A 56,877-nucleotide genomic window follows, 5' to 3' on the forward strand; every position below is an offset into this window, starting at 1 on the left:
GGTCTTCCAGGACAACCGGCGTGAGGTCGAGGAAGCCAAATTCTGGTTCTGCGACAGCCAGCACTGGCCGACGGTGACGAAGCCGTTCGAGACCATCGGTTTCGAATTCGCCGTCTCCTGCCTGGGCCAGTACAACTCGCGCCACCTGCTGATCCCGCCGGCCAACGGCATCGAGTTCCGCATCCACAACGGCTACGTGTTCATGTCGCCGGTCGGCGTGCCGGAGGCAGAGATCGCCGCCCGGGTGCCGCAGTTCATGGAACGGGCCGGCCACTACTTCCAAAACTGGGACACCCTGCTCGAACAGTGGCAGGGCAAGATCCGCGGCACCATCGACGAGCTCAACGAACTCTCCTTCGAAGCGCTGCCCGACGCGGTCCCGGTCGAGGACGTGCTCAGCGGCAAGGGCACCGGCCCCAACAACGAGCTGCTCGGCAACTTCGACAAGCTGATCGCGCTCACCTACCGGGCCTGGCAGTACCACTTCGAGTTCCTCAACCTCGGCTATGTCGCCTACCTCGACTTTTTCACCTTCTGCAAGGAGGTCTTCCCCGGCATCCCCGACCAGGCCGTCGCCAAAATGGTGCAGGGCGTGGACATGGAACTCTTCCGTCCGGACGACGAACTCAAGAAGCTCGCCAAGCTCGCCGTCGAACTCGGCCTCGCCGACCACTTCGGCGACACCGAGAACCCCGACGCGACGCTCGCCCGCATCGCGGCCGCGGCCGGCGGCGACACCTGGCTGGCAGCATGGGACGAGGCCAGGGACCCGTGGTTCAACTTCACGGTCGGCAACGGCTTCTACGCGCACGACAAGTACTGGATGGACCACCTCGAGCTGCCGCTCGGGTACATCAAGGATTACATAGTGCGGGTGCAGACCGGCCACAATATCGACCGCCCGGTCGAGGAGCTCGTCGCCGAGCGCGACCGGATCACCGAGGAGTACTCGGAGCTGCTCAGCCCCGAGCAGCTCGCCGCTTTCCAGGGCAAGCTCGGCCTGGCCCGCCAGGTCTACCCCTACGTCGAGAACCACAACTTCTACATCGAGCACTGGACCATGGGCGTGTTCTGGCGCAAGGCCAGGCAGCTCTCGAAAATGCTGCAGGGCCAGGGCTTCTGGCCGGAGGAGAACGGCATGTTCTACCTGCGCCGCGACGAGGTGCGCGAGGCGCTGTTCGACTACGTCACCGGCTGGGGCGTCGGCGCCCCCGCCATCGGCCCCGACTACTGGCCGGCCGAGGTCGCCCGCCGCACGGTCATCGTCGACGCGCTGTCGAAGGAGCGCCCGCAGCCGGCCCTCAACACGCCGCCCGCCGTGATCACCGAGCCCTTCACCCTCATGCTCTGGGGCATCACGAGCGACCAGATCAGGAACTGGCTGGGCGACTCGGATGCTCCGGAAGGCGAATTCCGCGGAATGGCCGCCTCCAGCGGCGTGGCCGAGGGCCCGGCCCGGGTGATCAGCAGCTCCGACCAGCTCTCCGAGGTGCAGGACGGCGACATCCTCGTCGCACCCGTCACCGCGCCGTCGTGGGGGCCGATCTTCGGCAAGATCCGCGCCACCGTCACCGACATCGGCGGCATGATGAGCCACGCGGCCATCGTCTGCCGGGAATACGGGATGCCCGCCGTCACCGGGACCGGCACCGCCTCCTCCCAGATCAGGACCGGGCAGTGGCTGCGGGTCGACGGCAACAACGGCACGGTCACGATCGTGGAAGACCACGATCACGACCTCAGCCTGGCGCCGGCCGCCGCGGTCCAGCTCGACGCCGCTCTGGAAAGCAGCCATGCCTGAGGCCGGCACGGCCCCGACCTCCCCCAGAACGGTGCTGATCACCGGCGCCGCCGGCGGTCTGGGCCGTGCCTTCGCCCTGGGCTTCGCGGCCCAGGGTGACCGGGTGGTCGTCGCCGACGTCAACCTCGACGGCTGCCGGGAGACCGTGTCGCTGATCGCGGCCTCCGGCGGCACGGCCCTGGCCGTCGGCGTCAACGTCACCGCCCTCGACTCGGCAACCGCAATGTCGATGACCGCCGCGTCCTTCAGCCGCGACCACGGCGGCGAAGGCAAGATCGACGTGGTCATCAACAACGCCGCGATCTACGCCACCGTCACGCGGGCCCCGTTCACCGAACTCGACCCCGACGAATGGGACCGGGTGATGGCCGTCAACCTCAAGGGTCCGTGGCTGGTCACTCGCGCCTGCTCGCCGTACCTGCCCGACGGCGGAAAGGTGATCAACCTCTCCTCAGCCACCGTGATGAGCGGCTCGGCCCAGTGGGCGCACTACGTGGCGTCGAAGGGCGGGGTGATCGCACTCACCCGGGTGCTCGCCAAGGAGCTCGGCGACCGGAACATCACGGTGAACGCGATCGCACCGGGCTTCACCCTCACCGAGGCCAGCTACGGGCTGATCGACGGGGCCGAGCAGTACGGAGTGGACCGCGGCGCCCTCAAACGGGCCAGCGAGCCGGGCGACATCGTCGGAGCGGCGCTCTTCCTGGCCGGCCCCGGCAGCAACTACATCACCGGCCAGACCCTCGTGGTCGACGGCGGCCGGCAGTTCATCTAACGAGTTCGAACAAGGAGACCCGAGAAATGCCAACCGTAACCTACGTCGCCTACGACGGCAGCGAGACCATCGTCAACGGATTCGCGGGCGACTCCGTCATGGAGACCGCGGTGCGCAACGGCGTCCCCGGCATCGTCGCCGAGTGCGGCGGCAGCCTGTCCTGCGCCACCTGCCACGTCTTCGTCTGCGCCGACAGCGCGGGACTTTTCCCGCCCCGGGCCGACCTCGAGGACGACATGCTCGACGGCACGGCCGTCGACCGGGAAGAGAGTTCCCGGCTGTCCTGCCAGCTCAAGCTGACGGATGACGTGGCCGTGCACGTGCAGACCCCCGAGACCCAGGTCTGAGCGACATGCCCACTCCAGCGCAGCCCCGCACGGGCACCCTCATCGTCGGCAACTGCCAGGCGGGTGTGCAGATCGCCTCCACCCTGCGCGAGCTGGGCGACACCGAACCCATCACGCTGGTCGGCGAGGAACCGCACGCTCCCTACCAGCGGCCCCCGCTGTCGAAGGCCTTCCTCAAGGGCGAGGCCACCGCCGACTCCCTGGCCTTCCGCACGCACGACTTCTACCGGGAGCACGACATCGAACTCGTCACCCGGGAGCGGATCGTCACGATCACCCGGGACGAGACGGGCGGCGTGGCCGTGGCCGAGTCGGGGCGCACCTTCCCGTTCGCCCGCCTCGCCCTGGCCACGGGCGCCGTGCCGCGCACGATCCCCTTCGAGGGTTCTGAGCTGGAGGGCGTCAGCTACCTCCGCACCGCCACCGAGGCGACGGTGCTCGAGCAGCAGCTGCACCAGGCGACGAACGTCGTCGTGGTCGGTGGCGGGTTCATCGGGCTGGAGGTCGCCGCCGGGGCCCGCGCGGCCGGCAAGTACGTGACCGTGCTCGAAGCCGCCCCACGGCTGATCGGCCGGGCCGTCTGCGAGCAGACCAGCGAGTTCTACCTCCAGGCGCACCGGCGGCGGGGCACCCGGGTGGTCCTCAACGCGAAGGTCGTGCGCTTCACCGGAGAGCACGACCGGGTCACCGGGGTCGAACTCGGCGACGGAACCGTCGTGCCGGCCGAGGTCGTGCTGATCGGCGTCGGCGTCATCCCGCGCACCGAACTCGCCGGGCAGCTCGGACTGCAGGTCGACAACGGAATCGTCGTCGACACTCACGCGCTCGCCTCGGACGGGCTCACCGTGGCCGCCGGCGACTGTGCGAACATGCCGAACCCGTCGATCGCGGACTTCGGCCAGGGCCGACTGCGGCTGGAGAGCGTGCAGAACGCCGTCGAACAGGCCAAAGTCGCGGCGGCCACCCTGCTCGGCCAGGCTGCCGAGCACAAGACGGTGCCCTGGTTCTGGTCGGACCAGGCCGACCTCAAACTACAGATCGCCGGCCTCTCCGGAGAGCACGACCAGGTCGTGCTCCGCGGTGACCCAGACTCGGAGAAGTTCTCCCTGCTCTACTACCGGGACGGCATCCTGATCGCCGCCGACTGCGTCAACAGCCCACTCGACTTCATGGCCGTGCGCAACGCCCTGCACAAGGGCCAGTCGGTCCCCGCCGCGCTGGCGGCCGACAGCTCGGTCCCGCTCAAGAAGTCCGTCACCGACGTGCTCCTTCCCGTTCCTTCCCCGGCCGCGTAGGCCCCTTCCCGTGTGCGCCCCGGCGCCGGCCACCCCAGAAAGCGAGATCGCCATGACTCTGCAGACCGAACACCCCGTCGACACCTCACCCATCGACGTCGCCGGCGACGCCCCGACCGACCTCGACCCGCTCTGGCGGGCCGTCGAACCGGAGATGCGCACGCGCGGCAACGACATCCATATCCCGATCTCGTTCGCCTTCGCGGAGCGGCTCTGCGAGGCCTACCCGGAGGCGGACTCCCTCGTCGTGCGGGTGGCGATCCTGCTGCACGACACCGGCTGGGCGCGCGTCGACGAGACCAAGATCATCTCCGAAGGGTTCGGCGCGAACTGGCGGCAGGCGCAGATCCGGTTCGAACACGAGATCAAGGGCTGTGAGATCGCCAGGGAGGTGCTGCCGGGCCTCGGCTACGACGACGCGTTCATCACCCGGGTGACCGACATCATCGACGGCCACGACACCCGCGCGGAGTCGCACTCGATCGAGGATTCCCTCGTGCGCGACGCCGACCGGCTGTGGCGCTTCAACCCGGCCGGAATCGCCCTGGCCTCCAGCTGGTTCGGCCAGACCCCGTCCTTCTACTGCCGGCGCCTCCGCACCGAGATCCTGCCCGAGCTGATCACGGCCGCCGGGCTCGAGATGGCGACGGTCGAACTGGACCGGGCCGAGGCGCTGCTCAAGGTGGCGGTGCTCTGATGGAGACGGCCGTGGCGACCCTGCCCTACACGCACACCGCCGACCTCTTCATCGACGGCGCCTGGACGCCGGCCGAGGGCACGGGGAGCACCCCGGTGACCAACCCGGCCACCGAGGAGATCTGGGGGAGCGTGCCCATCGCATCCGCCGGAGACCTGGACCGGGCCGTCGGCGCGGCCCGGCACGCGTTCACCGGCCACGGCTGGCGCGACCTGACACCCACCGAGCGGGCCGGCCACCTGCTGCGACTGGCCGATGAGGTCGAGAAGCGGGCCGAGGCGATCTCGCACACCAACACCTGGGAGAACGGGTCCCCGGTCGCCGAGACCGCCAGGGCGGCGTCGAACGCGGCCGCGATCTTCCGCTACTTCGCGTCGCTCGCTCCGCACCTGGAAACCCCCGACATCCGCCCATTCCCCGACGGCTCCGCCGAGACCGTCGTGCGGAAGGACCCGGTGGGCGTCTGTGCGCTGATCGCCCCGTGGAACTTCCCGATCAACCTCGTCGTGGCCAAGCTGGCGCCGGCCCTGATGGCCGGCTGCACCGTCGTGATCAAGCCGGCCTCACCGACGCCGCTTTCCATCCGCCAGATCGCGGATGCCGCCACGGCCGCCGGGATCCCGGCCGGCGTGATCAACGTGGTCACCGGCAACAGCTCGGTGGGCGACGCCCTCGTGCGGCACCCCGGCATCGACAAGGTGGCGTTCACCGGCTCCACCCCGGTGGGGCGCTCGATCGGCGCGGCCTGCGGCGAACTGCTCCGGCCGGTGACCCTGGAGCTCGGCGGCAAGTCCTCCGCCCTCGTGCTGCCCGACGTCGACCTGGCGGAGATGGCGAAGGTGCTCATCCGCAGCTGCATGCGCAACACCGGGCAGACCTGCTACATCTCCACCCGCGTGCTCGCCCCGCGGGAGCGCTATGACGAACTCGTCGACATGGTCACCGCCACGATCAGTGCGGCGCCGCAGGGTGACCCGATGGACCCGGCGACCGTGTTCGGGCCCAGCGCCACCGCCGCGCAGCGCGACACCGTGCGCGGCTATATCAGGTCGGGGATCGCCGAGGGCGCCCGCGCGACGACCGGCGGTGACGTCGCCTCCGGGTTCGACCGGGGCTTCTACGTGAAGCCGACGGTCTTCGTCGACGTCACCCCCGGGATGCGGATCGCCAGGGAGGAGATCTTCGGGCCCGTGCTGTCGATCCTGCGCTACGACACCCTCGACGAGGCGGTGGGGATCGCCAACAACACCGGCTTCGGCCTCGGCGGCACCGTGTTCTCGGCGGATGTCGACCTGGCGTTCGAGGTGGCCGCCCGCGTGGACACCGGCTCTATCGGGCTCAACTTCTTCGCGTCGAACCATGCCGCGCCGTTCGCGGGCCGCCACGACTCCGGCCTCGGCGTCGAGTTCGGGCTGGAGGGACTGCACGTGTACCTCAAGCCGCAGTCGGTGCACCGCCGCATCCGTTCGTAGCGGGCGCAGGCTTGTGCAGCTCGGGCTCCTCCGCCTCAGCCGCCCGCCTCAGCCGCCGCCGACGTGGATGCCGGGCCGGCGGGCCGGGTCGGCCTCGCTGGTGCGGAGGATCTCGCGCACCACGGGGGCGGTGTCGCCCTGCCCGAGCAGGAGGTAGCGGACGAGATGGGCTACCGGGTTGCCCTCCGACCACTCGAAGTAGGCGTGCGGCCGCACGCCGGCAGCGTCCCGGAGCGCCAGCAGGATGGCGGCGATGGCGTTCGGGGCCGCGGGGCTCTTCGCCCGCAGCACCCGGTAGCCGTCGGCCTCGACCCCGCGCACCTGCAGCCGCTCGCTGAAGCCGGACGGGTCGACGACCTCGATCTCCAGGAACAGGAGGTCGGCCGCACCCGGCACCGGGTTCATCCCGCGCTGCTCGCGCTCCTTCTGTGCATAGTCGCCGCGGGTGCCGGGCGCCCGCTTGTGGGCGACCAGGTTGAGGGCCCCGTCGTAGTCGAGGGAGTCCCGGATGTACCGCCTTGCCGTCTCGTCGAACTCGACCTGCTCCACCCGGAGCTCGGTCGTGCGGGACACCCGCGAGATCAGGGACACGGTGACGATCCCGAGGATGAAGAAGGCGGAGATGGTGATGCCGTCCGGCTTCTCGATGATGTTCGCGCCGAGCGCGTAGAGGAGCACGAAGGTGAGCACGCCGAACGCGACGCTCGCGCCCCGTTGCCGCCGCCGCACGGCGGAGATGGTCACCGCGACCGCGCCGGACACCATCATCACCAGGATCCCGGTGGCGTAGGCCCCGGCCTGCGCGTTGACGTCCGCGTTGAAACCGATCGTGATCAGGATGCTGACGCCGGTGTAGACGAGCACGACCGGCCGCACCGCGCGGCTCCACTCGGGGGCCATGCCGTAGGAGGGCAGGTAGCGCGGGACGATGTTGATCAACCCCGCCATCGCCGACGCCCCGGCGAACCAGAGGATCAGGATGCTGCTCACGTCGTAGACCGTGCCGAACACGTTGCCGACCCGCTCGTGCGCGAGGTAGGCGAGGGCGCGCCCGCTGGCCGCCCCGCCGTCCTGGAACGCCGCGGCCGGGATCAGCACCGTGGTGACCAGGCTGCTGGCCAGTAGGTAGACGCTCATGATGACGGCCGCGGCGGTGAGCAGCTTGCGGGTGTTGCGGATGCGGGACGCCAGCCGTTCCTCCGGCGTGCTTCCCGCGGCCGCGACGAGCGGCATCATGCTGACCCCGGTCTCGAAGCCCGACAGGCCGAGCACGAGCAGGGGGAACGCGATGATCGCCGGTCCGGCGATGTCCCCGAACCCCGTGCCCCGGGCGGACAGGGCGCCGATCCAGTCGGACAGGGCCCGGGGTTCGGTGAAGACGTCGTAGAGGCCGACGCCGATCACGATGCCGTTCAGCAGCAGGAACAGGGCGACCAGGGGGATCGCGACCGAGACCGCCTCGCTGAAGCCGAGCAGGAAGACCCCGCCGAGGATGAGCAGCAGCACGACCGTGATGGTCACGGCATGCCCCTGGAGGAAGGCCGGTACGAACGGGTTCTCGAGAAGGTGCACCGTGGCATCCGCCGACGACAGGGTGATCGTGATGATCCAGCTCGTCGCGACGAAGCCGAGCAGCACGAGCACGAAGACCTTGCCGCGCCAGAACGGCAGGAGTCGCTCCAGCATCGCCACCGAGCCCTGGCCGCGCGGGCTCTCCTGGGCCACCCGCCGGTACATCGGCAGCATGCCGAGCAGGGTCAGCGCCACGATCAACAGCGTCGCCAGCGGAGAGAGGGCGCCGGCCGCCAGGGCCGCGATGCCGGGAAGGTAGGACAGGGTCGAGAAATAGTCGACGCCGGTCAGACACATCACCTTCCACCAGGAGTGGGTGGCCGTGGTCTCCTCGCTGCTCTCCGGTCCCACCGGCTGAACTCGGTTCTGCAGCAGCCAGCGCGTGAAAGCGTTGGTCGGGGCCGTGGCGCGCGGCGGGCGTGGCACGCTCGCGGGAATCAGCGGTCGGGCAGGTGACGTCATGGTTCTCTCTCCCGGTGGCACTCGGCCTGCCTCGGGCCCGGCGGAACCACGTCGACAGATCACCATTGTCGACCCTTCGCGCCGTTTCGTGGCCATTCGCGGCGCGGTGATCCGCAACGTCGCCGGGGCGCGCCCGCCGGGCCGCCGGAGCCGACCATAATCGACGTGTACCCCCTGGGCAGCCGGCCCACCGGGAGTAGAGGTCCCGAGCCGAGCATCCGCCCGCGCTCGCCGCCGGAAAGTGAATCCATGCCAGGCATCCCCACCACCCGGGTCGCCGTTCGAGGCGTCTGGGAGGGTGACACCCCGGACTACGGCAACGTCGTCGACGCCGAGAACGCGGGCAGGCTGCTCACCGACCTCGTGCGTTCCGCCCTCGAACTGCTCGAATACCGCCGGCTCGCCTGGGAGCCCGACGCGATCCAGCTCGTGTCGAGCGACCGGGCGGCCTACCTGAGGTTTCCGGCGGCCGACGAGCGCACGGCGGATGTCGCGGTGCAGCTGTCGCAGGCCCTCTCCGCGCATGCCGCCGACGGGCTCAACCTCGGCCGCATCATGGGGGCCAACCCGCCCTGGCGGTCGGTGCGCATCCTCGTGCTCGCCGACGAGGACGGCGCCGCGACCACGCGCCTCGACCTCGATCCGGAGGGGGAGTGCCGGGTGTCCTGGTACGGCCCCTTCGACAACGCCCGGTTCTCCGAGATCGCCACCGGGTTCGCGGTCTTCCTCACCCATATCGTCGCGAACGTGTTCGACGACGACGACGGCAGCGAGACGTTCGAGGAATCGTTCGACTGGGTCGTCTGAGACCGATCTTCGCCGGGCCGGTTCAGCGCGCCCCGACGACCATCCAGCTCGAGGCGCGGGCGCGCAGACCCAGGGTGACCGCGCGGGCGCCGAGGTAGCCGAGGGCGAAGGCGGCCATCAGCCACGCCAGCCCGGCAGCCCCGGATGGCGCCCAGACCAGCACGCCGACGGCCAGCGGAACGAAGGCGGCCAGGTTCACGACGCCCGTGACGGCCAGGTAGCGCGCGTCGCCCGCGCCGATCAGCACCCCGTCGAGCACGAAGACCACGCCGCCGAGCGGAACGGAGAGCCCGAGCACGACCAGTGTGGCCGGCAGCAGTGACGCCACCTCCGCGGCGTTCGTGAAGAGGCTGCCGAGCCCGCCGCTGCCGAGGATCACGAGCAGTCCGAGGAGCGCGCCGCTGAGCACGCCCCACTCCAGGCAGCGCCGGAGCACGGCCTGCACGCCGGCCAGGTCGCCGGCGCCGAGGCCGCGACCGACCAGTGCCTGGGCGGCGATGGCCAGCGCGTCGAGCGCGAAGGCGAGGGTGGCGAACAGGGTCATCGCGATCTGGAAGGCCGCCAGCTCGGGTGAGCCGAGCCGGGTCGCCACGAACACCGCGAGCAGCATCGCCGCGCGCAGGCTGACCGTGCGCAGGAAGAGCCAGCCGCCGCTCGACGCCCCGCGCAGCACGCCCGCGCGGTGCGGGCGCAGCCGTGCCCCCTCACGGCGGGCGTGGCGCCCCACGACGACGAGGTAGACGGCGACCATGGCCCACTGGGCGACGACCGTGCCGAGCGCCGAGCCCACGATGCCGAGTCCGAGCCCGTAGATGAACCACAGGTTGAGCAGGATGTTGGCGGAGAAGCCGAGCCCGGCCACCCAGAGCGGGGTGCGGGTGTCCTGCAGCCCGCGGAGCAGCCCCGTGGCCGCGAAGACCAGCAGCATGGCCGGGAGTCCGAGCATCGAGAGGCCCAGGTAGCCCGCGGCGGCCTCCGTCACGGCCGGCTCGGCCCCGAAGGCGCCGACCAGCGCCGGGGCGGCGAACCACCCGGCCGTCGCCAGCAGCACGCCCAGGCCGAGGGCGAGCCAGAGGCCGTCGATGCCGACCGAGACCGCCCGCCCGCGGTCGCCGGCGCCGAGCCAGCGGGCCACCGCCGGGGTCGTGCTGTAGGCGAGGAACACCATCAGGCCGATGATCGTCTGCAGCACCGCGCCGGCCAGTCCGAGCCCGGCCAGGGGCACCGCGCCGAGGTGCCCGACCATCGCCGAATCGGCGAGCAGGAACAGGGGTTCGGCGATGAGAGCGCCGACGGCGGGAATGGCGAGGCGCAGGATCTCGCGGTCGATGGGCTGCGGGCGGAGGATGGTGATGCTCCAGAGTAGCCGCCGGCCCCTCGCCGAACTGAGAGTTCGGCGCGTTTTCGGCGGGGAGGGTGCCCAACTCTCAGTTCGGCGAGGTGGATCGGGCCGACGCAGCGAATAGGCTGGGAGCATGACTGATCAGGGGACCGCATCCGGAATCGACCGCGACGAACTCGACCCGGGCGTGCGTCCACAGGATGACCTGTTCCGCCACGTGAACGGCAAGTGGATCGATCGCACCGAAATTCCCTCCGACAAGGCCCGCTGGGGGTCGTTCTACCTCCTGGCCGAGGAGTCCGAGAAGGCCGTGCGCGAGATCATCCTCGAGGCCCAGACGGCCCAGCCCGGCACCGAGGAGCGCAAGTTCGGTGACCTCTACGCCAGCTTCCTCGACGAGCAGAAGGTCGAGGCGCTCGGAGCCACCCCGCTCGCCGACGACCTCGCCACCGTCGACGGCATCTCCTCCATCCCCGTGCTGCTCGGCACCCTCGGCCGCCTGGAACGGGCCGGAGTGGCCGGCGCATTCCAGCTCTACGTCGACAACGACCCGGGAAACCCCGAACGCTACCTCGTCTTCGTCGAGCAGGCCGGACTCGGCCTTCCCGACGAGTCCTACTACCGGGACGAGACCTCCGGCGCGATCCGGGAGGCCTACCAGGCCTTCGTCGAGCGGATGTTCGGCCTCGCCGGCCTCACGGACGCCGCCGCCCGGGCCGCCCGCGTCTTCGACCTCGAGACCGAACTGGCCACCCACCACTGGGACAAGGTGCGCTCCCGCGACAGCGAGAAGACCTACAACCTCAAGACCTGGGGCCAGGTGACCGCGCTCGCCGCCGGGGCCGACCTGCAGCTCTGGCTCGAGGGGCTCGACGCCCCGGCCGCGGCGTTCGACGAGGTCGTCGTGCGCCAGCCCAGCTTCGTCACCGGCCTGGCCGAGATGCTCACTGAGGACCGGCTCGCCGCCTGGCAGGACTGGCTGCGCTGGCAGGTCATCCGTTCGAGTGCCGCGTACCTGTCGGCCGACTTCGTCGACGCCAGCTTCGACTTCTACGGCCGCACCCTCACCGGCACCCCGCAGCTGCGCGACCGCTGGAAGCGCGGGGTGTCGCTGGTCGAGGGCGCCCTGGGCGAGGCCGTCGGCCGCATCTACGTGGAGCGCCATTTCCAGCCGAGCGCCAAGGCCAGCATGGATGTGCTCGTCGCCCACCTCGTCGAGGCCTACCGCCGGAGCATCGCCGACCTGGGCTGGATGACCGAGGAGACCCGTTCCCGGGCGCTCGAGAAGCTCGAGAAGTTCACCCCGAAGATCGGCTACCCGGTGAAGTGGCGCGACTATTCGACGCTGGCCATCGACGCGGGCGACCTCATCGCCAACGTGCGCAGGGCCAACGAGTTCGAGTTCCAGCGGGAGCTCGGCAAGATCGGCAACCCGCTCGACCGCGACGAGTGGTTCATGACCCCGCAGACCATCAACGCGTACTACAACCCGGGCTTCAATGAGATCGTCTTCCCCGCGGCCATCCTGCAGGTGCCGTTCTTCGACGCCGACCGGGATGCGGCGGCCAACTACGGTGCGATCGGCGCGGTGATCGGCCACGAGATCGGGCACGGCTTCGACGACCAGGGCTCCAAGTACGACGGCGACGGGTTGCTCACCGACTGGTGGACCGAGGATGACCGCGCCGCGTTCGAGGAACGCACCAGCTCCCTGATCGAGCAGTTCAACGCCCTGGCCCCCCGGCAGGTTCCGGAGCACCACGTCAACGGCGCCCTGACCATCGGCGAGAACATCGGCGACCTCGGTGGCCTCTCGATCGCGTGGAAGGCCTACCTGATCTCCCTGGCCGGCGCCGAGCCGCCCGTGATCGACGGCTTCACCGGCGCGCAACGCTTCTTCCTCTCCTGGGCGCAGGCCTGGCAGCTCAAGATGCGCGACGAGGAGGCCATCCGGCTGCTCGCGATCGACCCGCACTCGCCCAACGAATTCCGCTGCAACCAGATCGTGAGCAACATCGACGAATTCTACGACGCCTTCGGCGTGGCCGAGGGTGACGCCCTCTGGCTCGCCCCGGACAAGCGCGTCACCATCTGGTAGCGGGCTTCTTCGCAAGAATCCTCCAACCTCGTTGGGTTATGGTGGTGCCGGGCCAGCAGGCCCGGCGCACGGAAGGACCCGCATCCGGTGGTCAAGCCATCCCAGGACTCAGAGCGACGGTCCCGCCACGCCTCTGCGACACCCGGGAAGCACGGCGGGGCGGGGGCGAACGCCAACTTCGGCCGCGGCTTCCAGGCCCTGGGCGACCTCGCCGTGCACGGGGTGCAGGTGTCGGCGCGCGCCACCGACCTGACCACCGGCCGGGTGCTGTTCTCCGTCGACGACCATGTCGTGATGCCCACCGCCGGGATCGGCACCGTGCTCCTCCTGATCGAGGTCGCGGCCCGGCTGCGCGAGGCGGACTTCGGCGCCTACACGATCCTCGACCGCACCCCGCTCGACTCGGTCGGCGGCTCGGGCATCTGGCAGCACCTGCAGGCCCCGTCGCTGCCGGTGGCCGACCTCGCCGCCCTGATCGGCGCCACCGGCGACAACCTGGCCGCCAATGTGCTCATCCGGGCGGTCGGCCTGGACGCCGTGCGCGCCCGCACCGAACAGCTCGGCCTCTCCCGCACGGCCCTGCTCGACCTCGTGCGCGACGAGCGCGGGCCCGACCACGCGCCGCAGCTCTCGGTCGGCAGCGCCAAGGACCTCACCTGGCTGTTCACGGCGCTCGCCCGCGGCGAGATCGTCGACGCCGCCGCCAGTGAACGGGTGATCGGCTGGCTCTCCCTGGGCAACGACCTGTCCATGGTGGCCAGCGCCTTCGGCCTCGACCCGCTCGCCCACCGCCAGGGCGACCACGGCATGCTGCTGGTCAACAAGACGGGCACCGGTGCCGGCGTGCGCAGTGAGGTCGGCATTCTCCGCGGGCCGCGCGCCGGCGTCACCTACGCGGTGTCGATGTCGTTCGCCGACACGGCGCTCTCGGCCCGGCTCGCCGTGCTCGACGGGATGCGCGCGGTCGGCATGGACCTGCTCGAATACGTGCACTGACCGGCTGAAGTCCACAGGCGCCCCCGCCGGGTCGTTGCGCGTCCGGCCCGGCCTTGACAGGCATCCGCGCCCCGCCCTAGTCTCCGCAGTACAGGCTTTGGCAGGTTCGACGAGAGGACCTTCACATGTCCACCCCACCGCTGATCGACGCAGAAGGCCGGGCCGCGGGCTCGGCCCTGGAGATCGAGCTGAACGGCATCAACGCGATCCATTCGAGCGAGCACAAGGGGCACCCCCGGGACCTCTTCTGGCCGTGGTTCGCCGCCAACGTCTCGGTGCTCGGCATCAGCTACGGCTCCTTCCTGCTGGGCTTCGGCATCTCCCTGTGGCAGGCGACGATCGTGGGGCTCGTCGGCATCATCGTCTCGTTCCTGTTCTGCGGTTTCATCGCACTCTCCGGCAAGCGCGGCCACGCCCCGACGATGACGCTCAGCCGGGCCGCCTTCGGCATCAACGGCAACCGGGTGCCGTCGGCGCTGTCCTGGCTGCTCACCGTGGGCTGGGAGACCGTGCTCGCCTCCCTCGCCGTGCTCGCCACGGCGACCGTGTTCACCGAGCTCGGCTGGGAGGGCGGCATCCTGACCAAGGTCGTCGCACTCGTGGTGGTGGCCGCGCTGATCGTCGTCGGCGGGGTGCTCGGCTTCGACTTCATCATGAAGCTGCAGAAGTGGATCACGATCATCACCGGAATCCTCACGGTGGTCTACGTCATCCTCGTCGCCGACCAGATCAACTTCGACACACTCGCCGCGATCCCCGGCGGCGGCACCCCGCAGGTGATCGGCGCCCTCGTGTTCATGATGACGGGCTTCGGACTCGGCTGGGTCAACGCGGCAGCCGACTACTCCCGCTACCTGCCCCGATCGGCCTCGAGCACCGGCGTCGTCGCCTGGACCACCTTCGGCGCGTCGCTGGCGCCGATCATCCTGCTCCTGTTCGGGCTGCTCCTGGCCGGTTCCTCCGCCGAGCTCAGCAGCGCGATCGCGGTCGACCCGATCGGGGCCCTCACCACGATCCTCCCGATCTGGTTCCTCATCCCCTTCGCCCTGGTGGCCGTGCTCGGCCTCGTCGGCGGCGCCGTGCTCGACATCTACTCCTCCGGCCTGGCCCTGCTCACCACCGGTGTCAGGGTGCCCCGGTTCGTCGCCGCCGGCATCGACGGCGTGCTGATGGTGCTCGGTGCGGTCTACGTGGTCTTCTTCGCGGGCAGCTTCCTCGGCCCGTTCCAGGGCTTCCTGATCACCCTCGGCGTTCCCGTCGCGGCGTGGTGCGGCATCTTCATGGCCGACATCCTCCTTCGCAAGAAGAGCTACGCGGTGAAGGAACTGTTCGACCCGGCCGGGCGCTACGGCAGCGTGCGGGTGCTCTCGATCGTACTGATCGCGGTCGGGTCCATCGTCGGCTGGGGCATGGTCACCAACGGCTTCGCCGACTGGCTCGCCTGGCAGGGCTACCTGCTCGACCCCTTCGGGCTCGGCGGCCGAGGCGGGGAGTGGGCCTATGCCAACCTCGGCGTGCTCGCCGCGCTCGTGATCGGCTTCGGCGGCACCCTGCTCTTCGGCCGCGGAACCGTTCGGGCGCAGGAAGCCCTGCCGGTCCCCGGCGAGGACCAGGCGGCCGAGGAGCTCCTGCCGGCATGAGCGCCGCACCGGAGGGTTCCCCGGGCAGGTCCGCCGCCGCTGCCGGCGTGGACAATGGTTCGTGGCTCGTCCTGATCGACCTGCAGCGCATCTTCGGCGAACCGGGCAGCGACTGGTTCACACCACGCTTCGCCGAGGCCGCGGCGGGCGCCGCCCGGCTCCGGCCCGCGTTCGGCCAGCGGGTCGCCCTGACCCGGTTCCTCGCACCGGAGAAACCCGCGGGAGCCTGGATCCCGTACTACCAGGACTGGCCGTTCGCGCTCGACCCGGCGAACCGTGCGCTCTACGACCTCGTGCCCGAGATCCCGCCCCTGGACGCCCGGCTGATCGACCGGCCCACCTTCGGCAAGTGGAGCGCCGAGACCCGTGCGGCCCTCGACGACCCCCGCGAGATCGTGCTCGCGGGCGTCTCCACCGATTGCTGCGTGATCTCAACGGCGCTGGCCGCGGCCGACGACGGCGTGCGGGTGCGGGTGGTGGCGGATGCCTGTGCCGGCCTCAGCGACGCCGACCACCGGCGCGCGCTCGACGTGATGGCCCTCTACGCCCCGCTGATCAGCATCACGTCGGTCGACGAGATCCTGGCCGAACGCGCCGCGGCCGGCTGAGCTGAACCGGGGCCGGGCGACCTGAACCGGGGCCGGGCGACCTGAACCGGGGCCGGGCGAACGGATGCCTCCCCGCGTTGGCGGGGAGGCATCCGTTCATGGGCCGGGTCAGGCGCCCAGTGCGCTGAAGCGGGGCGTGCCGGTTCAGCAGCACCGTCCCTGCGGGTTGGTGTCCTGACGGTCGGTCTGGTCCCGCCAGAACTCGCGCTCGGTGAGCACTGGGGTCGCGTCGGCCCCGGGGTGCCGCGACTCGTGATGGGCCTTGTACTTGTCGTAGGCGTCTTCCCCCATCACGCCCTTGACGAACCAGGCAAGGTCCCGGGCGCCCTTTTTCAGGAGCTCGACGGTGTTCATCAGCGCTTAGCCTTACCCGGCTTCTCCAGCCTGGCCTGGGCCTCCCAGCTGGCGCCGAGTTCCTTCTCGGCCGGTGTCGGCAGGAAGCCGGACGGGGCGAACATCTGCGACGGGACGGCCGGGTCTTCGTTGGTGCCGAAGTCGCGGCTCTTCCACGAGCGCCAGGTGGCCTGGATCGCGGTCACCATGACGATGATCGCCAGCACGACGAAGAGCACCGACAGGATGCCCTGCACCATCGTGTTGCGCACGACGGCCTCCATCGCGGCCACGGTCTTCGCGGTTCCGAAGCTCGTCTCGCCGGCCGCCAGCGCCTCGGAGAAGGCGCGGTTCTGGGCGAAGTAGCCCACCGCCGGAACGGTGGAGAAGATCTTCAGGAATGACGCCGAGATGGTCACGACGGCGGCGAAGGCCAGCGGCAGGGCCACGATCCACAGGTACGTGAACATCCCGCGCTTGGCGACGATGGCCATACAGACGGCCAGCGCGATGGCCGCGAGGAGCTGGTTGGCGATTCCGAAGAGCGGGAACAGGGTGTTGATGCCGCCGAGCGGGTCGGTGACTCCCATGATCAGCACGGCGCCCCAGGCCAGGACCATGATCCCGGTCGTGAGCCACGCGCCCGCGCGCCAGGACGTGTTCTTGAATTTCGGGAAGAAGTTGCCCAGGCTGTCCTGGAGCATGAACCGGGCCACCCGGGTGCCGGCGTCGACGGCGGTCAGGATGAACAGCGCTTCGAACATGATCGCGAAGTGGTACCAGAACGCCATCATCCCGCTGCCGCCGGCGACCTGCTGCATGATGTGGGCCAGGCCGACCGAGAGGGTGGGAGCGCCGCCGGTGCGGGACACGATGCTGGCCTCACCGACATCCTTCGCCGTCTGGGTGAGCATGTCCGGGGTCAGGTTGACGCCGGTCAGGCCGAGGCTGTTCACGAACGCGACGGCGCCCTCCACGGTGCCGCCGGTGAGTGCGGGCGAGGAGTTCATCGCGAAGTAGATGCCGCGGTCGATCGACACGGCGGCCACCAGGGCCATGATCGCGACGAACGACTCCATCAGCATTCCGCCGTAGCCGATGAACCGGGTCTGGCGCTCCTTCTCGATCAGTTTCGGCGTCGTGCCGGAGGCGATCAGGGCGTGGAAGCCGGAGAGGGCGCCGCAGGCGATCGTGACGAAGAGGAACGGGAAGAGCGAACCGCTCACGACGGGGCCGCCGTTGGCGGTGAACTCGCTGAAGGCCGGCACCGAGATCTCCGGGCGAACGATGATGATGGCGATCGCGAGCATGCCGATCGTGCCGATCTTCATGAAGGTGGAGAGGTAGTCCCGCGGGGCCAGCAACAGCCAGACCGGCAGGATGGCGGCCACGAAACCGTAGATGATGATGCCGATCGCGAGCGGAAGCGGGTCGACGTGGAAGAACGCCGCACCCCACTCGGTGCTCGAGATCATCCCGCCGCCGACGATGGCGGCCAGGAGCAGGATGAAACCGATGATCGAGACCTCGGTGACCTTGCCCGGGCGGAAGAAGCGCAGGTAGCAGCCCATGAGCAGCGCGATCGGGATGGTCATCCCGACCGAGAAGACGCCCCAGGGGCTGGCGGCGAGGGCGTTGACGACGACGAGGGCGAGGATGGCCACGATGATCACCATGATGGCCAGGGTCGCGATGAGCGCGGCCGTGCCGCCGACCTTGCCGAGTTCGTCCCTGGCCATCTGGCCGAGGGAGCGGCCGCCGCGCCGCATCGAGAAGAACAGCACCAGGTAGTCCTGCACCGCGCCGGCGAGGACGACGCCGACGATGATCCAGATCGTGCCGGGCAGGTACCCCATCTGCGCGGCCAGCACGGGGCCGACGAGCGGTCCGGCGCCGGCGATCGCGGCGAAGTGGTGGCCGAAGAGCACGCGGCGGTCGGTGGCGGCGTAGTCTTTGCCGTCGGCCTTGTACTCGGCCGGGGTGGCCCGCCGGTCATCGGGCCTCAGCAGGTGCTTCTGGATGTAGTTCGAGTAGAAGCGGTAGCCGATGAGGTAGGTGCAGACGGCCGCGAAGACGAACCAGATGGCGTTGACGGTCTCCCCGCGAACCACGGCCAGCATCACCCAGCTGAGGCCACCGAGCAGCGAGATGCCGCCCCAGATGGCGATCTTCGCGGGGGTCCAGTGGGCCTCCTCCGCGTCGTGCGTGGTCTGGTCGAGGGCTACGGCCAGCAGGGCCGGATCCCGATCCAGCACCCCAGCCCCCTCGGTTGACTCGTGTGGCGTGCGGGGCCTGGTGCCCATGATCTCTCCCTTGAGGTACCGCAAGGACTGCGGGATTCCTTAGCAAGGCTAACAGCGTGGCGGCGGAGCGGCGGCAAACGCCTAAAATGGGCTGAGCGCCCGCCGGGCTTCCGCCCGCTCGCGACACACTCTCCCACCCTCGACCATTGGAGCCACCGTGGCCGCCCCCACCCGCCTCGATTCCGTCATCGCCCTCGCCCGCCACCGCGGGTTCGTCTTCCAGGCCGGTGAAATCTACGGCGGATCCCGCTCCGCGTGGGACTACGGGCCGCTCGGGGTGGAGCTGAAGGAGAACATCAAGAAGCAGTGGTGGCGCTTCATGGTCACCAGCCGCGACGATGTGGTGGGCCTGGACTCCTCGGTGATCCTGCCCCGCAAGGTGTGGGAGGCATCCGGCCACGTCGAGGTCTTCTCCGACCCGCTGGTGGAGTGCACGAGCTGCCACAAGCGCTTCCGGGCCGACCACCTCGAGGAGGAATTCGAGGAGAAGAAGGGCCGCCCGCCCGAGGGCGGCATCGACGGCATCCCCTGCCCGAACTGCGGCAACCGGCACATCTGGACCGAACCGCGCGCGTTCTCCGGCCTGCTCAAAACCTACCTCGGCCCGGTCGACGACGAGACCGGCATGCAGTACCTGCGGCCGGAGACAGCCCAGGGCATCTTCGTGAACTTCGCCAATGTGCTGCAGGCCGCCCGGATGAAGCCGCCGTTCGGCATCGGCCAGATCGGCAAGAGCTTCCGCAACGAGATCACCCCGGGCAACTTCATCTTCCGCACCCGCGAGTTCGAGCAGATGGAGATGGAGTTCTTCGTCGAGCCCGGCACGGACGAGGAATGGCACCAGTACTGGATCGACCAGCGGATGGCGTGGTACACCGGCCTCGGCATCGACGCCGACAACCTGCGTTTGTTCGAGCACCCCGCCGAGAAGCTCTCCCACTACTCCAAGCGCACCGTGGACATCGAGTACCGCTTCGGGTTCAGCGGCAGCGAATTCGGCGAGCTCGAGGGCGTGGCGAACCGCACCGACTTCGACCTGAAGACGCACGCCGCGGCATCCGGCAAGGACCTGTCCTACTTCGACCAGACCAAGAACGAGCGCTGGGTTCCCTACGTGATCGAGCCGGCCGCCGGCCTGACCCGTTCGCTGATGGCCTTCCTGGTTGACGCGTACCACGAGGAAGAGGTGCCGAACGCGAAGGGCGGCGTCGACAAGCGCACCGTGCTGAGGCTCGACCGGCGCCTGGCGCCGATCAAGGTCGCCGTGCTGCCGTTGTCCCGGAACGAGGCGCTCTCGCCGATGGCCAAGGCGCTCGCCGCCCGCCTCCGCGAGTCGTGGAACGTGGACTTCGACGACGCCGGTGCGATCGGCCGCCGCTACCGTCGCCAGGACGAGATCGGCACGCCGTACTGCGTCACGGTCGACTTCGACTCGCTCGAGGACCAGGCCGTCACCGTGCGCGACCGCGACACCATGGCGCAGGAGCGCGTGCCGCTGGACAAGCTCGACGCCTACCTCGCCGAGCGCCTCCGCGGAGCGTAGCCCGCGCCGGCCCGCGGCTCAGCCGCGGGCTCAGCCTGAATTGGCGACGCGGCCTGAAGTGGAGGCGGGGCGCGGGGCGGGGCGCGGGGCGACCTCGATCAGGGTGACGCCGGCCGGCGGCACCGGGTCCGACATCGCCGCGAGGGCGGCCGGCGCCTCGGCCAGGGTGATCCTCCGGCTGACCAGGGTCTCGGGGCGCAACCGGCCCGATTCGACCAGGGCGAGCAGCGCCGGGTAGTCGGCGGCGGACATCCCGTGGCTGCCGAGCACCGTCAACTCCCGGGCGATGACGTCGCCGAGCGGTATCCGCGGGTCCTCCGCCAGCAGGCCGATCTGCACGTGGCGACCGCGGGCGGCCAGGGAGCGGATGGCGATGGAGACCGTGTCCTCCCGGCCGAGCGCCTCGACGCTGACCTGCACGCCCGCGCTTCCGGCGGCGGCGCGGATGCGGGCGAGAACCTCGTCGTCGTCCAGGCCGGCGGAATCGACCGTGTGCGCGGCCCCGCACCGGGCGGCCGCGCCGAGGGCAGGCCCGCTGATGTCCACCGCGATCACCGTCGCGCCGAGGGCGGCGCCGATCATCACCGCGGAGAGCCCGACGCCGCCGCAGCCGACGACGACGAGCGTCTCACCGGCAGCCAGTCGGGCCTGGTGGGCCAGGCCACGGTAGGCGGTGGCGAATCGGCAGCCCAGCAGGGCGGCCGCCCCCGCGTCGAGACCGTCCGGCACGGCGATGAGATTGACGTCGGCGTGGTGCAGCGCGACCAGTTCGGCGTAGGAACCCCAGTGGGTGAAGCCCGGCTGGGTCTGGTTGCGGCAGACCTGCCCGTTTCCCGCCGCGCAATCCGGGCAGTCGCCGCAGGCGCAGACGAACGGAACCGTGACGCGCTGGCCGACCCGGAACCGGCGCACCAGGGGTCCGACCGAATCGATCACCCCGACGAGTTCGTGGCCCGGAACGTGCGGCAGCGCGATTCCGGGGTCGTGCCCGAGCCAGCCGTGCCAGTCGCTGCGGCAGAGGCCGGTCGCCTCCACTCGCACGACGACGCCCGTTGGGGAGGCGACCGGGTCGGGCACCTCCCGCAGTTCGGGCAACGCGCCGAAGCGGTCGAACCAGACCGCCTTCATCCCGCGGCCGGCCGGTCGCGGGCCAGGATCGCGAACACCTGCAGGTCGGACCACTCGCCCGTGACGAACTCGTTCTCGACGAAGTGCGCCTCGAGGCGCATCCCCAGCCGCAGGCAGAGGGCGGCGGATGCTTCGTTCCGCGGATCGAGTTCGGCGAACACCCGGTGCGCGCCCAACTCCCCGAACGCGAGGTCGAGCAGGGCGCCGGCGGCTTCGGTGGCGAAGCCCTGGCCGTGCCAGGCGGGGTGGAAGACCCAGCCGACCGCGACCTGGGCGTGCTCCCGGCTTTTGAGGAACACGCTGAGGTCGCCGATCACGGGCCCGGGCGCTCCGGCCGCGCCGACGAGTTCCGCGGCGAGGATGAGGGCGTCGCCGTCCTCGGCCAGCCGGGTGAACCCGGCGCGGGTGATGGTGTGCTCCCGCGATTCCTCGGGACTCCGAACCGGCCACGGCAGGTACCGCACCACGTCGGGCAGGCCCTGGTAGGCGGCGACCTCCTCGGCGTCGGACGCGGTCAGCGGGCGGAGCAGCAGGCGCCGGGTTCGGACCGGGTGGGCGTCGAACGGGAACGCGCCGTGCGACCCCGGTTCACTCATGACGGCCGGCGCACGAGGACGGCCGCGGTCATGAGGCGGCGGGGGAGATCTCGACGTCGCCCGGGGTGCCGGAGACGGCGGGCAGGTCGACCTGGATGCCGAACATCGCGTCGAGGCCGGTCAGGAACGCGGCCTGCTCGCCGGCCCGCGCAAGCTCCCTGGAGCGCACCATCGGCGTGTGCAGGAGCACGCTGGCCAGGTGCCGCAGTGCCGCCTCGGTCTGCTCGCTGGAGTCGCTGCGGTGGCGGGCCCGCTCGATCTCCGCGTCGAGGATGCCGAAGATGTGGCTGCGCAGGGCGACGACGGCGGGGGCGAGGCTCTGCTCCTCGGCGACGGCGGAGAACTTGCGGGCGGCCCGTCCGACGAGGAGGCGGGCGTCGCTGGTGGCATTGAGCTCTTCGAGCGGGGCGTGGATGCGGATGGTCTCGAGGTCGAGCAACTCCACGCCGGCCAGCTCGGTCACATCGGGGTCGACGTTGCGCGGCAGGCCGAGGTCGATGATCAGCCGCTGCGGAGCGGGGGCCTCAGGAGAGAGCGACGACCCGGGCATCTCGCCGACCGGGCACACGGTTGCCGGCGGTGCGGCATCCGCCGGGGCCTCACCCTGGGCGAGCCCGGCCCGGAGCAGTGCGGCGGTGATCACGTGGTGCTCGACGGTCGTGCAGGTGAGGATGAGGTCGGCGCTCGCGGCCGCCACGGCGAAGTCCGACTCGGCGACCGCGGTGATCTGGTGCGACGATGCGAACTTGCGGGCGCGGCCCGAGGGGGAGTAGACCCGCACGTTCTCGGCGCCGAGGTCGCGCAGCGCCGCCAGGGAGGCCCCGGCGTAGCGACCGGTTCCGACCAGGAGCACCTGGGTCTCGGTCCAGTCGGGGATGCGGCTTTCGGCCAGTTCGAGGGCGAGCCGCACGAGCGAGCGGCCGGCGGCGCCGAGGCCGGTGCGGTTCTTGATCCCGCGGGAGGTCTGCGACGCGCGCTGGAAGAGGCGCTCCAGCTCGGGGCTCGTGGTGCCCACCTGCCGGGCCTGTTCGAGTGAGCGCCGCACCTGGCCGGCGATCTCGCCCTCGCCGACGACGACGGATTCGAGGCCGCTGGTGACGGCGAAGAGATGTTCGGCCACGGTGTTGCCGTGCACGAGTTCGAGGGTGTCCCGCAGCACCTCGGCGGCCACGCCGGTGCTCGCGCTGACGCCGTCGATCGCGGCCCGCACCGCGGAGAGGGGAGAGGTGCCGGTGGGTTCGTCCAGGTCGAGGTAGGCCTCGAAGCGGTTGCAGGTGGCCACGACGACGGCCCCGACCAGGGCCGGGTGGCGCTCCAGGATGCCGGCCGCGGCGTCGTCCGCACCGACAGACAACCGCTCCAGCACGTCGAAGCTGGAGTTCTTGTGGCTGGCGGACAGGCAGATCAACACCGTTGGAGTCTACTTTGCGATTCTGGGGGTCGAATCGCCCGGGTGTGTGAAGTTTGACAGAATTGAGACAAATGAACCTTGACGCGCAACACCCCCTCGCATCCGGACTCACCGCCGACGCCCGTCTCATCCGGGCCTACCAGGGCACCCGCCCGGAGGTGACCCCCGTCTGGTTCATGCGCCAGGCCGGCCGCTCCCTGCCCGAATACCGTTCCCTCCGGGTGGGCACCCGGATGCTCGACGCCTGCCTCGACCCCGAGATGGCCAGCGAGATCACCCTGCAGCCGGTGCGCCGGCACAACGTCGACGCGGGCATCCTGTTCAGCGACATCGTGATCCCGCTCAAGCTGGTCGGCGTGGACGTCGAGATCGTCGCCGGCATGGGCCCGGTGCTCGGCAAGGCCGTGCGCACGGCCAAGGACGTCGCCGAGCTGACCGCCCTCGACCCGGCCGTGCTCGACACGAGCCTCGCCCCGATCCGCCAGGCGGTCGCGCGCACGGTCGCCGAGCTCGGCGAGACCCCGCTGATCGGCTTCGCCGGAGCCCCGTTCACCCTGGCCGCCTACCTGGTCGAGGGCGGACCGTCGAAGGACCACATCAACGCCCGCACCCTGATGCACGCCGACCCCGACGCCTGGGCCGCCCTGATGGCCTGGACCGCCGAGGTGACCGGCCGGTTCCTGCGTGCGCAGGTGCTGGCCGGGGCCAGCGCCGCCCAGCTCTTCGACTCCTGGGCCGGGGCCCTGTCGCTGGACGACTACACCCGGTACGTCGCGCCGGCATCCGCTGCGGCGATCGCGCACGTGCGCGACCTCACCTACACCGAGAACGGGCTCCCCACGGATGCCGACCAGACCGGCGCGGAGACGGCCACCCGCCGCAACGTGCCGGTGGTGCACTTCGGCGTCGGCACGGGGGAGCTCCTCAAGGAGATGCACGGGGTGGGCGCCGACGTCGTCGGAGTCGACTACCGGGTGCCGCTGGACGAGGCCAATCGCCGCCTCGGCGGAGTGGTTCCCGTGCAGGGCAACGTCGACCCGGCCCTGCTCGCCGCGCCGTGGCCCGTGCTCGAGGCGCACGTGCTCGACGTGCTCGAGCGCGGCCGCACCGCGCCGGCCCATGTGCTCAACCTCGGCCACGGTGTCCCGCCGCTGACCGACCCGAACGTGCTCACCCGGCTGGTCTCGTTCGTGCACGAGCTCGGCGCCTCCGCCCCGGTCGCGTCCTGACCGTTCGCCGACCCGGGAGCTGAGAAGCACATGCAGGACGTCATCGTCATCGGCGGGGGTGTGGCCGGCCTCGTCGCGGCCAGGGCGTGCGCCCGGGTCGGCCTCACGGTGACCGTGCTCGAGGCGACACCCGCGGTGGGCGGGGCGGTCGCAAGCCACGAGGTCGCCGGGCTGACCCTGGACAGCGGGGCCGAGAGCTTCGCGGTGCGCCGCAACGCGGTCGCCGAGTTCGTCGACTCGCTCGGCCTGACCGGCGACGTCGTCGCGCCGAACCCGGCCGGCGCCTGGCTGCACCTGCCCGCCGAGGGCCCGGCCGGCGGGTCGGTCAGCGTCCCCCTGCCCCAGGCCGGGGTGCTCGGGATCCCCGGTTCCCCGCTGGCCGACGACGTGCGCCGCGTGATCGGCTGGAGCGGCGCCTGGCGCGCCTACCTCGACCGGCTGATGCCGGTGCTCACGATCGGCCGCGAGCACAGCCTGGGCGACCTCGTGCGCAAACGGATGGGCCGCCGCGTGCTCGAACGGCTCGTCGAGCCCGTCACCGCGGGGGTCTACTCCTCCGCGGCGGACGACCTCGAGATCGACGTCGTCGCCCCCGGGCTGAATGCAGCCCTGACCACGGCAGGCTCGCTGTCGGGCGCGGTCCTGTCCCTCCGCTCCGCGGCCCCGGCCGGCTCCGCCGTGGCGGGCCTGCGCGGCGGCATGTCCCGGCTGGTGTCCGCGCTCGTGGCCGACCTCGACCATTTCGGGGTCGAGATCGTGACGGATGCCCCGGTCACGACCCTGCGGCGGGCCGGCGTGCCCGACGACGCGGGCGTGCCCGACGACGCCGGTGTGCCCGACGACGCCGGTGTGCCCGACGACGCCGGTGTGCCCGACGACGCCGGTGTGCCCGCTGGCGGAGAACAGACCTGGGTCGTGCGGCACGAGGTGCCGGCCCACGAGGCGCCTGCCGAGGCCCCGGCCACTGATCTGCCGGGCGGTTCCGCTGCTGGAGCCGCCGAACCTGCCGCACTGCCCGCGACCCGCGACCGGGAGGCCCGCTTCGTGATCCTCGCGACCCCGGGCGCCCCGGCTCTTCGCCTGGTCTCCGGCCTCAGCCCCGAACTGGCAGCACTCGCCGGGCTCGACTGGCCGGAGACCACCGCGGTCGAACTGGCCACCATCGTCCTCGACGCGCCCCAGCTGGACGCGCACCCCCGGGGAACGGGAGCCCTCGTCGCGGCCGGCACCCCCGGCGTGACCGCCAAGGCGCTCACCCACGCGACCGCGAAGTGGGGCTGGCTCGCCGAGGCGGCCGGACCGGGGTGCCACGTCATCCGTCTCTCCTATGGCCGGGCCGGCACGGCCGGCCCGACAGCCGACCTGTCCGACGCAGAGTTGCTCGCCCTCGCCCTGCGGGACGCGTCCGCCATCTTCGGAGTCGACCTCGACGCCGGCGCGGTGCGCGGTTTCGCCCGCACGCTGTGGGGCGACGCCCTGTCGCCGGCGACCATCGGGGCGCCCGGCCGGGTGCGGCAGGTGCGCACGGCCGTCGAGGCGACGCCCGGGCTGGAGTTGACCGGTGCCTGGCTCGCCGGCACCGGGCTTGCGTCGGTGATCCCCGACGCCCTCGCGGCTGCCGGCAGGGTCAGGCACGGGGCGCTCGGCATCTGAACTGCCGGCCCGGAGGCTGGGAATAGCCCCGACAACCAGGGTCGCTCCGGCTTGACCCTGCGCGTGAACCCGTGGAGGGATACGCTGGTGAGATACATGAACCTCGAGGAATGGAGTGACAATGCGGGGAAAGCTTCTCTTCATCACAGGTGGGCTCGTGGGCTACGTCCTGGGCGCCCGTGCCGGACGCAAGCGCTACGACCAGATTGTGGCTGCCGCTGAGAACCTGTGGAGCGCCCCGCCCGTGCAACGCCGTGTGACAGAAGTGCGCGACTTCGCCCTCGAACGGGTCGGCGACGTGCCGTCCGCCCTGTTCGACGCCGGCAAGAAGATCGTCACGGCCGTGCAGGCCAGGACCACCGGGCCCGGTGACGCCGGCGGAACCGCGTACAGTCCCGCCGCCCCCGCGGCAACCAAACCCGCCGCGGCAACCAAACCCGCCGCGGCAACCAAACCCGCCGCGGCAAAGCCCGCAGCCACGTCCGCGGCGAAGACCGCCGAGACGCCCGCGTCCGACGACGCCGCCACCAGGTAACAGCCGCGCACTCCCAGGAAGCGAAGGAAGGGGCAGCTGTGAGCAACAGCGGATTCAACCCGAATGGTTTCAACCCCAGGACGAAGCGATCGCTCGTCGTGCTGCTCGGCGAGCTGCCCGGCCAGATCATCGCCCTCGTCAAGGCGGAACTCGACGCCTTCAAGGCCGAGGTGGCCGGCAAGGCGAAGAACATCGGACTCGGCATCGGCCTGTTCGCCGTGGCCGGCGTCTTCGCCTTCCTCGCCGTGATCGTGCTGATCGCGCTCGCCGTGATCGCCCTAGCGCTGGTGCTGCCGCTCTGGCTCGCCACGCTGATCGTGGCGGTGGCGCTGCTGCTGATCGCGGCGCTCCTGGTCCTCGTCGGGGTGAACCGGGTGAAGGCCGCCACTGCCCCCGATCCAGAGGGAATCGCGGCAAGCATCCGGCACGACGTTGACGCGTTCAAGGGAGTTGGCGAGTATGAGCACTGACGACAAGACCAGGACCGGAAGCCAGGCGAAGACGGTCGTCGTCCCCGGCGACGCCGCCGTTCATCGTTCGAAGGCCGAACTGCGCGCCGACGCGATGACGGCCAGGGCGGAACTCGCGCGCACGCTCGATGCGATCGAGTACAAGCTCAACCTTCCCAAGCAGCTCCGCTACCGGGTGCGGCTGCTCAAGCTCCGGCTGTACCGCCTCGGCGAGGACAACCCGGCCGCCCTGGCCGGGATCGCCGTCGCCGCTGCCCTGGTCGCCGGCGCGGCGGTCTGGCTCGGCGTCAAGGCCGTGCAGGACCGCTGAACCACCGCCGGGAACACCGGCGCCCCCGCGGGCACCGGGCGCGTCTTTTGGCTCTGGTCGCAAAGAAGTAGAGACTAGTACTCATGACTCACCCGGCTGCCGGAGAGGCAGTAAACCCACTCCACCCGACCAGTCCCGCTGAGACCCCGTCAGCGGCCGACGCCTCTGCGGCATCCCCCCAGGGGTTCACGCTGTTCACGGTCCTGCGCAAGGACCCGAGCAACCCGGATGACCTCGACGGCCGCGACGTGCCGCACGCCGTTCTCGAGCTCGATGACGTGGTTGAGCTCGTCGAGGCGGAGGGTGTGACCGTGCGCGGCTTCTACGATGTCTCCGGGCTGCGCGCCGACGCCGACGTGATGATCTGGACCCACGCGCCCGAGGCCGAGTCCCTGCAGTGGGCCAACCGGGAGCTGCGCCGCAGCCGCCTGCTCAAGAGCCTGCTCCCCACCTGGAACGCGATGGGCGTGCACCGGGACGCCGAGTTCAACAAGAGCCACGTGCCCGGGTTCCTCCGCGGAGTCGAACCGAAGGGCTGGCTGACGGTCTACCCCTTCGTGCGCAGCTACGAGTGGTACCTGCTCCCCGAGGCCGAGCGGAGCGCCATGCTCGCCGACCACGGCCGCAAGGGTGCCGCCTACCGCGGCGCGATCGCCAACACGGTCTCCGCGTTCGCCCTCGGCGACTACGAATGGCTCCTGCCGATCGAAAGCGACGAACTCACCGAACTCGTCGACCTCATGCGGGGCCTGCGCGAGACCGAAGCCCGCCGGCACGTCCGCGAGGAGATCCCGTTCTACACCGGGCGCCGCATCGGCACCGCCGAACTCGTCGAGGTGCTGCAGTAGTGGCGCGCTACGACGCCGTCCTGCTCGCCGGATTCGGCGGGCCGGAGGGCCAGGACGACGTGATCCCGTTCCTGCGCAACGTCACACGAGGCCGCGGCATCCCGGAGGAGCGCCTCGAAGAGGTGGCCCATCACTACCGCCACTTCGGCGGGATCAGCCCGATCAACAACCAGAACCGCGTGCTCAAGGCGGCCCTCGAGGTCGAGCTGGCCGGCCGCGGAATCGACCTGCCCGTGCTCTGGGGCAACCGGAACTGGGGACCGTACCTGCGCGACGTCGTCGCCGAGGCGCACTCCAACGGCCAGGACCGGCTGCTCGCCATCGCCACCAGCGCGTACAGCTCCTACTCCGGCTGCCGCCAGTACCGCGAGGACTTCGCCGAGGCGCTGTCCGTGAACGGCCTCGAGGGCATCGTGCAGATCGACAAGGTGCGCCAGTTCTTCGACCACCCCGGTTTCGTGATGCCGTTCATCACCGGCGTCCGGAAGGGCCTGGAGGAGGTCGCCGCCTCCATCCCCGGCATCGACCTGGCCACCGAGGTGGAGATCCTGTTCTCCACCCACTCCATCCCCATGACGGATGCCGCCAAGAGCGGCCCGGCGGCCCTCGGATTCGGTGAGGGTGGCGCCTACAAGGCCCAGCACCTGGCCGTCGCGCAGGTCGTCATCGACGGCGACTCCGTCGCGGAGCCGATCCAGAGCCCCTGGCAGCTGGTCTTCCAGTCGCGCAGCGGACCGCCGAGCATGCCGTGGCTCGAGCCCGACATCAACGACGCCATCGCGCTGCTGCCGGCCCGGGGCATCCGTGCCGTCGTGATCGTGCCGCTCGGCTTCGTGAGCGACCACATGGAGGTCATGTGGGACCTCGACAACGAGGCAACGGAAACCGCCAGGGAACACGGCCTGTTCTCGGTGCGCGTGCCCACCCCCGGCGTCGACCCGGCCTACGTCAGTGGACTCGTCGACCTCGTCCTCGAGCGCCTGACCGACGTGCCCGTCGAAGAACGCCCCGCGATGACGGACCTCGGCCCCTGGTACGACGTGTGCCGGCCCGGCTGCTGCGAGAACGTTCGCCTCGGATTCAAGCCTGCCGTCGCGGGGATGGCACCGTGAGTGCTGCAATTCGCGTCGGCACCCGCGGGAGCGCCCTCGCCCTCGCCCAGACGACGCAGATCGCCAACCGGATCGCCGCCGCCGCGGGCGCCGAGGTCGAGATCGTCCAGGTCACCACCCACGGGGACACCTCCACCGAGCCGTTGTCCAGCCTCGGCGGAACCGGGGTGTTCGCCAGCGCCCTCCGCGAATCCCTCCTCGCCGGTGAGTGCGACCTCGTCGTGCACTCCTTCAAGGACCTGCCCACCGCAGCGTACGAGGGTCTGGCCATCGGGGCCACGCCCAAGCGAGCGGATGCCCGCGACGTGCTCTGCGCCCGTGACGGCTTCACCCTCTCCACCCTGCCCCAGGGCGCGCGGGTCGGCACCGGGTCGCCGCGCCGGGTGGCGCAGCTGCGCCAGGTGCGCCCCGATCTCGAGATCGTCGACCTCCGCGGGAACGTCGACACCAGGCTGGGTCGCGTGGTCCCCGGCGACCTCGATGCCGTCGTGCTCGCGGCCGCCGGTCTCGGCCGGCTCGGACTGCTGACCACCTTCGAGCCGGAGTTCCTCGAGCTGTCCGCCTGGCCGACCGCGCCGGGCCAGGGCGCCCTGGCGATCGAGGTGCGCTCCGGCCGGCTGGACCGCACGCTGGTCCGGGCGCTGGACGCGATCAACCACGCGACGACCCAGGCCACGACGACGGCGGAACGGCTTGTGCTCGCGCACCTCGAGGCAGGGTGCGCCGCGCCGATCGGCGCCACGGCCGCCATCGACGACGGTCTCCTCTTCCTCACCGCGACGGTGTACAGTCCAGATGGTGCCCAAAGCGTCGTGAGCTCGCATGCTGCGACGCCTGAATCCTTTTCCATGGCACACCTGGTCGACGCCGCCCAGGACGTCTCAGAACGTGTGGCCCGAGACCTGCTCTCCGGCGGTGCTGCCGACTTCGCCCCGATGAAGGTGACTTCGTAATGACCTGGCGTTACAAGACCAAACCGAACCTGACCAAGCCGTTGACCGGCTGGCGCATCCTGGTGCCCCGCGGCGGCCCGTGGGGCGACCACGTCGCGGCCGATCTGCGCGCCAAGGGGGCGCAGCCGATCGTCGCGCCGATGATCAACTTCGCGGCGACCGACGATGCACCCGCGCTCGAAGAGGCGCTGGCCAGGCTCGCCGCCGGCGATTTCGATTGGATGACCGTCACCAGCGCCACCACCGTCGACGTGCTGTCCTCGCACCGTGCTGTCGTCGCCCCCGGAACCCGGATCGCTGCCGTCGGCGAGACCACCGCCGCTGCCCTGATCGCGGCCGGGTATCGCGTCGACATCGTCCCCTCCGAGGACAATTCGGCCCGCGGCCTCCTGTCCGAGTGGGAGGCGGCTACCCAGGGAGTGGTGCCGCTGCGCATCCTCACCCTCCGGTCGGAGATCGCCAAGCCGCTGCTCACCGAGGGGCTGCGCCGGATCGGCCACGAGGTCGAATCGGTCGTCGCCTACCGCACCATTGGCGTGCCGGTCGATGAGCGGGTCGTGGCCGACGTCGCGGCCGGCCGGGTGCAGGCGCTGCTCGTCACCTCGGGGAGCGTCGCCCAACAGGTGCAGGACCAGCTCGGACCGGTTCCTGAAAGCACCGTCGTCGCCTGCATCGGCCCGCGCACGGCGAAGGACGCCGCGGCGATCGGACTGCGGGTCGACGTGGTGGCCGACGCGCCGAGCGCCGAATCCCTGATCGAGGCCCTCGTCCAGGTCGCACTCTCCCGCTGAGCCGGTCACCTGCCTCGGCGAACTGAGACTTATGCTCGGTTCCGGGCCCCCGGAAGGGTGCACACCTCACAGTTCGCGGAGGCTCGGCCGGGCGACGTAGGGTTGACAAGTGATAAACCCCGTCATCCGCCCGCGACGGTTGCGCACCACACCCGCGCTCCGTCGCCTGGCCAGCGAAACCCGACTGCACCCCTCCGAGCTCGTCCTGCCGATGTTCGTGCGGGAAGGCACCGGCGCAGCCGTGCCGATCCAGTCGATGCCGGGGGTCGTGCAGCACACCGTCGACAGTGCCCGGCGCGCCGTCGCCCGGGCGGCGGAGGCCGGCATCGGCGGGATCATGCTCTTCGGCGTGCCCGATCTGCGCGATGCCGTCGGCACGGGTGCGACCGACCCTGACGGCATCCTCAACGTGGCCACCCGGGCGCTTGTCGCCGAGGTCGGCGACGCCCTCGTCGTTCAGACCGACCTCTGCCTGGACGAGTTCACCGACCACGGGCACTGCGGCGTGCTCTCCGTGGACGGCACCGTCGACAATGACACCACTCTCGAGCGCTACCGCGAGATGGCGCTCGTACAGGCCGCCTCCGGTTCGCAGCTGCTGGGCCTCAGTGGCATGATGGACGGCCAGGTGGCGGCGGTGCGCGAGGCGCTCGACCAGTCCGGCTACGTGGACACCGCCGTGCTCGCCTATTCGGCCAAGTACGCCTCCGCGTTCTACGGACCCTTCCGCGACGCCGTGGAGTCCACCCTCGTCGGTGACCGCCGCAGCTACCAGCTCGACCCGGCCAACCGCCGGGAGGGCGTGCGCGAAGCCCTGCTCGACATCAGCGAGGGCGCCGACATCGTCATGGTCAAGCCGGCCGGCAGCTACCTCGACGTGCTGGCCGACGTCTCCGCCGTCAGCGACATTCCCGTCTGGGCATATCAGGTTTCCGGCGAATACGCGATGATCGAGGCCGCCGCCGCCCACGGCTGGATCGACCGTCGCCGCGCGATCGAAGAGTCCGTCCTCAGCATCCGTCGTGCCGGGGCGGATGCCGTGCTCACCTACTGGGCCGTCGAACTGGCCGACTGGCTCACCGAGAGGCCCACCCGCTGATGACCCACAACGACGACCTGTTCGCGCGCGCCCAGCGCGCCATCCCCGGCGGGGTCAACTCTCCGGTGCGCGCCTTCCGCTCGGTCGGCGGCACCCCCCTGTTCCTGGTCAAGGCCAAGGGCGCCTACGTCACCGACTCCGACGGGCGCGACTACGTCGACCTGGTCAGCTCCTGGGGTCCGGCCATCCTCGGCCACGCCCACCCCGGCGTGGTGCAGGCGGTGCAGGATGCCGCCGCGCTCGGGCTGTCCTTCGGCGCCTCGACCCCCGGTGAGACGGTGCTGGCCGAACTGATCGAGGCCCGAGTGGGCGCGGTCGAGAAGCTGCGCCTGGTCTCGACCGGCACGGAGGCCACCATGACGGCCATTCGCCTGGCCCGCGGCTTCACCGGGCGTGACCTCCTGATCAAGTTCGCCGGGCACTACCACGGCCACTCCGACGGGCTGCTCGCCCAGGCCGGCTCCGGCCTGGCCACGCTGGCCCTGCCCGGCTCGGCCGGCGTGACGGCCGCGACGGCCGCGCAGACCCTCGTGCTGCCGTACAACGACCTTGCCGCCGTCCGGCTGGCCTTCGAGGCCCATCCGGGCCGGATCGCCGCCGTGATCACGGAGGCCGCCGCCGCGAACATGGGCGTCGTGGCCCCGGATCCCGGCTTCAACGCCGCCCTCGCCGACCTCGCGCACGAGCACGGCGCGCTGCTCATCATCGACGAGGTGCTGACCGGCTTCCGGGTCGGCCCGGCCGGTTTCTGGGGACTGGAGAACGCGGGCGACCGGCCCCGGTACAGCCCCGACCTGTTCACCTTCGGCAAGGTCATCGGCGGCGGACTGCCGGTGGCGGCGCTCGGCGGCCGGGCCGACGTGATGGACCACCTCGCCCCGAACGGCCCGGTCTACCAGGCCGGCACCCTGTCGGGGAACCCGGTGGCGGTGGCCGCGGGAATCGCGACGCTGCGGGCGCTCGACTCGGGCGTCTACGCCGGGCTCGACGCCACCGCCCTGCGCCTCTCCGGTGCGGTGTCGGCCGCGCTCAGTGCCGAAGGCGTCGCGCACAGCGTGCAACGCGCCGGCAGCCTGTTCAGCTTCGTGTTCGGCGAGGAGGCAGCGGCCTCGGCGCCGCGCGACTACGCCCAGGTGCAGCGGCAGGAGGCCTTCCGGTACGGGCCGTTCTTCCATTCCATGCTCGACCAGGGTGTGTCCCTGCCACCGTCGGTGTTCGAGGCATGGTTCGTGTCGGCCGCCCACGACGAGGCCGCGATCGAGTGGATCGTCGACGCGCTGCCCGCCGCGGCGAAGGCGGCGGCCGCCGCCACGGCGGTGGTGTGAGCATCCGACCGCGGGGACGTTATTCCTTTGTGAGGAACCGACAAACCGATTTCCGCCCGGAACAGGCAGACTAGGACCATGGCTTCCCTGCGCGTTCACCCCGACCGGCTTGAGATCCACCTCACGAAGGCAGAGAAGACCCTCTCGCTCCGGCGAGATGACCTCGTCGTGCAGCGGGAGAACATCCGTTCGGTGACCATCACCGACGACCCGTGGATCTGGATCCGCGGGATCAAGGCGCCGGGCCTCGAGCTGCCGTTGGTGCTCGCGGTCGGCACGTGGAAGTTCCACGGCGGCAAGGACTTCCTCGCCATCAAGCGCAAGCGCCAGGCCGTCGTCATCGACCTCGTCGAAGAGGACTTCGCGCGGGTCATCCTGACCACCAACCACGCACCCGACCTGATCGCCTCGCTCAAGCTCTGAGCGCCGCGGCGCGTCAGCCGAGGAGGAAGAGGACGAAACCGATCAGCGGCAGGGTGCCCTGGGTCAGGGCCGCCCGCCGGTAGCCGGGTCCCGTTGTTGTCAGCACGGTCGCGGCGAGCACCATCGAGCCGGTGCTGAACAGCACGAGTGCGGTGCCGGCCGGCGACTGGCCACCGAAGAAGAGCAGGAGCCCGATGACGGCGCCGCCGGCGAGGAACAGATTGTAGAAACCCTGGTTGTAGGCCATCGGCCGGGTCGCGTCCGCATCGGCCTGGCTGGCCACGCCGAACCGTTTCCAGGTGGCAGGGCGGGTCCACCAGATGCTTTCCATCAGGAAGATGTAGACGTGCAGAAACGCCGCGAGGGCGACGAAGACGGCCGCTACAATGCTCATGCCAGCAGCCTATTTCCGGACGTCGACCACGGTGCGCCCGTGGATCGTGCCGGCAAGGATGCGCTCGGCCGCCCCGAACGCGTCGTCGAGGCCGATCTCCTCGGTCAGGTCGTCGAGCAGGCCAAGGTCGAGGTCGGCCGCGAGCCGGCCCCATGCCTGCTCACGCAGGGAGAGCGGAGCCTCGACCGAGTTGATGCCGATCAGGCTGACCGCGCGCAGGATGAACGGCATGACCGTGGTCGGCAGGTCAGGGCCCTGGGCGAGACCGCAGGCGGCGACCACTCCGCCGTAATTCATCTGGGCGAGCACGTTGGCGAGGGTGGAACTTCCGACGGAGTCGATGGCCGCGGCCCAGCGCTGGGCCTGCAGGGGCTTGCCGGCGTCGCTCAGGGTGCGCCGGTCGACCAGGTCCGCAGCGCCGAGACCTCTCAGGTAGCCGCCGAGCTCGTCGGCCCGGCCGGTTGAGGCGTGCACCCGGTAGCCGCGCGCCGCGAGCAGGGCGATCGCGATCGAGCCGACTCCGCCGGCAGCGCCGGTGACGAGGACGTCTCCCGAGTCGGGTGTGATGCCACCCCGCTCGAGTGCCAGCACGGAGAGCATGGCCGTGAACCCGGCGGTCCCGATCGCGGCCGCGCGCTTCGCGCTGATGCCGGCAGGGAGCCGCACCAGGGAGGCGCCGCTCACCCGGGCCCGCTCGGCGAGTCCGCCGTGGTGGGTTTCGCCGAGGCCGGCGCCGTTCAGGATGACGCGATCCCCGGTGCTCCAGCGCGGGTCGGTGCTCGACTCGACGGTGCCGACCAGGTCGATCCCGGCGATCAGCGGCCAGACCCGCACGACGCCGGGGCGACCCATCAGGGCGAGGCCGTCCTTGAAGTTGATGCCGGAGTACTCGACGACAACGGTCACGTCCCCGGGCATCAGGAAACCGTCATCGACCAGGCGGAGCGCCGAGCTCTGGGTCTTCCTGCCCTCCGCGTCTTCGGTGCGGTCGACGACGATTGCGCGGAACTGCGTTTCAATGCCCATGGGTCGAGCCTACGCGCCGGCCCGCAGGCGGCGCGGCCGACCAGCGACGCCGACCGGGGGAGCCTGGCTCAGGTGACGTCGCGGCGCCAGCTGACGAAGTAGCCGCCGATGGTGGCGGCCGCCGCATAGGCGAGCAGTACGAGCCCGCCCTGCCACCAGTCGAGCGCGGCCGCCGCACCGCCGCCCGGGCTGGCCACGGTGAAGATGCTCGCACCGACCAGGGCATCGGATGCCGCCCCCGGCAGGAACTTGCCGATCCCGGCGGTGGCCTCGGTGAACATCGAGGCGAAGCGCAGCAGCGGCTCGACGAACTGGGTGAACGCGAGCACGATCACGATCGAGGCAACCTGGTTGGGGACGAGCACGCCGAGACCGACCCCTACGGCCGCCCAGAGAGCCATGGCGAGCAGGGTGCGGCCGATCAGGGCCCAGGTGGTGCCGTCGCCGAGCAGGGTGTCCACCCCGAACGCGTTGATGACGAGGGCGCCGATGCCGACGGAGGCGAGCAGAGCGACGGCGCCGAACGCGCCGCCGGCGAGGAACAGGGTGATCGCCTTCGCACCGAGCACCTGCGCCCGCCGCGGGTTGGCAAGGAAGGTGGGCGTGAGGGTCTGGTGCCGGAATTCCCCGGTGGTCGCGAGGGCGCCGAGCAGGACGGGGAAGACATATCCGACGGAGGAGGCGAAGCTGTAGACGAGCGGGGGAAGGCTGCCGAGGGGCGGGGTACCCTGGGACCCGGTGCCGGCCGCGCTCGGGTCGATGGCCCCGCTCTGGATTCCCGCGAACAACGCGGCCAGACCACCGGAGAGCAGGCCGATGTAGCCGAAGAGCACGGCGGCGAGGACCCACCAGATGCGGGTGGTGAGGAGCTTGGCGAACTCGGCCCTGATGGCGTGCAGCAACATGGTCACAGCGAGTCGCTTCCTTCCACGAGGGTGAGGAACGCATCCTCCAGGCCCTTCTTCTGGCGGTGCAGGGCGCTCACCTCCACGCCGGCGGTGAAGGCGATGTGGCCGATCCGGGCCGGGTCGGCGGCGGTGGCCAGCAACCCGGTCCGACCCTGGGAGAAGACGACCCCGGCTCGGGCCAGGGCGCTCGCGAGGGCGGCGCGATCGGGAGAGTCCACGACCACCTGCGGCGCCACCTGCGTTTCCAGGCTGGAGAGCGGCCCGCGGTGCACCAGCCTGCCCTTGGCGATGATGATCACGTCGTCGACGCTCTGCTGGACCTCGCTCAGCAGATGGGAGCTCACCAGGACGGTGCGGCCCTCGGCTGCCATGTCGCGCAGGAAGCCGCGGATCCACTTGATGCCCTCGGGGTCGAGGCCGTTGATCGGTTCGTCGAGAACGAGCACGCCGGGGTCGCCGAGCAGCGTGCAGGCCAGACCCAGGCGCTGGCGCATGCCCAGCGAGTAGCCGCCGACGCGCTGGCCGCCGTGCTCGGACAGGCCGACCAGGTGCAGCACCTCCGCCACCCGGGCCTGCGGCAGGCCGGCTGCGGTCGCGTAGATCGACAGGTGGTTCCGGGCGGTGCGGCCCGGGTGGAAACTGGCGGCTTCGAGGGCGGCGCCCACGGTCGCCAACGGGTGCGGCAGGTCGTGGTAGCGCAGGCCGCCGAAGGTGGCGCTGCCGGAGCCGGGGCTGACAAGGCCGAGCAGCATCCGCAGGGTCGTTGTCTTGCCGGCGCCGTTGGGGCCGAGGAAGCCGGTGACCCGGCCGGGCTCCACGGTGAAGGACAGGTCGTCCACCGCGGTGACATCACCGAATCGTTTGGTGATGTTGCTGAACTCGATCACCGCTCCGACTGGCATTCGTGCACCCCGATTTCCGATTTGACCTCAGACTATGCCCTGCGCGGACACCGACCGGGCGTACCGCGTCGTCGCGCCGGACCCAGCGGGCGGTCAGCGCGGGTGCAGAGCGTGCTCGGCGCAGGCCGGTGCGTCGCGCCCGGCGCAGGTCGCGCAGACGACGAGCTGTTCCCGGCAGGAGACATCCCGGCAGTTGAGCATGTTCTTCGTCGGCTCGCCGCAGGCCCGGCAGTGGCCGAGCACCGCAGTGTGGTCACTGAAGTCCACGGACATCCGCTGGTCGAAGACGTAGAGCGAGCCGTCCCACAGGCCGTCGTCGCCGAACGCCTCGCCGTAGCGCACGACGCCGCCGTCGAGTTGGTAGACCTCGCTGAAGCCGCGGTCCTTCATCAGGCCGCTGAGCACCTCGCAGCGGATGCCGCCGGTGCAGTAGGTGACGACGGGCTTGCCCTTGAGATGGTCGTACTTGCCGCTGTCGAGTTCGGCGACGAATTCGCGCGTGTTGGCGACGTCGGGCACGACCGCGTTCCGGAACCGGCCGATCTCCGCCTCGAAGGCGTTGCGCCCGTCGAAGAAGACGACGTCGTCGCCGCGCTCGCCGACCAGTGAATGCAGCTCGGCCGGGCTCAGTTTCTCGCCGCCGCCGACGACGCCGTCCGCGTCCACTTTCAGTTCGCCGGGAGCTCCGAAGCTCACGATCTCGTCGCGCACCTTCACGACCAGGCGGGGGAAGTCCAGGCTGAGGCCGGCCGGGTCCAGTGCCGTCCCGTTGCTCCACTTGAAGTCGATCTGCTTGAACGCCGGATAGTCGCGGGTCTTCCGCACGTAGCGTTTGAGCGCGGCGAGGTCGCCGCCGATCGTGCCGTTCAGCCCCTGGGCTGAGATCAGGATCCGGCCGCGGATGCCCAGCGACGCGCAGAGGTCGCGCTGCCAGAGGCGCACCGCATCGGGGTCGGCCAGTGGCGTGAAGACGTAGTAGAGCAGGATCTTCGGGATGGCCATCGGCCCATTTTACCGCCCTCCTCGCGGGCTCGGACCCTCGCGCCCCGGCGGAATCTCCCTAGGCTGGTGGCAGACAACGGAGGAAACGTGAGCACACCTGATCCCCTCGCCCGGTTCGGCGACGTCCCGCTCTTCAGCCTGACGAGCACCGAGATGACCCACGGCCGGCCGCTCGCCGCGGCACAGTACGGCCGGGGTGCCGGCGGCGCAGACCTCTCGCCCCAGTTGTCCTGGTCCGGCTTCCCGGCGGCGACGCGGAGCTTCGCGGTGACCGGGTACGACCCGGATGCGCCGACCGGCTCGGGATTCTGGCACTGGGCGGTCTTCAACCTGCCGGCAACGGTGACCAGCCTCCCGCCGGGTGTCGGCGCGGCCGGCGGGCACCTGCTTCCCGCCGGCGCGGTGACCCTGCCGAACGAGGCGGGGCAGCGCGCGTTCATCGGGGCCGGGCCGCCGGCCGGCACGGGCACGCACCGCTACCAGTTCATCGTGCACGCGGTGGACGTCCCTCACCTCGACGTCGGCCCCGCGTCCACGCCGGCCGTGCTGGGATTCACCCTGCACTTCCACACCCTGGCCCGCGGCATCCTCGAGGCCACCGGCGTGTTCGGGGGAGCCGCCGGCAACACGGACGGCTCCTAGGACCGGCGTCATCCAGCAGTACAATCGCTGAATGGAATTGCGCCAGCTCGAACACTTCGTCGCCGTGGCCGAGGAACGCCACTTCACCCGGGCCGCGGAGCTCCTGCAGATCTCGCAGTCCGGCCTGTCGGCGTCGATCCGCGCCCTCGAGATCGAACTGGGCACGTCCCTGTTCGTCCGCAGCACCAGGCGGGTCGAACTGACGACCGCCGGCCGGGCGCTGCTGACGGATGCGGTGCGCACCCTGGCCAGCGCCGCCGCCGCCCGCAACGCGGTGGCCGCGGTGCGCGGGCTGATGCGCGGCACCCTCACGGTCGGCGCCGAGCCCTGCCTCGGGTCGGTCGACCTGCCGGCTGAGCTGGCGGAGTTCCGGCGGCTGAACCCGGGCGTCGAGATCCGGTTGCGCTACGCCGGTTCCGTCGACCTCACCGAGAGCGTCGCCGGCGGGCAGACCGATGTCGCGCTCGTGGTCGAGACCGGCGACACCCCGCCCGGGGTGCGGCTGCTCCGGCTGAGCACGCAGAACCTGATCGTGCTCTGTCACCCCGGGCATCCGCTCGCCGCCAGTGCCGGGATCGAGATGGACTCCCTGCGCACCGAGTCGCTCGTCGGCTTCCAGGCCGGCTGGGGTGCGCACGTGCTGACCCGGCGCGCCTTCGCCGCGGCCGGGTTCGACTACCGGGCCACCCTCGAGGTGAACGACGTGCACCCGCTGCTCGACCTGGTCGGCCACAACCTCGGCATCGCGATCGTGCCGGAGAGCTTCGCGGAGAAACGCCCGGACGAGTTGCGCGCGGTGGCATTGCACGCGGGGATGCCGCAGTGGCACGTCGCGGTGGCCGTGGCGGACGAGCCGAGCCCGGCCGCCACGGCGTTCCTCGATCAGCTGCTCACCCGGGCGCCCGCTCAGGCGGCGTCGAGCGTCGCCGATTCCTCCGGGGTGAGAGTGAACTCGGCCGCCTGAACCGAATCCCGGATGCTCTCCGGACGGGAGGCGCCCGGGATCGGAATCACGTGCGGCGACTTCGACAGGTGCCAGGCGAGGCAGACCACCTGCGGGCTCACGCCGCGTGCGGCGGCGACGGTCTGGAACGCGGGGAACCGATCGCCGAGTGCCGCCGCGGACAGGATGCCGCCGAGCGGCCGCCAGGGGAGGAACGCGATGCCGAGCTCATCGCAGAGCCGCAGCTCCGACTCGCTGCTGCGGAACGCGGGCGAGAACTGGTTCTGCACGCTCGCCAGGCGACCGCCCAGGATCTCCCTGGCCAGCAGGATCTGCTCCGGGTTCGCGTTGGAGATGCCGGCCAGCTCGATCGTGCCCGCGTCGAGCAGGTCGCGCAGGGCTCCGATCGAGTCGGCGTACGGCACGGCCGGGTCGGGCCGGTGGAACTGGTACAGCCCGATCGCGTCGCCGCCGAGGCGTTTCAGTGACGCCTCGGCCGCCTGCTTCACGTACTCGGGCCGGCCGTCGACGGTCCAGGTGCCGTCCCCGGGCCGGAGATGCCCACCCTTCGTCGCCACCAGCACGGTCGACGTGTCGCCTCCCCACGACCCGATCGCGCCGGCGATCAGAGTTTCGTTGTGGCCGACCTCGTCGCTGTGCACGTGGTACGAATCCGCCGTGTCGAAAAGGGTCACGCCCTCCTCCAGGGCGGCGTGGATGGTGGCGACGGAGCGTGCGGCATCCGGTCGGCCCTCGATCGACATGGGCATGCCGCCGAGTCCGATCGCGCTGACCTGACGGTGGGCGATGAGCCGGGTCTTCATGAGTCCTTCAATCCCCGGGCGAAGCCGGTTTCGGGCCGTGCGGCCGCAATGAGTGCGTCGAATGTGCTCGTCAGCGCCGGGTTGGGCAGCTGGTGTTCCGGATGCGCGTCGAACCAGGCGAGGGTGGCCCGGGCTCCCCGCCAGAGCGGCGTGGTGCAGACGAACTCCGGCACCAGCGCCCTGACCTTGGTGTTGTCGAAGATCACCGAATGGGCCTTGTCCCCGAGAAGCGGCGGGCCGAGCTCCGGGTCGGCGGCCGCGATCGTCTCCGACGCCACGTGCACGAGGTCGGGCTCCGGGGCTCCGGCTGCCGCGGCATACACGGCGTAGATGGCATTCCACGGCATGACCTCGTCGGAGGTGATCGTGAAACTGTCGCCCACCGCCTGGGGAAGACCGAGCAGCCCGACGAACGCCTTCGCAAAATCGGTGCTGTGCGTGAGCGTCCACAGCGATGTGCCGTCACCGTGCACGACAACGGGCGCCCCGGCCCGCAGCCGGACGATGTCCGACCAGCCGCCGGTGAGCGGAATCTGAGTGTGGTCATAGGTGTGCGACGGGCGCACGATCGTCACCGGGAAACCCCGTTCGCGATACGCGGCGACAAGAAGGTCCTCGCCGGCGATCTTGTCCCGCGAATACTGCCAGAACGGGTTGCGCAGGGGAGTCGACTCGCGAATCGGCAGAACGCCCGGGGGCTTCTGGTAGGCCGAGGCCGAGCTGATGAAGACGTACTGCCCCGTTCGCCCCTCGAACAGTTCGATGTCGGCCGCGACCTGGCCGGGCGTGAAGGCGACGAAGTCGACGACGACGTCGAAGCTGCGGGAGCCGAGCGCGGAGCGGACGGATGCGGGATCACGGATGTCCGCGACCAGCAGTTCGGTTCCGGCCGGCAGGGGGCGGAGCGTCGCCCGGCCGCGGTTGAGGATGGTCAGGCGGTGGCCGGCGGCGACGGCCCGCTCAGCGGCGGCGGCGCTGATCACCCCGGTGCCCCCGACGAAGAGCACGGTCAGCCCGGCGCTCGCCGGCGGGAGGGAGCCCGTCGCCGGCGTCACCATGCGTAGTGCTCCGGTGCCGGCTTCCGGCCCGGGAAGATCTCGTCCAGCCGGGCGAGGGCCGCCGTGTCGAGGCTGACCGTGAGCGCTCGAACCGCGGCGTCCAGCTGGCCCTGCGTGCGCGGACCCACGATCGGCGCGGTGACGGCGGGCTGGTGCAGCAGCCAGGCCAGGCCGACGTCGCCCGGCTCGTGGCCGAGCTCCGCGCAGAAGTCCTCGTACTTCCCGATCGCGGTGCGGTGCTTCGCGAGCTGTTCGCCGACCTTGCCCTCGAGGCGTCGCTTGCCCTCCTGCTCCTTGCGGAGCACCCCGCCGAGCAGTCCGCCCTGCAGCGGCGACCAGGGGATGATGCCCAGGCCGTGGCTCACAGCCGAGGGAATGACCTCGAGCTCGATGTCCCGGGTCAGCAGGTTGTAGATCGACTGCTCGCTGACCAGCCCGGTGAAGTTGCGCCGCCGCGCCTCCGCCTGGGCGGTGGCGATGTGCCAGCCGGCGAAGTTGCTGCTGCCGGCGTAAAGGATCTTGCCCTGCGCGACGGCCGTCTCCATCGCCTGCCAGATCTCGTCCCACGGGGTGTCCCGGTCCACGTGGTGGAACTGGTAGATGTCGATGTAGTCCGTCTGCAGCCGCTTCAGGCTCGCGTCGAGGGCGCGACGGATGTTCAGCGCAGAGAGCTTGCCCTCGTTGGGCAGTCCGCTCATGTCGCCGTAGAGCTTGGTCGCGAGCACGGTTCCCTCCCGGCGGGCGCCGCCCTGGGCGAACCAGTCGCCGATGATTTTCTCGGTGCCGCCCTTGCCGGTGCTGTCACCGTACACATTGGCGGTGTCGAAGTAGTTGATGCCGTAGCCACGAGCCGCGTCCATGATGGCGTGCGCGTCGGCCTCCGGGGTCCAGTGGCCGAAGTTCATCGTGCCGAGGCAGAGCCGGGAGACCGCGAGGCCGGAACGGCCGAGATGTGTGTAGTCCATCTGCCCAGCCTCCACCCGTACCGAGTGAACTGTCCAACAGGGGCAGCGGATGTCATTGTGCGCTTGGGCTTCTCAATCTCGAAGGTGAGGCGCTCTCAGCTTGCTCACGGTCGGGCGTCATACAGTCGGCTGGTGATCCAGACCCACCGCTCCCTCGCATGACGAGCCCACCTCCAGCAATCGGCACCGACGCACGCCCCGCCTCCGCCGCACCAAGGCGAACACCGAAGAAGCCGAAATCGCACAAGGAGACGGCGCTCTCCCGGGTTCCGGTCTGGGTCTGGCGGGCATTGATGCACCGCATCCTGCCCGGCGAACTGCACAAGTTCAACGCGGAGCCGATCGACACCGTCGACTACCACTTGGACCTCGACTACGCCGGCGACGGCATCCGTGACCATCGCCTCGACGTGATGGTGCCGCACGACGCGCCCGAACCGCTCCCGGTCTACATCTACTTCCACGGCGGCGGCTGGACATCGGGCGACAAGGCGCCGCTGACCAAGTACTGCGCGAGCCAGGCCGCCGACGGCATGGTCGTGGTCAACGCGAACTACCGGATGGCCACCCACTTCCAGCTCAAGCACATGCTCGAGGACGCCAACGAGGTGCTCGACTGGGTGGCCCGCAACATCGACCGCTTCGGCGGCGACCCGACCCGGATCGTGCTCGGCGGCGACTCGGCCGGCGGGCACATCGCCGCGCTCCTGGCCGCCTCCGCCTACGAACCCAGGCTGGCCGCCTACTACGGCATCCGCCCGCAGGTCGAACCGGAAAACCTGCGCGGCCTCGTGCAGCACTGCAGCATCGCGGACGTCTCGGTGATGTTCGAGCGCGGCTTCGTGCTGAGCCTCAATTTTCTGCGGATGCTGCTGCCTGAGCGGGGCCGCGGCCTCGTGCTGCGCGCCGCGGCCCGGTTCATGTCCCCGATCGAGTGGCTGGACAGCGGGTTCCCGCCCGTCTTCGTGACCACCTCGGAGCGGGACTACTTCTACCGGGCCAACCTCAATTTCATCGCGGCGCTGCGTCGCCGCTCGATCACCGTCGACACGCTGATCTATGAGCGCGGCCGGGCGAACACCCACCACACCTGGCAGCAGGATTCCCGGCACCCCGAGTCCCAGGAGGTCTACCGTCGCCTCGGAGCCTTCGTGCGCCGGGTGGCCGCCCTGCCCGCCGCGGTCCCTGCCTGACCTGCAGCAGCAGCCTGACCGGGAGCAGCAGGAGGAGTCAGGACTGCGCGCCGGTGGCGGCGAGCACGCCGCCGAGGCCGATCATCATCACGCCGCCCGTCGCGGAGAGGTTCTCCATCCGGCGGGGCGATTTCGCGAACCAGTCCCTGGCCGACCCTGCTGCGAGCGCCCAGACGCTGTCGCCGAGCAGGGCGAGGAACACGAACAGCATGCCCAGGGTCATCAGCTGCAACGGCACCGCTCCGGCCCGGTAGTCGACGAACTGCGGCAGCACCGCGACGAAGAAGACCATCGACTTGGGGTTGCTGACGCCCACCACCGAGCCCTCTGCCAGCAGGCGCCAGTTGGACTTGCGGGCGACGCTCACCCCGATCTCCCTGGCCACCGCCCGGCGATGCCGGATGGCGTGCACGCCCAGGTAGACGATGTAGGCGGCGCCGACGAACTTGATCACGGTGAAGACCACCACCGACTGGTTGACGATGGCCCCGAGGCCGAGCGCGACGGCCGCGATCACGGGAACCATGCCGAGGGCGTTGCCGAGCACGCTGAGGAAGCCGCCGATCCGGCCGAGCGCGAGCGACCGCCCGATCACGAACAGCACCGTCGGGCCGGGCAGCGCGATCAGCGCGACGGAGGCCAGCGCGAACGTCAGCAGGTTGGACAGGGGAACCATGGGGCAATGCTAGACCGCGCCGGGCCCCATCCGCTGTGGCAATCGTGCAGGTTCCTGGCCTGGCGTGACGGATGCTTGTGGCCCTCAGCAGAAAATGCGCGGACCGGGCTTTCCTGGCCCTAGCATCGCAGGGTGCATATGCTCTGGCGAACCCTCCTCCACAGTCTGCTGTCCCGCTTCGGAGCGAGGCTCGGCCACTACGACGTCGCCCGCACCCGGTTCATCACCCTGCCGACCGACCAGGACATCCTGCGGCACATGAACAACGGGGTATACCTGTCGATCATGGACATCGCCCGGTTCGACCTGCTGCATCGCACCGGGATCTGGGCGATCTTCCTCGCCAAAGGCTGGTACCCCGTCGTCGTCTCGGAGACGATCAGCTTCCGGAAGTCCCTGACCCTCGGCCAGCGCTTCACCGTCGAGTCGCGCATTCTCGGCTTCGACGAGAAGGCCGTCTACGTGGAGCAGCGCTTCGTGCGACCGGATGCCGACGGCGCGCCCGAGGTCTACGCCCAGGGCTTCATCCGCGGCCGATTCCTCAAGCGCGGCGGCGGAGTCGTCACGATCGACGAGCTCACCGACGCGGTCGGGGCGGTGCCGGCATCCGTCACCGTTCCGCACTGGCTGCTGGAGTGGAGCACGGATGTGGCGATGCCCGCGACCCGCGCGGCCGCCCCCAGCCTCTGGGAGTAGCCTCGCCGGCGGAACCCACCGGTCAGTGGATCGGTTCGGCGGCCCGCTTGGGAACGACGAGCTCCCGGTAGTACTCGGCGTGCGGGTGGTAGTGCGCGCGATCGGGGAGCGGCTTCCCGAGCCGGGCGGCGACCAGGCGGTCGAAGTAGTAGTCCCAGTACGGGCCGACTGTCTCGGCGTCCGCCGCGCTGTGCAGCCGCTGGCCGAACGTGAGGGTGGTCATCCCCGCACCCTCGACGAGGTGCAGGATGACGTGCCGGGCGGCGTCGCCCTCGCCGATGTTGACGGTGAACCGCTTCGGCGGGATGCAGGTGAGGATGCTGACGTACTCCCACTCGGCGCCCGGCTCGTCGAGGCGGAAGCGCACGGCGCCGGTCTCGGGGGAGCCGGTGTAGGTGCCGATCCAGCCGGCGAGGCCGGCGGGTCGGCTCATGCTCGCCCACACGTCGTCGATCGGCGCGGTGAAGAGCCGATCGAGCATGAGATAGAGCCCGTCCTCGCGCTGGGCGAGGCGTCCGGTTGGCTTGGCTGACATGGGAACCTCCACGGTGAGTGAGGCACTGGCCTCACTACAAAACTATGCCCTTCTCCGGCCGGGGGCCAGCGGCCACGCCAAGCGCCGGCCCGGGGGAGGGTCCCCCGCCAGGGCGATGCCTTGACTTGGGCGCGGCCCGGGAGCAGGATGGCCGCGAGAAACACCTCACGTCGTTCCGTGACCTGAGGACCGCTCCCGCCGTGACAAGCCGGCCGCCCATCGCCGCCATCGGCATGATCCCTGGGCCACACCTACTCAATCGGAGGAAAAACCATGGGTGTCAAACGAACTCTGTTCCATGCCGCGGCCCTGGCCGCCCTGATCGTGCCGGCGATCCTCGTTCCGTCGATCGCCGGAGCCACCACCGGACACGGGACCGATGCGCATCCGGCCGTCGCCGAACTGCTCGTCTCCGGCCTCGAAGGCACCAGCGGCGGCGCCATCGGACCTGACGGGGCGCTCTACGTCGCCGAGGGGACGACCGGCGAGATCACCAGGATCGATCCCGGCAGCGGTGCCACCACGACCTTCGCATCCGGCCTGCCCAAGGCGGTGATCCCCATCGGCGGTCCGATCGACGTCGCGTTCGTCGGCGACACGGCCTACGTGCTCGTGTCGGTTGTCGGCCCGGATGTCGGCGGGAACCAGATCGACGGGATCTACCGGGTTGACGGCCCGAACACCTTCACGGTCATCGCCGACCTCGGCGAGTTCTCGCGCACGCATCCGCCGGCCACCGCGTTCGACCTTGATCGCGGGGTGCAATTCGCTCTGCAGCCGGTGCGGGGCGGATTCCTCGTCTCCGACGGCCATCACAACCGGGTGTTGTCGGTGTCGAGGTCGGGCGAGGTGAGCGAGCTCATCGGGTTCGGCAACATCGTTCCGACCGGGCTGGCCGTGGCCGGCAAGACCGTGTACCTGGCCGAGGCCGGCCCGGTGCCGCACGACCCCGCCGACGGCAAGGTTGTCTCGTTCCCGCTCAGAAACCCGGACACCGAGGAAGTGACCGACGTGGCCTCGGGGTTCAGCTTGCTTGTCGACGTGGAATTCGGGCGCTGCGGCGCGCTCTACGCCCTCTCCCAGGGCGATTCGCCGGGTAATGTTCCCGCCGGCTCTCCGGCACTGCCGAACAGTGGGGAGCTGCTCCGGGTGAACGACGACGGCACCTTCTCCGTTGTCACGGCCGAGCTGAATCTGCCGACCTCCGTCGATTTCCTGGGTGACACAGCCCTGGTCGTCACGCACAACGGTGAGGTCTGGAAGATCCGGGGTGTCTCGCGGGCGGCCGGCGATTCCGAGCGGAAGGGAGGCGACTGCCGCGGTGACGACCGCGGTCATGGCGACGACCACAGCTGACGCCGGTCGCGCCTGACGCTCGACGTCCCGGGATTCTGCGCGGCGGCGGGTCAGGAGTCCTCGAGCACCGCCATCGCCGCGTTGTGCCCGCCGATCCCGCTCACCCCGCCGCCGCGCCGTGCCCCCGCGCCGCAGATCAGGATCCGCGGGTGCGCGGTGGCGACGCCCCAGCGCTGGGCCGGGGTGTCCCTCGGCTCGTCGTCCTCGAGGAACGGCCAGTCCAGGGGGCCGTGGAAGATGTTGCCGCCCGGCAGGTTGAGGGCGTGCTCGAGGTCGAGGGTGGTCTTCGTCTCCACGCAGGGGTTCCCCACGGCATCCGTCAGCAGCAGGTCCTCGATCGGCTCGGCGAGCACCGAGTTGAGCGAGGCGAGCACGGCCGCCTGCAGCCTGGCCCGGGTGGCGTCGTTGTTCTCCTCGCTCAGCCACCGGCTCGGCGCGTGCAGCCCGAACACGGTCAGGGTCTGCGCGCCGGCCGCGACGAGCTCCGGCGAGAGGATGCTCGGGTCGGTCAGTGAGTGACAGTAGATCTCGCAGGGCAGCAGTTCGGGGATCACGCCGCGGGTCGCCTGCTCCCAGGCGCCCTCCAACTGGCTGAACGTCTCGTTGATGTGGAAGGTGCCGCCGAACGCGGCCTCCGGTGAGACCGACGGGTCGCGCAGCGTCGGCAACCGGGTGAGCAGCAGGTTCACCTTGACCTGGGCGCCCTCCGGTTTGGCGATGGCCGGTCCGGCGGCGGCGGCCGCGGGGAGGGGAGCGTCGGCGGTCCCGGCGGCCAGGAGCTCCTGCAGGACCCACGGGGCGACGTTGGCGAGCACGTGCCCGCCGACGACGACGCGCTCCACGTCACCGCGGCGGTACCGCACCTCGCCGTCCGGACTGACCGAGGTGACCAGCGCCCCGGTGACGATGCGGGCGCCGGCCTGGCGGGCGGCATTCTCGAGGGCGCCGGTGACGGCGCCCATCCCGCCGATGGGCACGTCCCAGTCCCCGGTCTCGTTCCCGATGACGTGGTACAGGAAGCACCGGTTGGCGTCGAGGGACAGGTCGTCCGTCGAGGTGAACGTGCCGATCAGGCCGTCGGTGGCGACGACGCCGCGCACCAGGTCGCTCCCGAACCGTTCGGTGATGGCCGTGCCGAGCGGACGCTCGATGAACTGGTCCCAGACGAAGTCGTCCCCGACCAGCCGGCGGGCCTCCGAGCGGGTCGGCATCGGCTCGCAGACCGTGGGGAAGAGTGCCGTCGCGAGGGCCTCCGTGTCGCGGTAGAACGCGTTCCAGGCGTCGAAGTCGTCGCCGGCGCCGACCCGGTCGAAGCTCATGCGCGTGGCGGCGTCGTCGCCGCGGTCGACCAGCAGGCCGCCGGTGGTGTCGGCGGGGTTGGGCGTGTACGAGGAATAACGCCGCCGGGCGAGCTCGATCGACAGGCCCAGTTCGTCGATGATCCGCCGGGGGAGCAGGCTGACCAGGTAGGAATAGCGCGACAGCCGCGCGTCGACGCCGGGGAAGGCCTCGGCCGAGATGGCCGCGCCGCCCACGTGGTCATCGCGCTCAAGCAGGATCACGCTCTTCCCGGCGAGGGCAAGGTAGGCGGCGGCGGTGAGGCCGTTGTGTCCGCCGCCGACAATCACGACGTCGTGAGTGGGTTCAGTCATGCCTCGAGACTAGCCAGTCCTCGAATCGAACCGGGTCGACTCGCGCTTCCGCGCCCGGAAGGAGAGCGCCGTGGGCGATGGCCGCGCCGAGCAGCGGGAGCCGGAGCACCCGGGTCCGGGGCTCCTCGACGGCGGCCAGGCGACGGGCCAGGTCGGCCAGGTCGTGCTGCTCCGGTCCGGCGATCGTTCGCACGATGCCCGGCCGGTGTCCCTCGGCGACGACGTCGGCCAGGTAAGCGGCCACCGAGCCGGCGGCCGCCGGTTGGGCGAGCATCCGCGGCACGACCGCGACCGGTCCCATCCGGATCTGGTGCAGCAGCGAGCGAGCCAGCTCGAACCATTGCGTTGACGAGACCACCGTCGCGGGCACGGCCGCGGCGCGGTAGACAGCCTCCTGCGCGGCCTTGCCCCGGTAATAGCCGAGCCGGGAATTGACCTCTGGGTCGGTCACGTTCACGATCGACAGGCAGACCAGGTGCAGGACGTTCGCGGCCCGGGCGGCGTCGGTGACCTGGCGCGCGGTCGTGGCGAAGAACGCGGTGGCTCTCCGGGCCGACAGTGTGGGCCGGTTGAGGCAATCGAGCACGGTGTCCGCCCCGGCGAATGCCGCCGCGAGGCCTTCCCCGGTGACGACGTCGACCCCCGTCGACCGGGAGACGCGCCCCACGCTGTGGCCCCGGGACTCCAGCACACTGGAGACCCGACGGCCCATCTCGCCCGTCGCCCCGAGGACAATCACTCGCACGCGGGCAGCCTACAACGTCGGCCCGAAACGCGGGGCCGGCCCGGCCACCAGCCCGACGGCCCTGGCCAGCGCGTCGCGGACGGCGAGCACGCCGGGCCGGCTGGCACTCGACCGCCGGGTCGCGGAGAACACCGTGCGGTTCGGCCGGCCGGGAAGGTCGACCAGGTGCACGGTGGGCTCGTGGCCCGCCCAGATCAGATCGGGCAGGATGCCGACGGCATTCCCGGATTCGATCAACCGGATGTGCGCGATCAGGTCCGCGGTCTCGAACCGCACGTCCGGCTCGAAACCGGCCGACCGGCAGAGCTGCCTGGCCCAGTGCCGCGACGCCGTGCCCTGCGGCTCCATCACCCAGGGCAGGCCCGCCGCCTCCTCGAGCGACGCGGGAGCGCTGCGGCCGGCGCGCGGCGGCGGCACGGCGAGCCGGAGCGCATCCGTCGACAGGTTCACCCGGTCGAGGTCGGGCCAGTGCGCGCGGGTGTGCCCCGGATACTGCTCGGCCAGCACGAGGTCGAAGTCGCGGGCGGAGACCTCGAACAATCCGCGCTCCGGCTCACGCTCGGTCACCTCCACCCGGAGGCCGGGGAACTCGCCGGCCAGCAGGGTGAGCGCCTGCGGGATCAGGGCGTGCGCGGCCGACTGGAAGAGGGCCACACGCACAGTACCCGACACGGTCGTCAGCGACGCCGTCATCTCGGCCTCGGCCAGCTCCAGGCGCTCGAGGAGGTGGGTCGTGTGCTCGACCAGCACCTCGGCCTGCGGGGTGAGCCGCACCCGGCGGCCCACCTTCTGCAGCAGCGGAACCCCGGCCTCCTTTTCGAGCAGGGCGAGCTGCTGGGAGACGGCCGAGGGGCTGTAGGCCAGGGCCTCCGCCACCCCGGCGAGGGTGCCCCGGATCTTCAGCTCGCGCAGCAGCCGCAGGCGGCGGACATCCAGCATGGGCACTTCCTCCGGCTCGACCTTGTTAGATCAGTAATCCTAATGAATATCGATCAAGAAGAATCGCTTTTGCTAAACGAATGCGGGCGGCACACTGAAAATAGAATCCTCTGGTATGAGGCGTGCCGAAACGAAAGACTAACCTCGTGACCATGACCAACCCCTCTCCCCATGTGCAGCAGGACCTGAGCGCCGAGGTCGTCGCGCTCGTCAAGAAGTGGCTCGCCGACAGTGCCACCATTCCCGCCGACGTGTCGGCCGAACGCCTCGCCGGCGTGCTCAAGGACCCGAACGGGCTCGACTTCACCGTCGGCTTCGTCGACGGCGTGATGCGGCCGGAGGACCTGATGGTCGCCGGTTACAATCTGCAGACAGTGGCGAAGAAGGCGCCGGGATTCCTGCCGTCGTACATGCGCGGGGCGATCGGCCTCGGCGGTGTGCTCGGCCCCGTGCTGCCCTGGGTGGTCATCCCCGCAGCCCGCAAGGTGCTGCGCCAGATGGTCGGACACCTCGTCGTCGACGCCACGCCCGACAAGCTGGGCCCGGCGATCGCCCACCTGAGGGAGTCCGGCAACCGGCTCAACATCAACCTGCTCGGCGAGGCCGTGCTCGGTGAGAAGGAGGCCCTCCGCCGCCTCGACGGCACCAGGGCGCTGCTGCTGCGTGAGGACGTCGACTACGTCTCGATCAAGGTGTCGTCGATCGCCAGCCAGCTCTCGATGTGGTCCTTCGACGAGGCCGTGAACCGGGTCGTCGAACGCCTCACCCCGCTCTACGAACTGGCATCGGCCTCCGCCACGCCCAAGTTCATCAACCTGGACATGGAGGAGTACCGCGACCTCGACCTGACGATCGCGGTCTTCGAGCGCATCCTCGACCTGCCCCAGCTGCTCCACCTCGAGGCCGGCATCGTGCTGCAGGCCTACCTGCCCGACGCGCTCGCCGCGCTGCAGGGCCTGACCCACTGGTCCCAGGGCCGCCGCGCCGCCGGGGGCGCCCCGATCAAGGTGCGCGTCGTCAAGGGCGCCAACCTCGCCATGGAGCACGTCGACGCCGCCGTGCACGACTGGCCGCTCGCGACCTACGGCACCAAGCAGGACAGCGACACGAACTACAAGCGGGTGCTCAGCTGGGCGCTCACCCCCCAGAACACGGATGCCGTCAAGATCGGCGTCGCCGGCCACAACCTCTTCGACGTGGCCTGGGCGCACCTCCTCTCCCAGCAGCGCGGCGTCGACGACCGGGTCGAGTTCGAGATGCTGCTCGGAATGGCCACCAGCCAGGCCGACGCCGTGCGCAAGGACGTCGGACGCCTGCTGCTGTATACGCCGGTCGTGAACCCGGCCGAATTCGACGTGGCCATCAGCTACCTGATCCGCCGCCTCGAGGAGAACGCCAGCCAGGACAACTTCATGTCGGCCGTGTTCGAACTGACCACGACACCCGCCCTGTTCGAGCGGGAGAAGCAGCGCTTCCTCGCCTCGCTCGCGACTCTCGACACCGTCGTGCCGAAGCCCAACCGCAGCCAGGACCGCTCCGCGGTGACCCAGCTCGAGGCCGAGGCCCGGGCCGAGGACGCGGCCGACGGCGCTGAGGCCGACGCCGGCCTCACCGCAGCGGTGCTCGGCCTCACCCGCGGATCCGTCTCCGCCGCCCTGGACGCCGCGCCCGGCGCCGGCGCGCCCGCTGCCGCCCGGTCCGGCTTCCACAACGAGCCCGACACCGACCCGTCGATGCCGGCCAACCGCGCCTGGGGCCGCCGCATCCTCGCCCGCGTCGAATCCTCCCGGCTCGGCGTGGACGCCATCACCGAGGCCGCCGTGACCGATGCCGACCAGCTCGACCGGTTGATCGCATCCGTCGCCGCCAGCGGCGAGGCCTGGGGCCAGCTGCCCGGCGCCGAGCGGGCCGCGGTGCTGCACCGCGCCGGCCTCGCGCTCGCCGCGAATCGGGACCGCCTGATCGAGGTGATGGCCGCCGAGACCGGCAAGACCATCGCCGAGGCCGACCCTGAGGTCAGCGAGGCGATCGACTTCGCGCACTACTACGCGGAGCGGGCGAAGGGCCTCGACGCCGTGCAGGGCGCGATCTTCGTGCCGTCCAGGCTCACCGTGGTCACCCCGCCGTGGAACTTCCCGGTCGCGATCTCGGCCGGCGGAGTACTCGCCGCCCTCGCCGCCGGCTCCGGCGTGATCGTCAAGCCCGCCAAGCTCGCCCAGCGCACCGGCGCCGTCATGGTCGAGGCACTCTGGGAGGCCGGGGTTCCCCGCGAGCTGCTCGCGCTCGTCGACCTCGCCGACCGCGCGCTCGGCACCCAGCTCATCTCGCACCCTGCCGTCGACCGGGTCATCCTGACCGGCGCCTACGAGACCGCGCAGCTCTTCCGCGGCTTCCGGGAGGACCTGCCGCTGCTCGCGGAGACAAGCGGCAAGAACGCCATCATCGTGACCCCGTCCGCCGACCTCGACCTCGCCGCGATCGACGTGATCAAGAGCGCCTTCGGCCACGCCGGCCAGAAGTGCTCCGCCGCGAGCCTGGTCATCCTCGTCGGCTCCGTCGCCAAGTCGGAGCGCTTCCTGCGCCAACTGGTGGATGCCGCGACCTCCCTGCGGGTGGGCCGGCCGGCCGACCCGACCACCCAGATGGGCCCGATCATCGAACCGGCGGAGGGCAAGTTGCTGCACGCCCTCACCACGCTCGGTGCCGAGGAGAGCTGGCTGGTCGAGCCCGAGCGGCTGGACGAGGAGGGCAAACTCTGGTCGCCCGGCATCCGCACCGGCGTCGCCCCCGGCTCCTACTTCCACCTGACCGAGTTCTTCGGCCCGGTGCTCGGCGTCATGCACGCCCGCAATCTCGCCGAGGCCATCCGGTTCCAGAACGCGGTGGACTACGGCCTCACCTCCGGCCTGCACTCGCTCGACCCGGCCGAACTGGCCGAATGGCTCGACACGATCGAGGCCGGCAACCTCTACGTGAACCGCGGCATCACCGGCGCGATCGTGCAGCGCCAGCCGTTCGGCGGCTGGAAGCGCTCGGCCGTCGGCCCCGGCACCAAGGCGGGCGGACCGAACTACCTGTTCGGGCTCGGCAGCTGGGTGACCAACCCCGGCCGGAACAGCTCGACCCTGCACCTGCGCGGGCTGGAACAGCGCGTCACCGACGTGATCGAAGGCTCGCAGCCGGTGCTCGACTACGCGGACTTCGACGTGCTGCGCCGGTCGGCCCTGAGCGACGCCCTTGCCTGGCGCGAGGAGTTCGGCGCGGTGAAGGACGTGTCGAACCTCGGCTACGAGCGCAACCTGTTCCGCTACCTCCCGCTTCCGGTCACGGTGCGCCTGGCCGAGGACGGCACGCTCTCGAACCTGCTCCGGGTGATCGCCGCGGCCACCCTCTCGAAGTCCCGCTTCCTGGTGTCCAGCGCAATCCCGGTGCCGCCGATCGTGCGGGGCCACCTCGCCGACCGGGAGATCCCGGTCACCGTCGAGAGCGACGCCGAGTGGCTCGAGCGCGCCGCAGCCGGTGGCGTCACGACCACCCGGGTACGCCTGATCGGGGGAACCCCCCTCGCCGGGGCGACGGATGCCGCATCCGCCCTCGCCCACGCCCTCGGCGGCAGTCCCGACATCGCCGTCTACGCGCACCCCGTGACCCAGGCCGGACGGGTGGAACTGCTGCCGTTCCTGCGGGAGCAGGCGATCTCGATCACGGCCCACCGCTTCGGCAACCCGAGCACCCTCTCCGACGGCATCATCTAGACGCCTCTCCCCGCCCTGCGAGGGAGCGGCCGCCGAGCGCGTAAAATAGGGCGTTGGCGGCCGTCCCTCCGGGGTCGGCGTGTACAGCGGGCACCGGACAACGATCAGGTTTCTGATGGAGGATGACCGGGGCCCCGGCTTGCCGCGGCCGCAAACTCGACAGGGGAACCACAGTTGGACGGAAACGCAACGACGACGCACACCAACGTCGCCCTGCTGTCGGTCACGAGCATGCTCGCGCCCCGCATCACGACGTCGGCGGAGATCGACGGCCGGCTGCAGCCCGCCCTCACCCGGCTGCGGCTCCCGACCGGCCTTCTCCAGCGCGTCGCCGGGGTGCAGGAACGGCGCAACTGGGATGCGGGCACCACCTTCGATGACGCCGCCGTCATCGCCGGCAAGCGCGCCCTGAACGAGGCCGGGATCGAGCCGGGCCAGGTCGGCCTGCTGATCAACACCTCGGTCACCCGCAAGCACCTCGAGCCGTCCGTCGCCGTGCGCATCCACCACGGCCTCGGCCTGCCGTCCTCGGCCACCAACTTCGACATCGCGAACGCCTGCCTGGGCTTCGTGAACGGGATGACCCTCGCCGCGCAGCTGATCGACTCCGGCCAGGTCGACTATGCGGTCGTGATCGACGGCGAGGACGCCGACGAGATCCAGACCAACACGATCGAGCGGCTCGGCCGGCCCTCCATTTCCCGTAAGGACTTCATGAGCGAGTTCGCGAGCCTCACCCTGGGCTCCGGCGCCGCCGCGGCCGTGCTCGGGCGGGCCGACCGGCATCCGGAGGGCCACCGCATGCTCGGCGGCGTGACCCGCGCTGCGACCCAGTTCAACGGGCTCTGCGTCGGCAGCGTCGACGGCATGTTCACCGACGCGAAGGCGCTGCTCAAGGGCGGAATGGAACTCGTCGTCTCGGCCTGGACCGAGGCGAAGCGGGACTGGAACTGGTCGAGCATGGACCGCTACATCCTGCACCAGGTCTCGGATGTGCACACCGACGCGATCGTGAAGGCCACCGGCCTCGACCGTGCGCGGGTGCCGCTCACCTACCCCCTGTTCGGCAACGTCGGCCCGGCCTCGATCCCGATCACCCTCGCGGAAGAGGCCAGGACCCTGAAGCCGGGCAACCGGGTGCTGCTGATGGGCGTCGGCAGCGGCCTGAACACCGCCATGATGGAACTCGCCTGGTGACCGGTCCCGGCAGGACCCACCGCCTCCCGCGGGCGGCAGCCGTGCCGGCCCCCGCGACCCTTCCGCCGCGCGGGCTGCCCGGCCTCGACCCCGCGTTCTCCCGCCTGGTCGAGGTCGCCGAGAGCGGGGCCGCCACTCCGGCCACCCGCACCTGGCACCTGCTCGACAACGCCGCGCGGCTCGCCGAGCTCGGGGTCACCCCGGTCGGCACCGTGCTCTGCGTGCACGGCAACCCGACCTGGTCCTATCTCTGGCGCGAGTTCGTTTCGGCGGCGACGGATGCCGCGGCCGCCGGTCAGGCCGCCTGGCGGGTCATCGCCGTCGACCAGCTCGAGATGGGTTTCTCCGAACGCACCGGCACGGTGCGCCCGCTCGCCCGCCGCGTCGCCGACCTCGGCGACCTCACCGAGACCCTCGGCCTGGCCGGCCCGGTGGTCACCTTCGGCCACGACTGGGGCGGCGTCGTCTCCCTCGGCTGGGCCGTCGACCACCCCGATTCGCTCGGTGCGGTCATGCTGCTCAACACCGCCGTGCACCAGCCGGAGGACTCGCCGATCCCGGCGCCGCTGCGGCTCGCGCTCTCCGGTCCCGTGCTGGCCGCCGCGACCGTGACGACGCCCGCGTTCCTCGAGACGACGCTCGCGCTGGCGCATCCGCCGCTCGCCGCCGCCGTCAAGCGCGCCTACCGGGCGCCATACCGCGGCGCCGCCCGGCGCGGCGGGATCGGCGCGTTCGTCGCCGACATCCCGGTGGACTTCGCCCACGAGAGCGCCGCCGAACTCGACCGGATCGCCGGAGGGGTCTCTGAACTCCGCGTGCCCGCACTGATGCTGTGGGGTCCCCGCGACCCGGTTTTCAGCGACCGCTACCTCGACGACCTCGTCGCCCGGCTTCCGCACGCCGACGTGCACCGGTACGAGGGCGCCGGACACCTGGTCGCGGAAGACGTGGACTACGCGGCGGCCGCGCTGACCTGGCTGGGGGAGACCGCGGTGCTCGAACCTCCGGTTGTCGAGCCCGCGGTGGTCGAGCCTGTCCCGACCGAGCCCGCGGTGGTCGAGCCTGTCCCGACCCCGACTGTCCCGACCCCGACCCCGTCCACCCCGCAGCCGGCCTGGGCCGCCAACCCGCACCATCCGCTCTGGCACTACCTCGACGAGCTGCGCGAGAGCGACGAGACCGCCCTCGTCGACATGTCGCCGCCCGGCGGCGGTGGCCCGCGCGTGGTCAGCTGGCGGATGCTCTCCCGCCAGGTGCGCCGGCTCGCCGCCGGCCTCGACCTGATCGGCGTGCGCGCGGGCGACCGGGTGTCCCTGCTCGTGCCGCCCGGCGCAGATCTCACCGCGGTGCTCTACGCCTGCCTGCGGATCGGCGCGATCGTCGTCGTCGCCGATGCCGGGCTCGGCCTCCGCGGCCTGACCCGGGCCGTGCGCGGCGCGCATCCCGACCACGTGATCGGGGCCACCCCCGGCCTCATCGCCGCCCGCGCCCTCGG

Annotated in this window: 52 protein-coding genes (2 of these 52 cut by a window edge); 32 read left to right on the forward strand and 20 right to left on the reverse strand. The window is 70.8% G+C overall.

The window, feature by feature from the left end; all coding sequences use genetic code 11:
- The 6 genes in view from E3O32_RS06420 to E3O32_RS06445 are tightly spaced (at most 52 nt apart) and all read left to right on the forward strand, a layout consistent with a single transcriptional unit that may run on beyond the window.
- A protein-coding gene (locus E3O32_RS06420; RefSeq protein ID WP_134507754.1) for a PEP-utilizing enzyme crosses the window boundary here: on the forward strand, positions 1-1,801 show its 3' portion. It extends 86 nt beyond the left edge of the window; 1,801 of the gene's 1,887 nt are visible here — the last part of the coding sequence; the start codon falls outside the window, past its left edge; the stop codon is at positions 1,799-1,801.
- Positions 1,794-2,576, forward strand: coding sequence for an SDR family NAD(P)-dependent oxidoreductase (locus tag E3O32_RS06425; RefSeq protein ID WP_134507756.1), 783 nt, complete (start codon positions 1,794-1,796; stop codon positions 2,574-2,576). Before E3O32_RS06420 ends, E3O32_RS06425 begins: the two co-directional genes overlap by 8 nt.
- A gap of 26 nt (positions 2,577-2,602) precedes the next feature.
- Entirely contained in the window at positions 2,603-2,923 is a 321-nt protein-coding gene (locus E3O32_RS06430; protein WP_134507758.1) for a 2Fe-2S iron-sulfur cluster-binding protein, read from the forward strand.
- 5 nt (positions 2,924-2,928) lie between these two features.
- Positions 2,929-4,218: an NAD(P)/FAD-dependent oxidoreductase gene (locus E3O32_RS06435; protein WP_134507760.1), complete on the forward strand. Its 1,290-nt coding sequence runs from the start codon at positions 2,929-2,931 to the stop codon at positions 4,216-4,218.
- Positions 4,219-4,270: 52 nt separating this feature from the next.
- Entirely contained in the window at positions 4,271-4,915 is a 645-nt protein-coding gene (locus E3O32_RS06440; protein ID WP_134507762.1) for an HD domain-containing protein, read from the forward strand.
- 11 nt (positions 4,916-4,926) lie between these two features.
- Positions 4,927-6,387: an aldehyde dehydrogenase family protein gene (locus E3O32_RS06445; protein ID WP_241974653.1), complete on the forward strand. Its 1,461-nt coding sequence runs from the start codon at positions 4,927-4,929 to the stop codon at positions 6,385-6,387.
- 48 nt (positions 6,388-6,435) lie between these two features.
- Here E3O32_RS06445 and E3O32_RS06450 read toward each other — a convergent pair whose 3' ends face one another.
- Complete coding sequence (locus E3O32_RS06450; protein ID WP_134507766.1) at positions 6,436-8,421, reverse strand: APC family permease; 1,986 nt, start codon at positions 8,419-8,421, stop codon at positions 6,436-6,438.
- Positions 8,422-8,670: 249 nt separating this feature from the next.
- On the opposite strand from E3O32_RS06450, the gene E3O32_RS06455 reads away from it, so the two are divergent.
- Positions 8,671-9,228 carry a hypothetical protein gene (locus tag E3O32_RS06455; RefSeq protein WP_134507768.1) on the forward strand — a complete coding sequence of 186 codons (558 nt, stop codon included), beginning with the start codon at positions 8,671-8,673 and terminating at the stop codon, positions 9,226-9,228.
- 22 nt (positions 9,229-9,250) lie between these two features.
- On the opposite strand, the gene E3O32_RS06460 is transcribed toward E3O32_RS06455, so the two are convergent.
- Positions 9,251-10,705 (reverse strand): MATE family efflux transporter, encoded by a 1,455-nt coding sequence (locus E3O32_RS06460; protein WP_134507770.1) that lies wholly within the window; start codon positions 10,703-10,705, stop codon positions 9,251-9,253.
- On the opposite strand from E3O32_RS06460, the gene E3O32_RS06465 reads away from it, so the two are divergent.
- From E3O32_RS06465 to E3O32_RS06480, 4 genes are all read left to right on the forward strand, one after another.
- Complete coding sequence (locus E3O32_RS06465; RefSeq protein ID WP_134507772.1) at positions 10,704-12,668, forward strand: M13 family metallopeptidase; 1,965 nt, start codon at positions 10,704-10,706, stop codon at positions 12,666-12,668. The two genes, E3O32_RS06460 and E3O32_RS06465, sit on opposite strands and share 2 nt — an antisense overlap.
- A gap of 87 nt (positions 12,669-12,755) precedes the next feature.
- On the forward strand, positions 12,756-13,664 hold the full coding sequence (locus E3O32_RS06470; protein WP_134507774.1) for a serine hydrolase: 909 nt from the start codon (positions 12,756-12,758) through the stop codon (positions 13,662-13,664).
- A 125-nt stretch (positions 13,665-13,789) separates the two neighbouring features.
- Positions 13,790-15,304 carry a purine-cytosine permease family protein gene (locus tag E3O32_RS06475; protein ID WP_134507776.1) on the forward strand — a complete coding sequence of 505 codons (1,515 nt, stop codon included), beginning with the start codon at positions 13,790-13,792 and terminating at the stop codon, positions 15,302-15,304.
- Positions 15,301-15,912, forward strand: coding sequence for a cysteine hydrolase family protein (locus E3O32_RS06480; protein WP_134507778.1), 612 nt, complete (start codon positions 15,301-15,303; stop codon positions 15,910-15,912). The genes E3O32_RS06475 and E3O32_RS06480 overlap by 4 nt, the downstream gene beginning before the upstream one ends.
- Before the next feature lie 144 nt (positions 15,913-16,056).
- Here E3O32_RS06480 and E3O32_RS06485 read toward each other — a convergent pair whose 3' ends face one another.
- A complete protein-coding gene (locus tag E3O32_RS06485; RefSeq protein ID WP_134507780.1) occupies positions 16,057-16,266 on the reverse strand; it encodes a YbdD/YjiX family protein in 210 nt (69 codons plus the stop codon).
- On the reverse strand, positions 16,266-18,548 hold the full coding sequence (locus E3O32_RS06490) for a carbon starvation CstA family protein (protein WP_134507782.1): 2,283 nt from the start codon (positions 18,546-18,548) through the stop codon (positions 16,266-16,268). Before E3O32_RS06490 ends, E3O32_RS06485 begins: the two co-directional genes overlap by 1 nt.
- Before the next feature lie 157 nt (positions 18,549-18,705).
- Between E3O32_RS06490 and E3O32_RS06495 the strand changes: the two genes are divergently transcribed.
- Positions 18,706-20,091, forward strand: coding sequence for a glycine--tRNA ligase (locus E3O32_RS06495; protein WP_134507784.1), 1,386 nt, complete (start codon positions 18,706-18,708; stop codon positions 20,089-20,091).
- A gap of 30 nt (positions 20,092-20,121) precedes the next feature.
- Here E3O32_RS06495 and E3O32_RS06500 read toward each other — a convergent pair whose 3' ends face one another.
- From E3O32_RS06500 to E3O32_RS06510, 3 genes are read right to left on the reverse strand one after another with little or no spacing between them, the layout of a single operon-like run.
- On the reverse strand, positions 20,122-21,219 hold the full coding sequence (locus tag E3O32_RS06500; RefSeq protein WP_134507785.1) for an alcohol dehydrogenase catalytic domain-containing protein: 1,098 nt from the start codon (positions 21,217-21,219) through the stop codon (positions 20,122-20,124).
- Positions 21,216-21,815, reverse strand: coding sequence for a GNAT family N-acetyltransferase (locus E3O32_RS06505; RefSeq protein WP_134507788.1), 600 nt, complete (start codon positions 21,813-21,815; stop codon positions 21,216-21,218). Before E3O32_RS06505 ends, E3O32_RS06500 begins: the two co-directional genes overlap by 4 nt.
- Positions 21,816-21,843: 28 nt before the next feature.
- Complete coding sequence (locus E3O32_RS06510; protein ID WP_134507789.1) at positions 21,844-23,226, reverse strand: glutamyl-tRNA reductase; 1,383 nt, start codon at positions 23,224-23,226, stop codon at positions 21,844-21,846.
- A 71-nt stretch (positions 23,227-23,297) separates the two neighbouring features.
- Between E3O32_RS06510 and hemE the strand changes: the two genes are divergently transcribed.
- From hemE to E3O32_RS06570, 12 genes are all read left to right on the forward strand, one after another.
- Positions 23,298-24,455 (forward strand): uroporphyrinogen decarboxylase, encoded by a 1,158-nt coding sequence (gene hemE, locus E3O32_RS06515; protein WP_134507791.1) that lies wholly within the window; start codon positions 23,298-23,300, stop codon positions 24,453-24,455.
- Between the two features lie 30 nt (positions 24,456-24,485).
- Positions 24,486-26,108, forward strand: coding sequence for a protoporphyrinogen/coproporphyrinogen oxidase (locus E3O32_RS06520; protein ID WP_134507793.1), 1,623 nt, complete (start codon positions 24,486-24,488; stop codon positions 26,106-26,108).
- Between the two features lie 121 nt (positions 26,109-26,229).
- Positions 26,230-26,643: a hypothetical protein gene (locus tag E3O32_RS17215; protein ID WP_166790794.1), complete on the forward strand. Its 414-nt coding sequence runs from the start codon at positions 26,230-26,232 to the stop codon at positions 26,641-26,643.
- A gap of 38 nt (positions 26,644-26,681) precedes the next feature.
- Positions 26,682-27,113, forward strand: a complete 432-nt coding sequence (locus tag E3O32_RS06530; RefSeq protein ID WP_134507797.1) for a phage holin family protein — start codon at positions 26,682-26,684, stop codon at positions 27,111-27,113.
- On the forward strand, positions 27,103-27,423 hold the full coding sequence (locus E3O32_RS06535) for a DUF3618 domain-containing protein (RefSeq protein WP_134507799.1): 321 nt from the start codon (positions 27,103-27,105) through the stop codon (positions 27,421-27,423). The genes E3O32_RS06530 and E3O32_RS06535 overlap by 11 nt, the downstream gene beginning before the upstream one ends.
- An 83-nt stretch (positions 27,424-27,506) precedes the next feature.
- Positions 27,507-28,271, forward strand: coding sequence for a hydrogen peroxide-dependent heme synthase (gene hemQ, locus E3O32_RS06540; RefSeq protein ID WP_134507801.1), 765 nt, complete (start codon positions 27,507-27,509; stop codon positions 28,269-28,271).
- Entirely contained in the window at positions 28,271-29,383 is a 1,113-nt protein-coding gene (locus E3O32_RS06545; RefSeq protein WP_134507803.1) for a ferrochelatase, read from the forward strand. The genes hemQ and E3O32_RS06545 overlap by 1 nt, the downstream gene beginning before the upstream one ends.
- Positions 29,380-30,336 carry a hydroxymethylbilane synthase gene (gene hemC / locus E3O32_RS06550; RefSeq protein WP_241974662.1) on the forward strand — a complete coding sequence of 319 codons (957 nt, stop codon included), beginning with the start codon at positions 29,380-29,382 and terminating at the stop codon, positions 30,334-30,336. Before E3O32_RS06545 ends, hemC begins: the two co-directional genes overlap by 4 nt.
- Positions 30,336-31,127, forward strand: coding sequence for a uroporphyrinogen-III synthase (locus E3O32_RS06555; protein ID WP_134507805.1), 792 nt, complete (start codon positions 30,336-30,338; stop codon positions 31,125-31,127). Before hemC ends, E3O32_RS06555 begins: the two co-directional genes overlap by 1 nt.
- 112 nt (positions 31,128-31,239) lie before the next feature.
- On the forward strand, positions 31,240-32,226 hold the full coding sequence (hemB, locus tag E3O32_RS06560; protein ID WP_420898097.1) for a porphobilinogen synthase: 987 nt from the start codon (positions 31,240-31,242) through the stop codon (positions 32,224-32,226).
- Positions 32,226-33,551, forward strand: coding sequence for a glutamate-1-semialdehyde 2,1-aminomutase (gene hemL / locus E3O32_RS06565; protein ID WP_134507809.1), 1,326 nt, complete (start codon positions 32,226-32,228; stop codon positions 33,549-33,551). The genes hemB and hemL overlap by 1 nt, the downstream gene beginning before the upstream one ends.
- A 78-nt stretch (positions 33,552-33,629) precedes the next feature.
- Entirely contained in the window at positions 33,630-33,974 is a 345-nt protein-coding gene (locus E3O32_RS06570) for a hypothetical protein (RefSeq protein ID WP_134507811.1), read from the forward strand.
- Between the two features lie 13 nt (positions 33,975-33,987).
- Here the strand turns inward: E3O32_RS06570 and E3O32_RS06575 are convergent, their stop codons facing one another.
- The 5 genes from E3O32_RS06575 to trhO form a co-directional block, all read right to left on the reverse strand.
- Positions 33,988-34,368 (reverse strand): DUF1304 domain-containing protein, encoded by a 381-nt coding sequence (locus E3O32_RS06575; protein WP_134507813.1) that lies wholly within the window; start codon positions 34,366-34,368, stop codon positions 33,988-33,990.
- A gap of 9 nt (positions 34,369-34,377) precedes the next feature.
- Positions 34,378-35,394: an MDR family oxidoreductase gene (locus tag E3O32_RS06580; RefSeq protein ID WP_134507815.1), complete on the reverse strand. Its 1,017-nt coding sequence runs from the start codon at positions 35,392-35,394 to the stop codon at positions 34,378-34,380.
- A gap of 68 nt (positions 35,395-35,462) precedes the next feature.
- Positions 35,463-36,299, reverse strand: a complete 837-nt coding sequence (locus tag E3O32_RS06585) for an ABC transporter permease (protein WP_134507963.1) — start codon at positions 36,297-36,299, stop codon at positions 35,463-35,465.
- A 2-nt stretch (positions 36,300-36,301) separates the two neighbouring features.
- Complete coding sequence (locus E3O32_RS06590) at positions 36,302-37,204, reverse strand: ABC transporter ATP-binding protein (protein ID WP_134507817.1); 903 nt, start codon at positions 37,202-37,204, stop codon at positions 36,302-36,304.
- Positions 37,205-37,297: 93 nt separating this feature from the next.
- Positions 37,298-38,206 (reverse strand): oxygen-dependent tRNA uridine(34) hydroxylase TrhO, encoded by a 909-nt coding sequence (gene trhO / locus E3O32_RS06595; protein ID WP_134507819.1) that lies wholly within the window; start codon positions 38,204-38,206, stop codon positions 37,298-37,300.
- Between the two features lie 153 nt (positions 38,207-38,359).
- Between trhO and E3O32_RS06600 the strand changes: the two genes are divergently transcribed.
- Together E3O32_RS06600 and E3O32_RS06605 are read left to right on the forward strand one after the other, a co-directional pair.
- Complete coding sequence (locus tag E3O32_RS06600) at positions 38,360-38,848, forward strand: YbhB/YbcL family Raf kinase inhibitor-like protein (protein WP_134507965.1); 489 nt, start codon at positions 38,360-38,362, stop codon at positions 38,846-38,848.
- Positions 38,849-38,879: 31 nt separating this feature from the next.
- On the forward strand, positions 38,880-39,812 hold the full coding sequence (locus E3O32_RS06605; protein WP_134507821.1) for a LysR family transcriptional regulator: 933 nt from the start codon (positions 38,880-38,882) through the stop codon (positions 39,810-39,812).
- Here the strand turns inward: E3O32_RS06605 and E3O32_RS06610 are convergent.
- The 3 genes from E3O32_RS06610 to E3O32_RS06620 are packed head-to-tail and all read right to left on the reverse strand — an operon-like array spanning position 39,755 to position 42,638.
- Positions 39,755-40,615 (reverse strand): aldo/keto reductase, encoded by an 861-nt coding sequence (locus E3O32_RS06610; protein WP_134507823.1) that lies wholly within the window; start codon positions 40,613-40,615, stop codon positions 39,755-39,757. The two genes, E3O32_RS06605 and E3O32_RS06610, sit on opposite strands and share 58 nt — an antisense overlap.
- A complete protein-coding gene (locus E3O32_RS06615) occupies positions 40,612-41,673 on the reverse strand; it encodes an NAD-dependent epimerase/dehydratase family protein (RefSeq protein ID WP_134507825.1) in 1,062 nt (353 codons plus the stop codon). Before E3O32_RS06615 ends, E3O32_RS06610 begins: the two co-directional genes overlap by 4 nt.
- Entirely contained in the window at positions 41,667-42,638 is a 972-nt protein-coding gene (locus E3O32_RS06620; protein WP_134507827.1) for an aldo/keto reductase, read from the reverse strand. Before E3O32_RS06620 ends, E3O32_RS06615 begins: the two co-directional genes overlap by 7 nt.
- 158 nt (positions 42,639-42,796) lie before the next feature.
- Between E3O32_RS06620 and E3O32_RS06625 the strand changes: the two genes are divergently transcribed.
- Positions 42,797-43,831, forward strand: coding sequence for an alpha/beta hydrolase (locus E3O32_RS06625; protein ID WP_241974664.1), 1,035 nt, complete (start codon positions 42,797-42,799; stop codon positions 43,829-43,831).
- A gap of 37 nt (positions 43,832-43,868) precedes the next feature.
- On the opposite strand, the gene E3O32_RS06630 is transcribed toward E3O32_RS06625, so the two are convergent.
- A complete protein-coding gene (locus tag E3O32_RS06630) occupies positions 43,869-44,507 on the reverse strand; it encodes a LysE family translocator (protein ID WP_134507829.1) in 639 nt (212 codons plus the stop codon).
- Between the two features lie 132 nt (positions 44,508-44,639).
- Here E3O32_RS06630 and E3O32_RS06635 point away from each other — a divergent pair, with 132 nt between their 5' ends.
- The gene (locus E3O32_RS06635; RefSeq protein ID WP_420898096.1) at positions 44,640-45,203 is read left to right on the forward strand and encodes an acyl-CoA thioesterase; all 564 of its coding nucleotides are present in this window, start codon (positions 44,640-44,642) and stop codon (positions 45,201-45,203) included.
- Between the two features lie 22 nt (positions 45,204-45,225).
- Here E3O32_RS06635 and E3O32_RS06640 read toward each other — a convergent pair whose 3' ends face one another.
- Complete coding sequence (locus E3O32_RS06640) at positions 45,226-45,738, reverse strand: SRPBCC domain-containing protein (protein WP_134507833.1); 513 nt, start codon at positions 45,736-45,738, stop codon at positions 45,226-45,228.
- A gap of 273 nt (positions 45,739-46,011) precedes the next feature.
- Between E3O32_RS06640 and E3O32_RS06645 the strand changes: the two genes are divergently transcribed.
- Positions 46,012-47,094: a ScyD/ScyE family protein gene (locus E3O32_RS06645; protein WP_134507835.1), complete on the forward strand. Its 1,083-nt coding sequence runs from the start codon at positions 46,012-46,014 to the stop codon at positions 47,092-47,094.
- A 50-nt stretch (positions 47,095-47,144) separates the two neighbouring features.
- On the opposite strand, the gene E3O32_RS06650 is transcribed toward E3O32_RS06645, so the two are convergent.
- From E3O32_RS06650 to E3O32_RS06660, 3 genes are read right to left on the reverse strand one after another with little or no spacing between them, the layout of a single operon-like run.
- Positions 47,145-48,746, reverse strand: a complete 1,602-nt coding sequence (locus E3O32_RS06650) for a phytoene desaturase family protein (RefSeq protein ID WP_134507837.1) — start codon at positions 48,744-48,746, stop codon at positions 47,145-47,147.
- Entirely contained in the window at positions 48,739-49,491 is a 753-nt protein-coding gene (locus E3O32_RS06655) for an SDR family oxidoreductase (RefSeq protein ID WP_134507839.1), read from the reverse strand. Before E3O32_RS06655 ends, E3O32_RS06650 begins: the two co-directional genes overlap by 8 nt.
- Positions 49,492-49,500: 9 nt before the next feature.
- The gene (locus E3O32_RS06660; RefSeq protein ID WP_134507841.1) at positions 49,501-50,430 is read right to left on the reverse strand and encodes a LysR family transcriptional regulator; all 930 of its coding nucleotides are present in this window, start codon (positions 50,428-50,430) and stop codon (positions 49,501-49,503) included.
- Positions 50,431-50,582: 152 nt separating this feature from the next.
- On the opposite strand from E3O32_RS06660, the gene E3O32_RS06665 reads away from it, so the two are divergent.
- The 3 genes from E3O32_RS06665 to E3O32_RS06675 form a co-directional block, all read left to right on the forward strand.
- Entirely contained in the window at positions 50,583-54,185 is a 3,603-nt protein-coding gene (locus tag E3O32_RS06665) for a proline dehydrogenase family protein (RefSeq protein WP_134507843.1), read from the forward strand.
- Positions 54,186-54,359: 174 nt separating this feature from the next.
- On the forward strand, positions 54,360-55,382 hold the full coding sequence (locus E3O32_RS06670; protein WP_134507845.1) for a 3-oxoacyl-ACP synthase III: 1,023 nt from the start codon (positions 54,360-54,362) through the stop codon (positions 55,380-55,382).
- On the forward strand, positions 55,379-56,877 hold the 5' portion of the coding sequence (locus E3O32_RS06675) for an alpha/beta fold hydrolase (RefSeq protein ID WP_241974665.1). It continues 1,294 nt past the right edge of the window; 1,499 of the gene's 2,793 nt are visible here — the first part of the coding sequence; the start codon lies at positions 55,379-55,381; its stop codon lies off the right edge, out of view. Before E3O32_RS06670 ends, E3O32_RS06675 begins: the two co-directional genes overlap by 4 nt.

The organism is Cryobacterium mannosilyticum (genome assembly GCF_004402705.1).
In the GTDB taxonomy this organism is placed as follows: domain Bacteria; phylum Actinomycetota; class Actinomycetes; order Actinomycetales; family Microbacteriaceae; genus Cryobacterium; species Cryobacterium mannosilyticum.

Excerpts from the sequence above, each read along its gene's own strand:
- E3O32_RS06425 (WP_134507756.1), top strand. The coding sequence starts at position 1,794 with ATGCCTGAGGCCGGCACGGCCCCGACCTCCCCCAGAACGGTGCTGATC.
- E3O32_RS06430 (WP_134507758.1), top strand. The coding sequence starts at position 2,603 with ATGCCAACCGTAACCTACGTCGCCTACGACGGCAGCGAGACCATCGTC.
- E3O32_RS06435 (WP_134507760.1), top strand. The coding sequence starts at position 2,929 with ATGCCCACTCCAGCGCAGCCCCGCACGGGCACCCTCATCGTCGGCAAC.
- E3O32_RS06440 (WP_134507762.1), top strand. The coding sequence starts at position 4,271 with ATGACTCTGCAGACCGAACACCCCGTCGACACCTCACCCATCGACGTC.
- E3O32_RS06450 (WP_134507766.1), bottom strand. The coding sequence starts at position 8,421 with ATGACGTCACCTGCCCGACCGCTGATTCCCGCGAGCGTGCCACGCCCG.
- E3O32_RS06455 (WP_134507768.1), top strand. The coding sequence starts at position 8,671 with ATGCCAGGCATCCCCACCACCCGGGTCGCCGTTCGAGGCGTCTGGGAG.
- E3O32_RS06465 (WP_134507772.1), top strand. The coding sequence starts at position 10,704 with ATGACTGATCAGGGGACCGCATCCGGAATCGACCGCGACGAACTCGAC.
- E3O32_RS06460 (WP_134507770.1), bottom strand. The coding sequence starts at position 10,705 with ATGCTCCCAGCCTATTCGCTGCGTCGGCCCGATCCACCTCGCCGAACT.
- E3O32_RS06475 (WP_134507776.1), top strand. The coding sequence starts at position 13,790 with ATGTCCACCCCACCGCTGATCGACGCAGAAGGCCGGGCCGCGGGCTCG.
- E3O32_RS06480 (WP_134507778.1), top strand. The coding sequence starts at position 15,301 with ATGAGCGCCGCACCGGAGGGTTCCCCGGGCAGGTCCGCCGCCGCTGCC.
- E3O32_RS06485 (WP_134507780.1), bottom strand. The coding sequence starts at position 16,266 with ATGAACACCGTCGAGCTCCTGAAAAAGGGCGCCCGGGACCTTGCCTGG.
- E3O32_RS06490 (WP_134507782.1), bottom strand. The coding sequence starts at position 18,548 with ATGGGCACCAGGCCCCGCACGCCACACGAGTCAACCGAGGGGGCTGGG.
- E3O32_RS06500 (WP_134507785.1), bottom strand. The coding sequence starts at position 21,219 with ATGAAGGCGGTCTGGTTCGACCGCTTCGGCGCGTTGCCCGAACTGCGG.
- E3O32_RS06505 (WP_134507788.1), bottom strand. The coding sequence starts at position 21,815 with ATGAGTGAACCGGGGTCGCACGGCGCGTTCCCGTTCGACGCCCACCCG.
- hemE (WP_134507791.1), top strand. The coding sequence starts at position 23,298 with ATGAACCTTGACGCGCAACACCCCCTCGCATCCGGACTCACCGCCGAC.
- E3O32_RS06520 (WP_134507793.1), top strand. The coding sequence starts at position 24,486 with ATGCAGGACGTCATCGTCATCGGCGGGGGTGTGGCCGGCCTCGTCGCG.
- E3O32_RS17215 (WP_166790794.1), top strand. The coding sequence starts at position 26,230 with ATGCGGGGAAAGCTTCTCTTCATCACAGGTGGGCTCGTGGGCTACGTC.
- E3O32_RS06535 (WP_134507799.1), top strand. The coding sequence starts at position 27,103 with ATGAGCACTGACGACAAGACCAGGACCGGAAGCCAGGCGAAGACGGTC.
- hemQ (WP_134507801.1), top strand. The coding sequence starts at position 27,507 with ATGACTCACCCGGCTGCCGGAGAGGCAGTAAACCCACTCCACCCGACC.
- E3O32_RS06555 (WP_134507805.1), top strand. The coding sequence starts at position 30,336 with ATGACCTGGCGTTACAAGACCAAACCGAACCTGACCAAGCCGTTGACC.
- hemL (WP_134507809.1), top strand. The coding sequence starts at position 32,226 with ATGACCCACAACGACGACCTGTTCGCGCGCGCCCAGCGCGCCATCCCC.
- E3O32_RS06570 (WP_134507811.1), top strand. The coding sequence starts at position 33,630 with ATGGCTTCCCTGCGCGTTCACCCCGACCGGCTTGAGATCCACCTCACG.
- E3O32_RS06575 (WP_134507813.1), bottom strand. The coding sequence starts at position 34,368 with ATGAGCATTGTAGCGGCCGTCTTCGTCGCCCTCGCGGCGTTTCTGCAC.
- E3O32_RS06580 (WP_134507815.1), bottom strand. The coding sequence starts at position 35,394 with ATGGGCATTGAAACGCAGTTCCGCGCAATCGTCGTCGACCGCACCGAA.
- E3O32_RS06585 (WP_134507963.1), bottom strand. The coding sequence starts at position 36,299 with ATGTTGCTGCACGCCATCAGGGCCGAGTTCGCCAAGCTCCTCACCACC.
- E3O32_RS06590 (WP_134507817.1), bottom strand. The coding sequence starts at position 37,204 with ATGCCAGTCGGAGCGGTGATCGAGTTCAGCAACATCACCAAACGATTC.
- trhO (WP_134507819.1), bottom strand. The coding sequence starts at position 38,206 with ATGGCCATCCCGAAGATCCTGCTCTACTACGTCTTCACGCCACTGGCC.
- E3O32_RS06600 (WP_134507965.1), top strand. The coding sequence starts at position 38,360 with ATGACCCACGGCCGGCCGCTCGCCGCGGCACAGTACGGCCGGGGTGCC.
- E3O32_RS06605 (WP_134507821.1), top strand. The coding sequence starts at position 38,880 with ATGGAATTGCGCCAGCTCGAACACTTCGTCGCCGTGGCCGAGGAACGC.
- E3O32_RS06610 (WP_134507823.1), bottom strand. The coding sequence starts at position 40,615 with ATGAAGACCCGGCTCATCGCCCACCGTCAGGTCAGCGCGATCGGACTC.
- E3O32_RS06615 (WP_134507825.1), bottom strand. The coding sequence starts at position 41,673 with ATGGTGACGCCGGCGACGGGCTCCCTCCCGCCGGCGAGCGCCGGGCTG.
- E3O32_RS06620 (WP_134507827.1), bottom strand. The coding sequence starts at position 42,638 with ATGGACTACACACATCTCGGCCGTTCCGGCCTCGCGGTCTCCCGGCTC.
- E3O32_RS06625 (WP_241974664.1), top strand. The coding sequence starts at position 42,797 with ATGACGAGCCCACCTCCAGCAATCGGCACCGACGCACGCCCCGCCTCC.
- E3O32_RS06630 (WP_134507829.1), bottom strand. The coding sequence starts at position 44,507 with ATGGTTCCCCTGTCCAACCTGCTGACGTTCGCGCTGGCCTCCGTCGCG.
- E3O32_RS06640 (WP_134507833.1), bottom strand. The coding sequence starts at position 45,738 with ATGTCAGCCAAGCCAACCGGACGCCTCGCCCAGCGCGAGGACGGGCTC.
- E3O32_RS06645 (WP_134507835.1), top strand. The coding sequence starts at position 46,012 with ATGGGTGTCAAACGAACTCTGTTCCATGCCGCGGCCCTGGCCGCCCTG.
- E3O32_RS06650 (WP_134507837.1), bottom strand. The coding sequence starts at position 48,746 with ATGACTGAACCCACTCACGACGTCGTGATTGTCGGCGGCGGACACAAC.
- E3O32_RS06660 (WP_134507841.1), bottom strand. The coding sequence starts at position 50,430 with ATGCTGGATGTCCGCCGCCTGCGGCTGCTGCGCGAGCTGAAGATCCGG.
- E3O32_RS06665 (WP_134507843.1), top strand. The coding sequence starts at position 50,583 with ATGACCAACCCCTCTCCCCATGTGCAGCAGGACCTGAGCGCCGAGGTC.